General features: G+C 66.0%; 46 protein-coding genes. 24 read left to right on the forward strand and 22 right to left on the reverse strand.

All coding sequences use genetic code 11. The annotated features are described in order from the left end of the window. Window positions 1-105: 105 nt before the first annotated feature. Together GJ693_RS00995 and GJ693_RS01000 are read right to left on the reverse strand one after the other, a co-directional pair. Window positions 106-1119, reverse strand: a complete 1014-nt coding sequence (locus GJ693_RS00995) for an arginine N-succinyltransferase (protein WP_156254511.1) — start codon at window positions 1117-1119, stop codon at window positions 106-108. Further along, window positions 1119-2336: a hydrolase gene (locus GJ693_RS01000; protein WP_156254471.1), complete on the reverse strand. Its 1218-nt coding sequence runs from the start codon at window positions 2334-2336 to the stop codon at window positions 1119-1121. The genes GJ693_RS00995 and GJ693_RS01000 overlap by 1 nt, the downstream gene beginning before the upstream one ends. Before the next feature lie 188 nt (window positions 2337-2524). Between GJ693_RS01000 and GJ693_RS01005 the strand changes: the two genes are divergently transcribed. Next, window positions 2525-4084 (forward strand): amino acid permease, encoded by a 1560-nt coding sequence (locus GJ693_RS01005; RefSeq protein ID WP_156254472.1) that lies wholly within the window; start codon window positions 2525-2527, stop codon window positions 4082-4084. Window positions 4085-4263: 179 nt separating this feature from the next. Here the strand turns inward: GJ693_RS01005 and GJ693_RS01010 are convergent, their stop codons facing one another. Then, window positions 4264-5250, reverse strand: a complete 987-nt coding sequence (locus GJ693_RS01010) for an adenosine kinase (protein WP_156254473.1) — start codon at window positions 5248-5250, stop codon at window positions 4264-4266. 76 nt (window positions 5251-5326) lie between these two features. On the opposite strand from GJ693_RS01010, the gene GJ693_RS01015 reads away from it, so the two are divergent. After that, complete coding sequence (locus GJ693_RS01015) at window positions 5327-6037, forward strand: EI24 domain-containing protein (protein ID WP_235902535.1); 711 nt, start codon at window positions 5327-5329, stop codon at window positions 6035-6037. Between the two features lie 648 nt (window positions 6038-6685). Here the strand turns inward: GJ693_RS01015 and GJ693_RS01020 are convergent. After that, window positions 6686-6907, reverse strand: a complete 222-nt coding sequence (locus GJ693_RS01020; RefSeq protein ID WP_156254475.1) for a hypothetical protein — start codon at window positions 6905-6907, stop codon at window positions 6686-6688. Between the two features lie 119 nt (window positions 6908-7026). Between GJ693_RS01020 and GJ693_RS01025 the strand changes: the two genes are divergently transcribed. Both GJ693_RS01025 and GJ693_RS01030 read left to right on the forward strand, forming a co-directional pair. Further along, window positions 7027-8235, forward strand: coding sequence for an acyl-CoA dehydrogenase family protein (locus GJ693_RS01025; RefSeq protein ID WP_156254476.1), 1209 nt, complete (start codon window positions 7027-7029; stop codon window positions 8233-8235). A 52-nt stretch (window positions 8236-8287) separates the two neighbouring features. After that, a complete protein-coding gene (locus tag GJ693_RS01030) occupies window positions 8288-9403 on the forward strand; it encodes an acyl-CoA dehydrogenase family protein (RefSeq protein WP_156254477.1) in 1116 nt (371 codons plus the stop codon). Window positions 9404-9477: 74 nt separating this feature from the next. On the opposite strand, the gene GJ693_RS01035 is transcribed toward GJ693_RS01030, so the two are convergent. The 5 genes from GJ693_RS01035 to GJ693_RS01055 all read right to left on the reverse strand — a co-directional run bounded on the left by GJ693_RS01035 (window position 9478) and on the right by GJ693_RS01055 (window position 14840). Next, window positions 9478-11400 carry a TIR domain-containing protein gene (locus GJ693_RS01035; protein WP_156254478.1) on the reverse strand — a complete coding sequence of 641 codons (1923 nt, stop codon included), beginning with the start codon at window positions 11398-11400 and terminating at the stop codon, window positions 9478-9480. A 110-nt stretch (window positions 11401-11510) separates the two neighbouring features. Then, a complete protein-coding gene (locus GJ693_RS17620) occupies window positions 11511-11858 on the reverse strand; it encodes an acyl-CoA dehydrogenase family protein (protein ID WP_328598808.1) in 348 nt (115 codons plus the stop codon). Further along, on the reverse strand, window positions 11827-12732 hold the full coding sequence (locus tag GJ693_RS01045; protein WP_197041860.1) for a CPBP family intramembrane glutamic endopeptidase: 906 nt from the start codon (window positions 12730-12732) through the stop codon (window positions 11827-11829). Before GJ693_RS01045 ends, GJ693_RS17620 begins: the two co-directional genes overlap by 32 nt. Window positions 12733-12763: 31 nt before the next feature. Next, window positions 12764-13579: a helix-turn-helix domain-containing protein gene (locus GJ693_RS01050; protein ID WP_156254480.1), complete on the reverse strand. Its 816-nt coding sequence runs from the start codon at window positions 13577-13579 to the stop codon at window positions 12764-12766. A gap of 25 nt (window positions 13580-13604) precedes the next feature. After that, entirely contained in the window at window positions 13605-14840 is a 1236-nt protein-coding gene (locus GJ693_RS01055) for an acyl-CoA dehydrogenase family protein (protein ID WP_156254481.1), read from the reverse strand. 224 nt (window positions 14841-15064) lie between these two features. Between GJ693_RS01055 and GJ693_RS01060 the strand changes: the two genes are divergently transcribed. The 3 genes from GJ693_RS01060 to GJ693_RS01070 all read left to right on the forward strand — a co-directional run bounded on the left by GJ693_RS01060 (window position 15065) and on the right by GJ693_RS01070 (window position 19525). Next, the gene (locus tag GJ693_RS01060; protein ID WP_156254482.1) at window positions 15065-15346 is read left to right on the forward strand and encodes a hypothetical protein; all 282 of its coding nucleotides are present in this window, start codon (window positions 15065-15067) and stop codon (window positions 15344-15346) included. Between the two features lie 115 nt (window positions 15347-15461). Beyond that, on the forward strand, window positions 15462-17810 hold the full coding sequence (locus GJ693_RS01065; RefSeq protein WP_156254483.1) for a zinc metalloprotease: 2349 nt from the start codon (window positions 15462-15464) through the stop codon (window positions 17808-17810). Window positions 17811-17971: 161 nt separating this feature from the next. Next, a complete protein-coding gene (locus GJ693_RS01070) occupies window positions 17972-19525 on the forward strand; it encodes a cryptochrome/photolyase family protein (protein WP_156254484.1) in 1554 nt (517 codons plus the stop codon). Here the strand turns inward: GJ693_RS01070 and ald are convergent. Then, window positions 19489-20604: an alanine dehydrogenase gene (gene ald, locus GJ693_RS01075; protein ID WP_156254485.1), complete on the reverse strand. Its 1116-nt coding sequence runs from the start codon at window positions 20602-20604 to the stop codon at window positions 19489-19491. The two genes, GJ693_RS01070 and ald, sit on opposite strands and share 37 nt — an antisense overlap. A 132-nt stretch (window positions 20605-20736) precedes the next feature. Between ald and GJ693_RS01080 the strand changes: the two genes are divergently transcribed. Beyond that, window positions 20737-21189 carry an Lrp/AsnC family transcriptional regulator gene (locus GJ693_RS01080; RefSeq protein ID WP_156254486.1) on the forward strand — a complete coding sequence of 151 codons (453 nt, stop codon included), beginning with the start codon at window positions 20737-20739 and terminating at the stop codon, window positions 21187-21189. A gap of 70 nt (window positions 21190-21259) precedes the next feature. Here the strand turns inward: GJ693_RS01080 and GJ693_RS01085 are convergent, their stop codons facing one another. Beyond that, window positions 21260-23380 (reverse strand): sodium-translocating pyrophosphatase, encoded by a 2121-nt coding sequence (locus GJ693_RS01085; protein ID WP_156254487.1) that lies wholly within the window; start codon window positions 23378-23380, stop codon window positions 21260-21262. A 145-nt stretch (window positions 23381-23525) separates the two neighbouring features. Here GJ693_RS01085 and GJ693_RS01090 point away from each other — a divergent pair, with 145 nt between their 5' ends. Then, entirely contained in the window at window positions 23526-24812 is a 1287-nt protein-coding gene (locus GJ693_RS01090; protein WP_156254488.1) for an aminotransferase class V-fold PLP-dependent enzyme, read from the forward strand. Here the strand turns inward: GJ693_RS01090 and thiL are convergent. After that, window positions 24809-25732 carry a thiamine-phosphate kinase gene (thiL, locus tag GJ693_RS01095; RefSeq protein ID WP_156254489.1) on the reverse strand — a complete coding sequence of 308 codons (924 nt, stop codon included), beginning with the start codon at window positions 25730-25732 and terminating at the stop codon, window positions 24809-24811. The two genes, GJ693_RS01090 and thiL, sit on opposite strands and share 4 nt — an antisense overlap. A gap of 5 nt (window positions 25733-25737) precedes the next feature. Next, a complete protein-coding gene (gene nusB / locus GJ693_RS01100; RefSeq protein ID WP_156254490.1) occupies window positions 25738-26190 on the reverse strand; it encodes a transcription antitermination factor NusB in 453 nt (150 codons plus the stop codon). Between the two features lie 144 nt (window positions 26191-26334). Here nusB and GJ693_RS01105 point away from each other — a divergent pair, with 144 nt between their 5' ends. From GJ693_RS01105 to GJ693_RS01115, 3 genes are all read left to right on the forward strand, one after another. After that, window positions 26335-27837, forward strand: coding sequence for a replicative DNA helicase (locus GJ693_RS01105; protein ID WP_235902527.1), 1503 nt, complete (start codon window positions 26335-26337; stop codon window positions 27835-27837). 162 nt (window positions 27838-27999) lie between these two features. Continuing rightward, window positions 28000-29592 (forward strand): flavin monoamine oxidase family protein, encoded by a 1593-nt coding sequence (locus tag GJ693_RS01110; protein ID WP_156254491.1) that lies wholly within the window; start codon window positions 28000-28002, stop codon window positions 29590-29592. A 3-nt stretch (window positions 29593-29595) separates the two neighbouring features. Further along, on the forward strand, window positions 29596-30006 hold the full coding sequence (locus GJ693_RS01115; RefSeq protein ID WP_156254492.1) for a c-type cytochrome: 411 nt from the start codon (window positions 29596-29598) through the stop codon (window positions 30004-30006). A gap of 39 nt (window positions 30007-30045) precedes the next feature. On the opposite strand, the gene aceB is transcribed toward GJ693_RS01115, so the two are convergent. Together aceB and GJ693_RS01125 are read right to left on the reverse strand one after the other, a co-directional pair. After that, window positions 30046-31644 (reverse strand): malate synthase A, encoded by a 1599-nt coding sequence (aceB, locus tag GJ693_RS01120; RefSeq protein WP_156254493.1) that lies wholly within the window; start codon window positions 31642-31644, stop codon window positions 30046-30048. A gap of 10 nt (window positions 31645-31654) precedes the next feature. Continuing rightward, window positions 31655-33073 carry a helix-turn-helix domain-containing protein gene (locus GJ693_RS01125; protein ID WP_235902528.1) on the reverse strand — a complete coding sequence of 473 codons (1419 nt, stop codon included), beginning with the start codon at window positions 33071-33073 and terminating at the stop codon, window positions 31655-31657. A 168-nt stretch (window positions 33074-33241) separates the two neighbouring features. Between GJ693_RS01125 and GJ693_RS01130 the strand changes: the two genes are divergently transcribed. Beyond that, complete coding sequence (locus GJ693_RS01130; RefSeq protein WP_156254494.1) at window positions 33242-34834, forward strand: isocitrate lyase; 1593 nt, start codon at window positions 33242-33244, stop codon at window positions 34832-34834. A gap of 249 nt (window positions 34835-35083) precedes the next feature. Here the strand turns inward: GJ693_RS01130 and GJ693_RS01135 are convergent, their stop codons facing one another. Beyond that, window positions 35084-36676, reverse strand: coding sequence for an ATP-binding protein (locus tag GJ693_RS01135; protein ID WP_156254495.1), 1593 nt, complete (start codon window positions 36674-36676; stop codon window positions 35084-35086). A gap of 106 nt (window positions 36677-36782) precedes the next feature. On the opposite strand from GJ693_RS01135, the gene GJ693_RS01140 reads away from it, so the two are divergent. Continuing rightward, window positions 36783-37736 (forward strand): SMP-30/gluconolactonase/LRE family protein, encoded by a 954-nt coding sequence (locus GJ693_RS01140; RefSeq protein ID WP_235902531.1) that lies wholly within the window; start codon window positions 36783-36785, stop codon window positions 37734-37736. Then, window positions 37733-38599, forward strand: a complete 867-nt coding sequence (locus tag GJ693_RS01145) for an alpha/beta fold hydrolase (protein ID WP_156254496.1) — start codon at window positions 37733-37735, stop codon at window positions 38597-38599. Before GJ693_RS01140 ends, GJ693_RS01145 begins: the two co-directional genes overlap by 4 nt. On the opposite strand, the gene polA is transcribed toward GJ693_RS01145, so the two are convergent. Further along, window positions 38596-41352, reverse strand: a complete 2757-nt coding sequence (polA, locus tag GJ693_RS01150) for a DNA polymerase I (protein ID WP_156254497.1) — start codon at window positions 41350-41352, stop codon at window positions 38596-38598. The genes GJ693_RS01145 and polA overlap by 4 nt on opposite strands. A 46-nt stretch (window positions 41353-41398) precedes the next feature. Further along, window positions 41399-41989 carry a M35 family metallo-endopeptidase gene (locus tag GJ693_RS01155; RefSeq protein WP_197041861.1) on the reverse strand — a complete coding sequence of 197 codons (591 nt, stop codon included), beginning with the start codon at window positions 41987-41989 and terminating at the stop codon, window positions 41399-41401. A gap of 98 nt (window positions 41990-42087) precedes the next feature. On the opposite strand from GJ693_RS01155, the gene leuD reads away from it, so the two are divergent. The 8 genes from leuD (at window position 42088) to GJ693_RS01195 (ending at window position 49049) form a co-directional block, all read left to right on the forward strand. Continuing rightward, complete coding sequence (gene leuD / locus GJ693_RS01160) at window positions 42088-42681, forward strand: 3-isopropylmalate dehydratase small subunit (RefSeq protein WP_156254499.1); 594 nt, start codon at window positions 42088-42090, stop codon at window positions 42679-42681. A gap of 98 nt (window positions 42682-42779) precedes the next feature. Further along, window positions 42780-43079 (forward strand): UrcA family protein, encoded by a 300-nt coding sequence (locus tag GJ693_RS01165; protein ID WP_156254500.1) that lies wholly within the window; start codon window positions 42780-42782, stop codon window positions 43077-43079. Window positions 43080-43193: 114 nt separating this feature from the next. Continuing rightward, complete coding sequence (gene leuB, locus GJ693_RS01170; protein ID WP_156254501.1) at window positions 43194-44258, forward strand: 3-isopropylmalate dehydrogenase; 1065 nt, start codon at window positions 43194-43196, stop codon at window positions 44256-44258. Beyond that, window positions 44255-44884, forward strand: coding sequence for a DUF502 domain-containing protein (locus tag GJ693_RS01175; protein WP_156254502.1), 630 nt, complete (start codon window positions 44255-44257; stop codon window positions 44882-44884). Before leuB ends, GJ693_RS01175 begins: the two co-directional genes overlap by 4 nt. Next, window positions 44881-46095, forward strand: a complete 1215-nt coding sequence (locus GJ693_RS01180; RefSeq protein ID WP_156254503.1) for a dicarboxylate/amino acid:cation symporter — start codon at window positions 44881-44883, stop codon at window positions 46093-46095. The genes GJ693_RS01175 and GJ693_RS01180 overlap by 4 nt, the downstream gene beginning before the upstream one ends. A 10-nt stretch (window positions 46096-46105) precedes the next feature. After that, a complete protein-coding gene (locus GJ693_RS01185; protein WP_156254504.1) occupies window positions 46106-47200 on the forward strand; it encodes a pyridoxal phosphate-dependent aminotransferase in 1095 nt (364 codons plus the stop codon). A gap of 61 nt (window positions 47201-47261) precedes the next feature. Then, window positions 47262-48302 (forward strand): aspartate-semialdehyde dehydrogenase, encoded by a 1041-nt coding sequence (locus GJ693_RS01190; protein WP_156254505.1) that lies wholly within the window; start codon window positions 47262-47264, stop codon window positions 48300-48302. Between the two features lie 141 nt (window positions 48303-48443). Next, complete coding sequence (locus GJ693_RS01195; RefSeq protein WP_156254506.1) at window positions 48444-49049, forward strand: outer membrane protein; 606 nt, start codon at window positions 48444-48446, stop codon at window positions 49047-49049. Between the two features lie 49 nt (window positions 49050-49098). Here the strand turns inward: GJ693_RS01195 and GJ693_RS01200 are convergent, their stop codons facing one another. The 4 genes from GJ693_RS01200 to GJ693_RS01215 all read right to left on the reverse strand — a co-directional run bounded on the left by GJ693_RS01200 (window position 49099) and on the right by GJ693_RS01215 (window position 51664). Next, window positions 49099-49560 (reverse strand): DUF1203 domain-containing protein, encoded by a 462-nt coding sequence (locus GJ693_RS01200; RefSeq protein ID WP_156254507.1) that lies wholly within the window; start codon window positions 49558-49560, stop codon window positions 49099-49101. A gap of 73 nt (window positions 49561-49633) precedes the next feature. Continuing rightward, on the reverse strand, window positions 49634-50266 hold the full coding sequence (locus GJ693_RS01205) for a 3-oxoacid CoA-transferase subunit B (RefSeq protein WP_156254508.1): 633 nt from the start codon (window positions 50264-50266) through the stop codon (window positions 49634-49636). Further along, entirely contained in the window at window positions 50266-50976 is a 711-nt protein-coding gene (locus GJ693_RS01210) for a CoA transferase subunit A (protein WP_235902533.1), read from the reverse strand. Before GJ693_RS01210 ends, GJ693_RS01205 begins: the two co-directional genes overlap by 1 nt. 118 nt (window positions 50977-51094) lie before the next feature. Then, window positions 51095-51664, reverse strand: coding sequence for a hypothetical protein (locus GJ693_RS01215; protein ID WP_156254510.1), 570 nt, complete (start codon window positions 51662-51664; stop codon window positions 51095-51097). 126 nt (window positions 51665-51790) lie between these two features. On the opposite strand from GJ693_RS01215, the gene GJ693_RS01220 reads away from it, so the two are divergent. Beyond that, window positions 51791-52409: hypothetical protein (locus GJ693_RS01220; RefSeq protein ID WP_197041862.1), on the forward strand; the 619-nt coding region annotated here is incomplete at its 3' end.

Here is a 52409-nt window from a genome sequence, read left to right on the forward strand (position 1 = left end):
GCCCAGCCCGGTGCAGCCGCGCGGGCACGCGCAACCGCCGCCGCCACGCCGCCCACCGGCCCACGCCAGATCGCTTCGCCGGTGCAGGGATCGGTGGAAACAAGCTCAGCAGGCGACATGACGGATCCTCGTGCCGGGTGTCAGGCCCAGGGGTTCGGCAATGGCGGCGGGCAGGGTGCGGCCGGCATCAGCCAGCGGCGACAGAAAGGCCTGGAAACCGTGCAGCGTACCGCTCGCCACCAGCGCGGCCGGCGCATCGATGGTGTCGGCCAGGGCGGCAATCTCGCTCTCGCCGGCGCCACGGATGGTTTTCAGATCATCGATGCGGGCGCTCACCGTCGGGCCGCCGTCGAAGATGTCGACATAATTGTCGAAACTGAAGCCTTCGGCGAGCAACATGGCCAGCGCGGCGCGGCCGGTGGGGTGCGGCTGGCCGATGGCCGCCCGCGCCGCTTCAGGCAACAGCGCGGTGTAGATCGGGTGTTTCGGCATCAGATCGGCGATGAACTGGTTGCCGTGCACGGCGTTGAAGCGGTCGGCCTCCGGGAAACTCAGATCGAAGAACTGGCGGCCCAGCGCATCCCAGAACGGCGAGTTGCCGCTTTCGTCCATCACGCCGCGCAGCTCGGCAATGACCCGGTCGCCAAAGCGCGCGCGGTGCTGGGCGATGAACAGGTAACGCGCCCGCGCCAGCAGCCGGCCCAGGCCGCCGGTGCGCAGATCGGGGTGCAGAAACAGCCCGCCCACTTCCGACGCGCCGTCGAAATCGCTGGTCAATGACAGGAACTGGATGCGCAGCGTGCGGTCCAGTTCCTTGCTGGTCTGGGTGAGGGTGGAAATCTTGTAACTGTAGAAGGGCCATTCGGCGCCGACCCGGCTGAACACCATGCCGGTGCCGCCGATGCGCCCCGTCGCCACCTCTTCAAGCAGCAGCAGGTACAACTCGTTCTCCGGCGCAGCGTCGGTGCGGGCGAAGCTGGCGTCGGACCAGGCCAGGCGGCGAGCCAGCGCGCCTTCATCCTGCGGCAGGTTGGTGAAGCCGCCACCGGTGAGCCGCGCCAGTTCCAGCACGGCCGGCAGATCGTCCATCCGCGCCGGGCGGACGCGCCAGAGGCCCATCATCGCTGCCACCCCGCCTGCGCCACGCGCATCAGCACCAGGGCGGCCAATCGCGCCCGCTCCTCCAGCGAATCGGCGCATAGAAACTCCTCCGCGCTGTGAATGGCGCCGCCGCGCGGCCCCATGGTGTCCACCACGGCAAGGCCTGTCGCGGCGAGATTGTTGCCGTCACACACGCCGCCGGTGTCGCGCCAGCCGATGGCGAGGCCGATGGCGCTGCCGCAATCCTTCACCAGGTCAAACAGGCGCTGCTGGTTGGCATCGAGCGGTTTGGGCGGCCGGGCGAAACGGCCGTGGACATGGACATGCACATCATGCGCCGCCGCCACCGCCGCGACGATCTCGTTGATGCCGGCTTCGGCGCGCAGCTGGGCCGCGGCCGAGCGCGGCCGCATGTTCCAGCGCAGCACGGCGTTATCCGGCACGATATTGTTGGGCCCGCCGCCATCGATCTTCGCCGGATTGACCGAGAGATCATCGCCGGCCAGCGTGGCCAGCCGCAGCGCCAGATCGGCGGCGGCGAGCAGCGCATTACGGCCATCCTGCGGGTTGCGCCCCGCGTGCGCCGCGCGGCCGTGGATGGCGGCCGAGAAATTGCCGGATCCGGCCCGCGCCCCGGCCAGCGTGCCATCGGGCAGCGCCGGCTCGAAGGTAAGGCCCAGGTGACAGCGTTTGGCGGCTTCGGCCAGCATGGGCGCCGATCCGGGGGAGGACACCTCCTCGTCCGAATTGAGCACCACCTCCCAACCGATCGCATCGGCAAACGGGCTGGCTTCCAGCGCGGTCAGCGCCGCCTTGATGACGGCAATGCCGCCCTTCATGTCGGCGACGCCCGGCCCGTTCAGCGTGTCGGCATCCATCCAGCGGCAGGCCTGGAACGGATGATCAGCGGCAAACACCGTGTCCATGTGGCCGGTCAGCAGCACTCGCACCGGAGCGTCGGGCCGCTTGACGATGTGGAGATTGTCGCCGTGGGCAAGGCTGCGCTCCTGACCCGTCGCATCCAGCTGGGTGGCCGGCGCGGCGGCGACGCGGCGGGCGGTGCCGCCCAGTGGCGCAAACGCCGCCTCCAGCACATCCACTTGTCGCGCCAGGCCAGCCAGATTGCGGCTGCCGGTGTTGATCGCCGCCCAGGCCTCGATCTCGGCCAGCATGGCGGGGCGCTGCCCGTCGATACGGGCCAGCGCAAGGGCTTCGACGGGCGTCAGGCTGGTCATCGATGCACCATAATCTGTGATTGATGCCACCGCCACCCATTTTTGTGATTCAACTCACATCAGCGCGCCAGGCTGGGCTGCTCTGCCACCTTGACCACACGCACTATTGCTGGGCATGACGGACGGATGAAATGGCGTCGGCTCCGAGGGAGGGGTCTGGTGCCACCGGGTTCGTAAGGGGAAATTGCTTGAACAAATGGCGCGTCAAGTCGCTGGATTCGATTCTGGCGACCGCTGAGAAGAAATCGCTCACCCGCTCGCTGGGGGCGTTCCAGCTCACCATGCTGGGCATTGGCGGCATCATCGGCACCGGCATCTTCGTGCTCACCGCCGAAGCCGCGCAATTGGCCGGCCCCGGCATGCTGATCAGCTTCGTGCTCTCCGCCGCGGTCTGCGGCCTCGCCGCGCTCTGCTACGCCGAACTGGCCGCGATGGTGCCGGTTTCGGGCAGCGCCTACACCTATAGCTATGCGACCTTCGGCGAGATCCTGGCCTGGATCGTCGGCTGGGCGCTGGTGCTGGAATATGCGGTGGCGGCATCGGCGGTTGCGGTCGGCTGGTCAGGCTATATCGTTGGCGTCATTCAGAATTTTGCCGGCATCGCAATCCCGCCGGAATTGGTCAACGGGCCTTATGCCGGCGGCATCATCAACCTGCCGGCGGTGGGCATCGCGCTGGCCGTCACCTGGCTGCTGGTCATCGGCACCAAGGAAAGCGCCACCGTCAACGCCGTGCTGGTGGTGATCAAGGTGCTGGCGCTGGCCGCCTTCGTGGCGCTCGCCCTGCCCGCTGCCCAGTCAGACAAGTTCGTGCCCTTCCTGCCGCTCGGCATCACCGGTTCGATCTCGGCCGCCTCGATCATCTTCTTCGCCTTCGTGGGCTTCGACGCGGTCTCCACCGCGGCCGAAGAGACCAAGGACCCGCAGAAGAACATCCCGATCGGCCTGATGGGCAGCCTGGTGATCTGCACCATCTTCTACATGCTGGTCGGCGCCGGCGTCATCGGCGCCTATGGCGCGCAGCCGGTGTTTGGCCCCAACGGCGAAGCCCTGTCGCCGGGCAGCCTGGAACTCACCGCCCAGTGCAAGAGCTTTGCCGAAGCCACCATGCCGGTGGTCTGCTCCAAGGAAGCCCTGGCCCACGTGCTGCGAATGATCGGTCACCCCGGCATCGGCAACGTGCTCGGCCTAGCTGCCGGCTTCGCGCTGCCCTCCGTCGTGCTGATGATGATGTTCGCGCAGACCCGCGTGTTCTTCGTGATGAGCCGCGATGGCCTGCTGCCGGGCGCCTTGTCGAAGGTCCACCCGAAATATCGCACGCCGCACGTGGTGACGATCATCACCGGCCTGGGCGTGGCGATCTCGGCGGCCTTCTTCCCGGTGGGGCAGCTGGCCTCGGTCTCGAACGGCGGCACGCTGTGCGCCTTCTTCTTCGTGTCGCTCGCCATCATGACCCTGCGGCGCACCGATCCCGATCGCCGGCGCGTATTCCGCACGCCCGCCGTGTGGGTGGTGGCGCCGCTCGCCGCGCTGGGCTGCCTGCTGCTCTTCGCCTTCCTGTCGATCGAGGCGCAGATGGTGTTCTTCGGCTGGGCGGCGATCGGCCTGGTGTTCTACTTCATCTATGGCCGCAGCCGCTCCAACGTGGCGAGCGGCGTGACCGAAGTGGGCGAGCTGAGCCCGGACGTGCCGCCGCAGGGCGTTGCGCCGCTGCCGGGGATCCATACGCCGGGTGGGAAAGATGCGTGACCGGCCAGTGATTATCGCGCAGCGATAATCACGGACTCGGTCGCATCCGGACGGCGAGCGAAAAGGGCGGCCCCAACAGGCCGCCCTTTTTGACTCGTCCGACGGCGCGGCTTCGCCGCGCACTACTTGCCTTCCTCTAGCTTCCAAGCGGACTCGGCGGCTTTGCCGCCGGCCGCGCCTCAGTCCAGCTTGCTCGCCACCAGTGTCCGCAAATCCGCCTCCGGCCGCGCGCCGAAGTGCGAAATCACTTCCGCTGCCGAAATGCACCCAATCCGCGCGCAGTCGGGGAGCGACCGCCCCTGCACCAGCGCCGCCATGAAACCGCCCGCAAACAGATCGCCTGCGCCGGTGGTATCCACCACCTTGGCCACCCGTTCCCCCGGCACCTCATACCGGTGCCCGCCGCCGATCACGACCGCGCCCTTCTCGCTGCGGGTGACGACGGTGATGCAGGCGTGCCTGGCCAGCTCCGCCATCGCCGCGTCGATATCGTCGGTCTGATACAGGGCTTTCACCTCATTCTCGTTGCCGAACATGATGTCGACATGGCTTTCCAGCAGAGCGCGGAAATCGCCGCGGTGGCCTTCCACGCAGAACACGTCCGACAGGGTGAAGGCCACCTTGTTGCCCGCCTCGCGCGCCACCTTGATCGCCGCCTGCATGGCCGCGCGCGGCGCCGCCGGATCCCACAGATAGCCTTCCAGATAGAGAATACCGGCCTGGGCCACGAGCGCCGCATCAAGATCGCTCGAATCCAGTTCCTGGCAGGCGCCGAGATAGGTGTTCATCGTGCGCTCGCCATCGGGCGTCACCACGATCAGGCAGCGCCCGGTCGGCGGACCACCGCTGGCCGGCGCCGTGGCGAAATGCACGCCGGCGGCGCGGATATCATGGGTGAAGACCTGGCCGAGCTGATCACTGGCCACCCGGCCGACAAATGCCGTCCTCGCGCCCAGTGCCGCCGCACCCACCACCGAATTGGCCGCCGAACCGCCGCTGATCTCCCGCCCCGGCCCCATCGCGCCATAGAGCGCCTCGGCTTCGGTGGCATCGATCAGCCGCATGCAGCCATGCTGGATGCCGCGGCTGGAGAGGAAATCCGGCGTCTCGCTGCTGATCACGTCAACGATGGCGTTGCCCATGGCGAGAATGTCATACTGCGGCATCAAAAGCTCCTGACGAACGTGCGCGAGCCTTAGCGGCTTGCCGCTGCCCTGCCCACCCCCTACCTAGGTGGACGAAATGCCCGCCGCCTTCATCCTCAGCTTCGCGCAATTGTGGGACCCGGCCATCCGCCGCGTCCTGCTGCGCGCGCTGTTGCTGACATTGCTGCTGTTCGCCGGCCTGGCGTACTTGGTGTTCAAGGGCATCGCCATGATCGAAACGGCTGGCTGGCCGCAATGGCTGCAAAGCTTCTGGACCAACGGCGCCGGCGACGCCGCAGCTGTCCTCCTCTCCCTCCTCCTCACCTGGCTCGGCTTCACCAGCATCGCCACCGCCGTGATGGCCATGTGGCAGGACGAGATCATCGTCGCCGTCGAAACCCGCTACTACCCGCAAGCCAAGGGCCACGCGCTCGGCTTTGGCGTCGAGTTCGCCATGGGCGGCCGCGCCGCCATCCGCGTCGCCCTCATCAACGCGCTGCTGCTGCCAGCCTACCTCCTCCTCCTCGTCACCGGCATCGGGCCGCTCATCCTGTTCATCATCGCCAACGGCTGGGCGCTGGGCCGCGAATATCTCGAAGCCGTCGCCGCCCGTCACGTCCCGCTGGGCGAAAGCCGCGCCTGGCCCGGGCAGCACAAATGGGACAGCTGGGGCATCGGATTCCTGACCGCCGCCCTCTTCGCCCTGCCCTTCTTCAACCTGATCGCCCCCCTGATGGGCGCGATGATGGCAACCCACATCTTCCACCGGGAACGGGAAGAGGAAGCGAAAGCGCGGCCAGCCAGTTAAGCACGCGTCACCGCGGCGAACGCCGGGGCCCATCGCCCATGCCTCCCGCCAAGCGCGCCTTTTGGGGTAGAGTCACAAGAAGGCCTCCGGCGGGCAGGGTCGCAGACCCTGCACCCGGCTGTTTTCAGTCGACCCTCTGCGACTGCTTTGGGGCGATCTTTTGCCTTTGCCGAATGGGAGCAAGTGTGGCAGCCTTGCGGCATGTCACTTTATTCGAAGTCTTGGCTCCTATCCATTTGGCTGTTCTTGTTGTTTCTTACCTGTCCTCTCTGGTTAGCTGTTTTGGATCGAAGCCACCTGTTGATCGGCTTCGCCTTCTTATTGGTTCAGGGCCTCTTGCCGTTCGCCTTCCGCTGTCCGAATTGTGGCCTTTCGCTGTTCAGAAGCAACAAGGGCTTTTTTGCATTGAACACGCCTTGGCCTCGATCGACATGTGGTCATTGCGGTCGCGACCATCGGTTCGCGACGAATTGAGCATCCGCAGAGCAGTAGCAATCCGGCATTACGGGAACTGAGCGCCCAAAAACGAAAGTGGGTGCAGGGCCTCAGGCCCTGCCCGCCGGAGGCTTCTTCTTTAATCTACCGCGAGGAGCGCGGTTGATGCTGCGATTGGGCAATGGGCCCCGGCATTCGCCGTGGTGACGGGGGTCAGATGATCCCGCCGCCCATGAACAGGCGGAACGCGCCGACGACGATCACCACAAGGTTGAGGTTCCGCCCGGCGTCCTTGCCCGACAGGAAGCCCAGCCCCAGCCCGACCATGGCGAGCGGGATGATCGCCCAGTTGGCCCAGCCGAGGAACGGCAGGAAGGCGAAGACGGCGAGGGCCAGGGCAAAGAGGCCAATCACCAGCGAGAGGGCGTTCATCATGCCCCTGATGTGGGGACCCGGCGGGCGCGCACAAGACGCCGCAGCGACATTATTCACAGGGTTGTGCGGCTCTCGAATCAGGTTTACGTAAACGTCAACCTGCTTTGGGGAGTGAAGCCATGGACCTGAATTTCAGCGCCGAAGATGTTGCCTTCCGTGAGGAAGTGCGAGCGTTCATTCGTGATCATTATCCCGCCTATCTGCACGACAAGATCGACGAAGGCGAGGAGATGGAGAAGCAGGATTTCCTGGCCTGGCACAAGGTGTTGCATGCCAAGGGCTGGATCGCCCCGGCGTGGCCGGTGGAATATGGCGGCACCGGCTGGACGGCGACGCAGCGTTATATCTGGTCGGAAGAGACCGCCCGCGCCGATTGCGTGCGGCTGATGCCGTTTGGCCTCTCCATGGTCGGCCCGGTGATCTACACCTTTGGCACGCCGGAGCAGAAGGCCAAGTTCCTGCCCCGCATCCTGTCGGGTGAGGATTGGTGGTGCCAGGGCTATTCGGAGCCGGGTTCGGGGTCTGACCTTGCGAGCTTGCGCACCCGCGCCGAGCGTTTCACCGGTGAAGATGGCAAGGAATATTACCGCGTCAACGGCCAGAAGACCTGGACGACGATGGCGCAGCATGCCGATTGGGGCTTCTTCCTCGTCCGCACCGATCCGGCTGCCAAGATGCAGGAGGGCATCAGCTTCCTCCTCATCGACATGAAGACGCCCGGCATCACCGTGCGCCCGATCATCACCCTGGGCGGTGAGCACGAGGTCAACGAGGTGTGGCTGGAAGACGTGATCGTGCCGGTGGAAAACCGCGTGTTCCACGAGAACAAGGGCTGGACCTGCGCCAAGTTCCTGCTCGCCCACGAACGCACCGGCATTGCCGGCGTTGCCGCCTCCAAGCGCAACGTGGAGCGCATCAAGCAGGTGGCCCGCAACACCGCCGATGGCGGCGACGCGCTGCTGGCCAACCCGTTCTTCAAGCGCAAGATCGCCGAGCTGGAAGTCGATCTGGCCGCGCTGGAATATACCGAGTTGCGCACGCTGGCCGGTGAGTCCAGCGGCAAGGGCCCGGGGCCGGAATCCAGCCTGCTGAAGATCAAGGGCACCGAAATCCAGCAGCGGCTGACCGAGCTGGCGCTGGAAGCCGCCGGCACCTATGGCGCGCCCTATTTCCGTTCCATGGGTGAAGGCGACAACAGCTTCGCGGTCGGTCCGGACAGCGCGCGTCGTGTGGCGCCGGTCTATTTCAACATGCGCAAGACCAGCATCTATGGCGGGTCCAACGAGATCCAGCGCAACATCATCGCCAAGATGGTGCTCGGCCTTTGATATGAACGACCGCCGCTCCCCGGCGGGGGGCGGCACGCCTTGGGGAACGACGATGGATTTCAATTTCACCGAAGAACAGACCATGCTGCGCGACATGCTTTCGCGCTACCTGGCGGACACCTATGATTTCGACACGCGCCAGAAGGTGGTGCGCGAGGGCAAGGGCTGGAACCCGGCGGTGTGGAAGGCCTTTGCCGAGGAGCTCGGCATCCTGGGCGCCTCGTTCAGCGAAGCGCACGGCGGCCTGGGCGGCGGCGCCATCGAGAACATGGTGCTGATGGAGGAAATGGGCCGCGCCATCGTGCTGGAGCCCTATCTCTCCACCGTCGTCATCGGCGGCGGCGCGCTGAAGCATGTCGGCGGCGCCGTGGCGGATGCGGTGATCCCCGGCATCATCGCCGGCACCACCCGCATCGCCTTTGCCGCCTATGAACCGCAGGGCCGTTTCTATCTCAACGATCTCACCACCACGCTGAAGGGCGGCATGCTGAACGGCCAGAAGGCCGTGGTGGAAAGCGCCGCGCACGCCACGCACCTCCTGGTGACGGCACGCACCGGTGGCGCCCAGCGGGACGCCGGCGGCATCGCGCTGCTGCTGATCCCGGCCGACGCGCCCGGCATCACCCGCCGCGATTATCTCACCGTGCACGGCACCTCGGCCAGCGAAGTCTATTTCGAGAATGTCGCGGTCGGCGCCGAGCATGTGCTGCGTGCAGACGCGCTGCCGCTGATCGAACAGATCGTCGATGAAGCCACCGCCGCCGTGTGCGCCGAAGCCTGCGGCGTGCTGAAGGTGCTGCACGCGCAGACGCTGGATTATGCCAAGCAGCGCAAGCAGTTCGGCAAGGCGATCGGCGATTTCCAGGTCATCCAGCACCGGCTGGTGGACATGTTCATGGAGGTCGAACAGGCCGTTTCGATGACCATGATGGCGACGCTGAAGCTCGACACGCCCGAACGCAGCGCCGCGGCTTCCATGGCCAAGGCCAAGGTGGGCAAGGCCGCCAAGTTCGTCGGCCAGAACGCCGTGCAGATCCACGGCGGCATCGGCATCACCCAGGAACTGGCCGTCGGCCATTATTTCAAGCGCGCGACGCTGATCGAGAATCTGTTCGGCAGCGTGGACTTCCACCTGTCCCGCTACGAAGGCATCGCGCTGGCGGCATGAAATGCTCCTTCCCTCCGGGGGAGGTATCGCGCAGCAATGAAGGGGGCCGGGCATAACGCCCGGCCCATTTCATGTTACCGCCGCTTTGGCGGCACGAACAGATCGGGCGGAACCACCGCATCGCGAACGGCCTTAAAACGTGATTCCCGGCTGATGGGATCGAAGAGTGGATCAATCGCTATAAAAGTGATGCCGACTTCCTTGGACCGCAGCGCCGTTTCGAGCGCATCAAGGGCGGCGGCTGTTTCGCCGCGCTGCGCATGAACGGTCGCCATGTAGGTGTTGATTGAATCGTCACCGCGCTTGCGCAGTTGGAGCAGCGCCGCATCAGACGCAGCGCGATTGCCCGCGCGTGCTTCGATGATCGCCTTGTAGGAAAGTCGCATCTGTTCCTGCTGGATATTGCCCAGATTTGCGCGAGCCGACTCAATATCGTCCATGCAGAGAAGTGCGCGAATCAGAAAAAAGATGCCTAGCTGATTGTTGCTCAGCGCCGACGCGTGTCGGCTCGCCTCGGCAGCCTCCCTGTATCGACGTGCCGCGTACAGGGTCTTGCCGTACGTGAAGTAATAATATGGGTTGAATGGATCGAGCGAGGCCGCTTCGCGTATGATGGAGACGGCGCGATCCGGATCAAACAGTTGCAACAACTGCGTGAAACCGAAGATGACGCCCACATCGGCAGGTGCCAAGGCGATGGCGCGCTCGCCCTCTGCCAGCGCTCGCCGCAGATCCACCGCCGTTAGATATTGGAAGGCCAGCGACTGCCTGGCAAACCCCGATTCCGGCGCAATCGCAACCGCTCGCTGGCTGGCGGCCATTGCTTCGTCCTTCAAGACTGCCTGATCCGCGGCCGATGTGGCGAACGCGACAAGATTGCTTTTTGCAAATGCCGCACCGGCCCATGCAACGGCACAATCCGGATCTATTGCGATTGCTGCGTCCAGCAATGCCAGGGTCGCCAGAAAGCCTGCCTTGCTGTCAGCGCTGGAGAATGCCTTTCCGGCTTTCAGCAGCAGTTCCTGTGCGCGCGGATTGCGGCTCCCGCCGACCACAACAAGGCCAGCTGCCTTGGCAAGCCTGGTGCTCAACGCCCCCACGACGCTGGTGGCGATCTTGCTCTGGATGGCCAGCGCATCGCCAATCGGCTGATCATAGCTGTGCGACCAGCTTTCAACGCCGGTGCGACCGTCAACCAATTGCGCACCAATGCGGATGGTGGTGAGCGAGCGGCGGACGCTGCCGGTGAGAATGTGATCGACGCCGAGTTTTTCCGCCACTGCTGGCAAGTCGTCGGCATTGCGAAACTTCTCGGAACTGACCCCGCCGATCACCTTCAGTCCCCTGATCTGCGACAGTGCGTTGCGCAGTTCCTCGGCAATGCCATCGGAAAAAAACGCTTGCCCCGGATCACCCGACAGATTGGCGAATGGCAGTACGGCCACGCTGGCGGTGCCATCGTCTGCCTGGCCGCCAAACGCCCGCCAGCCTGCGAACCCGCCAGCCGCCAGCGCCGCCACTCCAGCCGCGCCGCCAATCAGCACGCGCCGGTTGGGGCCTTTCATTGATGCAGTCGCCGGCACCGGGCCGGCCTTGGCCGCCACCGGCCTGGCCAGCTGCCGCGTCACTTCCGCGACGAACGCCAGCAGGCGCGGGTCCTTCGCATTGCCCTTCCAGCCAAGCAGATCGGCGGACTGCCTGAGTTCGAACATCACCGGGCGTTGGCAATCCTCGATCATCGCCGGCATCAGCGCGCCGCGCTGCATGGCGACGGTGGCCTCGGATCGCACCCAATCCGATACGACCGATGTCTTTGACCACAGCACGACTACCACCTTCGCCTCACGCAGCGCGGCCTCCGTCACCTGATCATACACCTCGCCCGATTTCAGCGCCTGGTCCCACCAAACATCATGCCCGGCGGCCTTCAGCGCTGCGGCCATGCGGGCGGCAACGGAGAGATCGGTGCGGCTGTAGGACAGGAAAATGTCAGGCACAGGCACAGCCAGACACGGTGGCAGCAGGCCGGCACACGGCACCCGTTCGCATCTATCGCCCCCGCAGCGGCGGACCAGGAGGGCAAGCCGAACCTCACCATACCAAGCCGTTACCGGGCTGGCCAGCGCCGCCTTGGGAGGCTGGGCGCGCCTAGATTAGGTCCCCCCCCGGCCGCCGACGCCGTCGTGCCATGCGCCTGGAACGCCTTGATCACGTTGCGCCCCACCGTCCAGCGGTGCACCTCGTCCGGCCCGTCCACCAGCCGCTGGCTGCGGATATGCGTGTACCAGCTCGCCAGCGGCGTGTCCTGGCTGTAGCCCAATGCGCCGGCGCATGCGGCGAGCACGCACTGCACCGCCTGTAGCTGGTAAAGCGGCCTGCCGACCTGCCTTGCCCGTGCGCCCTGTGGTGCGAAGCTTCTGCCCTCAACCGGGCAGATCGATGCCGCTGCGTTCACGCGACCGTGCAGGCAACAGCAGGCGCAAGCCAGCCACGCTCAACAGGGCAAGCGCAAACACGCTCCCTTCCGGCCCCTCGCCAGCACCAGTGAGCCAGGCCGGCCCGACAGGCACCAGTTTCACCACCAGAGCGGGGAGACCGCTCTCCAGACCCGTGATCGGCACGTCAAAGCCGGTGCCGCCAAACCAGTTCCAACCGACGTGCCAGCCCATCACGCCCCAGATCGCATTCGAACGACGCGCCCAGGCGCAGGCGAACATCGCGAAAACGAAGGTCATGACCAACACCAGCAGGGGTGTCCTGGGTGAGAAGTGCACAAAGGTGAACGCGGCGGAACTCAACAGGAAGGCGGCCGTCGTGTTCCAGCGGCGCGTGACGGTTGAGAACAGCCAGCCGCGAAAAACCAACTCCTCCACGCTCGCTTGCACGGTGAAGCCGGCGAGCAGCAGGGCGATCCAGCCAAGCGCGGCAGGGCTGGCAAAGGCGGGGGCGAGATCGGCGACACGGTATCCGCCAGAAACGGCGATCGCCGTCACGACCGCGCCCATCATCGCCACGCCGATGGCCAATCCGGTTAGGAATCTCTTGAGCCGCCCATCGCCGCGGAGCCCTACACTGGCGACGCTTCGCTTTTCGACCCAGCGCACCCAGCCAAGTACCGCGAGGCCCAAGGCGATGAACGACACCAGCATCAGGAAGAAGCCCAAGGGCCCGCGCGGGTGCCCCCTCGGGTCCGTCAGGCCGAGATAGGCGAGTCCGAGATCGCCCGGCAACATGCTGGTGGCAACAATGAAGATGCAGATGAAGGGGGCGGCAATGCTCGGCGGTATCCAACCCTTTGGCGCTTCGTCGGAAAAAATGATCTGTGTCATGCAGCGCAGGCTAACCGCCCGCCGACGACGTCTATAGAATGATCGTGCGGAACAGGTCCGAACGCAGCCACGCCTTTGGGGTGAGGCCAACGGCCTTGCGGAAGGTGCGGCCAAAATGGCTCTGATCGGCAAAGCCGGCGCCATGGGCAGCATCCACCAGCGTCGCGCCTTCCCGCAACAGCCGCTTGGCCAGATCGACCCGCCGGTACTGCAGATAACGATAGGGGCTGGTGCCCAGCAATGCCCGGAAGTCACGCGAAAGCTGCCAGCGGTCACAGCCCGTCTCGTGCTCAAGCTGCTCCAGCCGCGCACCGAAAACCACGGCGGATTCGAGAAATTCGCGCGCCCGCATCACGGCTGTCCGGTCGGCGATCCTCACCTTTGCCGCCTGGCCTGCCGCATCGTTCATGGCATTGGCCAGATCGTAGAGCGCGTCTTCATAAGCCGCTGGATCCGCATCGCCCGCGCAGTCGATCACCATGGCGCAGGCGGCCGCAATCAAGCCGGGATTCGTCGAGACGCCATTGACGACAAACGGCAGTGCCGCGCCGCCAAGCACGGCCTGGACATGCGTTGGCGGAACATAGGCCGCCCGATAGCTGAATCCCGCCTCATCGTGGCAGTGGCCGTCGTGCAGCTCTTCGGGATGCAGGATCAGCACCTGCCCCGGCAGCGAGTGTCGCATCGACCCGCGATAGTTGAAGGCCTGCACCCCCGCCATCGTCAGCGCGACCGTGTAGGTGTCGTGCCGATGCGGCGAGAAGGCGGCCCTGACCAGCCGGTTCTCGACCCGCTCGATCGGGTCGAACGCGCCGGCCGCAGGCGACGGGATCGGGGAAGATGTCATTGGCCCCATATTGGGGCGTGATTCCCTAAATCAAATCCCCCCCGGCCGCCGACGCCGTCGTGCCATGCGCCTGGAACGCCTTGATCACGTTGCGCCCCACCGTCCAGCGATGCACCTCGTCCGGCCCATCGACCAGCCGCTGGCTGCGGATATGCGTGTACCAGCTCGCCAGCGGCGTATCCTGGCTGTAGCCGAGCGCGCCGTGCAGCTGGATGGCGGTGTCCACCACCTTGTGCACCATGTGGGCCAGGAACACCTTGGCGATGCTGTTCTCCTGCCGCAGGTCCAGGCCTTTTTCCGCCTTGTAGGCGATGTGCAGCAGCATCAGCCGCGCCATGTAGAGTTCGCTGGCGCACTCGGCCAACATGAACTGCACCGCCTGGCGCTGGTAGAGCGGTTTGCCGAAGGTCTCGCGCTGGGTCACGTGCGCGGTGGCCAGATCGAGCGCGCGCTGCGCCATCGCCACATTGTGCATGCCGTGCCGCAGCCGGCCATAGGCGAGGCGATGCTGGCCCATGTTGAAGCCATTGCCTTCGCCGCCGAGCAGGTTTTCGGCCGGCACCACGAGATTGTTGATTTCGATCTCGCTGTGGCCGCCGCCCATCACCTTTGAAAGCGGGCCCTCGATCGCCATCGTCTTGATGTCGCGCTTGATGATGTAGCCGGGGTTGGGCAGCTCGACGATGAAGGTGGAGAATTGCTTGTGCCGCGGCGCATCCGGATCGGTGCGCGCCATCACCACGGCGATATCGGCGGCGCTGGCAGCGGAGGAAAACCACTTCTCGCCGTTGAGGATATAATTCTCGTTGCCGTCCTTCACCGCGGTGGTGCGCATGCCGGTCGCGTCGGCGCCGGCGGCCTTCTCGGTCATCGAATAGCAGACACGCTTCTCGCCATTGAGCAGCGGCTTGAGGAATTTCTCCTTCTGGAAATCGGTGCCATGCGCCAGCAGGGTGAGCATGGTCGCATCGTCCGGCCCCTGGCTGTTCATCGACAGCGCGCCGAGATGGCTCTGCCCCAATTCCATCTGCACCAGCGCGTTGGCGAGCGGGCCGAGGCCCATGCCGCCATGCTCCTTGGGAATGAACGGCAGCCACAGGCCTTGGCGACGCGCCTTGGCGCGCAATTCGGCCAGCACTGTCTTGTAATCGGCGCCGTCCTTCAGCTTCTGCTCGGCCGGCCGGCATTCATCATTCACCCATTGCCGCACCCGCTCGCGGATGGCCTTGGCTTCGGCTGGAATCTCGAAATCGATCGACATGGCTTGGCCTCCCCGCCTGCTTGTGGAGCGAGCATACAGGCCAGCCCAGGGCCCGGCGACTATCATGTTTCGGGCCAGGCGCGGCGGCCCGGCGGGAATCCGGTTCATCAATCTGACGCCGACGTGGTATAAGCTTTAGTTACATCGAGTCGACGCAGACGCCGCAATTGTGCAGCGTGGCAGGCGTGACTGACGGCCTGTGGGGGGTTGTCTTGACGGGGACCGTGACCATCGATTTCCAGGAAGGATTCACCGGAGATGATCTGGAAATCCGCGCTGGCCATCACGTCGTCGCCCGGCTGAACCCGCGCACCCGCCTGCAGACCGGCTGGGCCGGCCGCAGCGAAATTGCCGCCGATCCCGGCGACACGCTGGTGATCGCCCTGCCCGATACCGGGCTGGAAACCCGCTTCGCCGTCCCCGCCGACGCCCGCTATATTCTCGTCAACCGCGACGAGCACGGTCTCCGCATCACCAACACGGAGGACGAGCCAGGGTATCTCTGACCAACAGGCTGGCCTGGCCGCGGTGTTCCCCCATGCCGCAACCAGGCCCCCCGCCACGGCGCAGGGAGGGTCGAATCCACGGCTGTCACACACCCAACCCATGGGAGGACAGACCATGCCCAGGAAGACCAATGGCAACGGCGGCCACAATGGCGGCCACACACCGACCGATCTGCTGATCAGCGAAGACCAGCACCCCGATTTCGTCGCCGGCCGCGTCGACGATGGCAGCCCGCAAGCCTTCACGCCCGTGCCTGACGGGCCGATTCCGCAACCGCCGCCATTGGGTGGCCCGCTGCCCTTCCCGCGCCCGGATCTGCCGATGCCCGGCCTGCCGCGACCGGAACCCTTCCCGTTTCCGGATCGGTTCCCGCCGATCAACCTGTGCGCGGCGGTAAGCGGGCGTTACCGGCTGGTGCAGCCGGTGATCGGCCCAGTGCTGCCCGGTCCAATGCTGCCCGGCCCGATCGGCCGCCCGGTGCCCGTGCCCAGCATCCCGCTCAACCTGATGCGGATGACGGTGCGGGTGGATGTGGACCGCTTCTTCCCGCAACAGCGCATTTCGGTGGAACTGTTCAACCTGTTCCCGCGCCGGTCCAGCCATGTCATCGCCGATGTCACGTCGGATCAATGCCTTGGCTACAACAACCGGCGCGTCACCGCGACCATCAGCTATCGCGACGGCGATGCCTTCCCCGGCACCACCCTGGTGTTCGAGGCGCGGCGCACCACCGGCCTGCGTTATGGCATGTACCGGCTCACCGTGTCGGGCGGCGGCGCCGTCACCCGCAGCTATGATCTGGAATTTGAATCCACCTATTTCGACAGCGTGGAGTTCGAGATCGACCGGGTGAGCAACGCCGGCACCCCGGTGACCAGCATCAACACCGGCACCCACCCCAACCGCCCGGCCGATCTGCCGGTGGAAACGCTGGAGCTGACCACGGTGTACCAGCGCGCCGGCTTTGCCGCCTACTATTCGCCGGGCGCCAACGTCATCCCGGTCAGCGGCGCAGCGGCCAACGGCACCTGGTCGGATGCGGAAATGCACAATGCCATGGTCACCCACTGGTCGCGCTTTGCCAACAAGCCGCAATGGGCGCTGTGGGTGCTGTTTGCTGCCCGCCACGATCAGGGCCGCAGCCTGGGCGGGGTGATGTTCGATGATATCGGCCCCAACCACCGCCAGGGCACCGCGATCTTCACCGACAGTTTCATCCAGGACGCGCCGGCCGGTGATGCCAATGCGGCGGCCTGGCGCCAGCGCATGGTGTTCTGGACGGCGGCGCACGAGATGGGCCACGCCTTCAACCTGGCGCACAGCTGGCAGAAGGCGCTGGGCGTCGCCGGCGGCGGCCCCGGCGATCCGTGGATACCGCTCGCCAACGAGCCGGAAGCGCGCAGCTTCATGAACTACCCCTTCCGGGTAAGCGGCGGCCAGGCCAGTTTCTTCGCCGATTTCCGCTTCCGCTTCACCGATAGCGAATTGCGCTTCCTGCGCCACGCGCCGCGCCGCTTCGTGCAGATGGGCAACGCCAACTGGTTCGTGAACCACAATTTCGAGGCCCCCGATGCGCTGCCGCAATCCGGCCGCTGGAAACTCGCGATCCGGCCCAACCGCGCGCAGAACCGCTTTGCCTTCCTGGAACCGGTGAAGCTGGAGCTGAAGCTGACCAACGCCGGCAGCGAGCAGCAGGCGGTGGAGCATGACCTGCTGAGCGATGGCAAGCACATCAGCCTGCTCATCGCCCGGAAAGGCGGCAAGGCGCGGCTGTGGGCGCCGTTCATGACCCGCTGTGAACGCCACGAAGGCGGCAGCCTGGCGCCGGGCCAATCGCTCTATGGCCAGCATTTCGCCGGGGCCACCACGAGCGGCTGGCTGATCGACGAACCCGGCCTCTACCAGGTGCAGGCCGCGGTCGACATCGATGGCGACATCGTCGTTTCGAACGTGCTGGAGATCATCGTCGGCACCCCGGCCGGGGCCGAGGAGGAGCGCATGGCGCCCGACTGGTTCACCGAAGACGTCGCCCGCGTGCTGGCCTTTTCCGGCGTGCCGGAACTGGCCCGCGCCACCGACACGGTGCGTGAACTGGTGGAACGCTCGCCGGCCAGTGCGGCCGCCATTCACGGTGGGCTGGCGCTGTCGTCCCCGATGCTGCGCAACTTCAAGGTGCTCGGCGATGGCGACGCGCCTGAACTGAAGGTGATCAGCGCCGATCTCGATGCCGGGGTGAAGGCGCAGATCGACCTCTTGACCAAGGCGCCCGACAAGGCGGCGGAGACGCTGGGCCACATCGATTATTTCGGTGCCCTGGATAGCCTCGCCACCACCCTGAAGGACGAAGGCGACACCAAGCGGGCCGGCGACGTGATGACCAAGTCGGTCGCCACGATGAAGGCGCGCAACGTGCTGAAGAGCGTGATCGACAAGGCCGAACGCGCGCTGGCCCGGCTGAAGTAGCGGGAGCCTCGCGCCTTCCGCGGATCCTCTCCCCTTGCGGGAGAGGTCGAGAGACGCGCGCAGCGCGGCCCGGGTGAGGGGTGTTACACGCGCCCTCACCCGGTGCCACGCGACACCACGCCGTGTTGCCGGCCGCCACCCCAGCCCGCAACAGCACCGCCATGACCACCCTTGTGCCCCTGTTGGGCGATCAGCTCTCCCACGACCTCGCCAGCCTGCGCGCCGTCACGCCGGCGGAGGCGGTGGTGCTGATGATGGAGGTGGCCGACGAAGCCACCTATGTCCCCCACCACCCGCAGAAGATCGCGCTGTTCTTCAGCGCCATGCGCCATTTCGCCGAGGAACTGCGCGCGGCGGGCTGGACAGTGGATTATGTCACCCTCGACGATCCCGCCAACACCGGCGAATTCACCGGCGAAGTCGCCCGCGCCGTCGCCCGCCACGGCGCCACCCGCATCGTCACCGTCGCTGGCGGCGAATGGCGCGTGCTGGAAAGCCAGCGCGCCTGGGCCGAACGCACCCGCCTGCCGCTCACCATCCTCGATGATGATCGCTTCCTCTGCACCATCCAGCAGTTCGCCGACTGGGCCCGCCCGCGCAAACGTCTCGTCATGGAGGATTTCTATCGGCTGATGCGCCGGCAGACTGGCCTGTTGATGGACGGCGACCAGCCCATCGGCGGCCAGTGGAATTTCGATACTGACAACCGCAAATCCGTCCCCAAGGGCCACCGCTTCACACCCCCTATCCGCTTCGCCCCTGATGCCATCACGCAGGACGTACTGGCGCTGGTGCAGGCGCGCTTCCACAATCATTTCGGATCGTTGGACAGCTTCGCCTGGCCCGTCACCCGCGCGCAGGCCCTGGAGGCGCTCGCAGACTTCATCACCCACCGCCTCCCCGGCTTCGGCGATTATCAGGACGCGATGGTGACCGGCGAGGACGTGCTCAACCACAGCCTGCTCTCCCCCGCCATCAACCTCGGGCTCCTGTCGCCGCTCGAAGTCTGCCAGGCCGCCCAGGCTGCGTACCGCGCCGGCACCGCGCCCCTGAACGCCGTGGAAGGCTTCATCCGCCAGATCCTGGGCTGGCGCGAATATGTGCGCGGCCTCTACTGGTTTGCCGGCCCCGATTACACCGCCCGCAACCACCTCGGCGCCACCCGCCCCCTGCCCGCGCTGTTCTGGGGCGCGCCCACTGATCTCAAATGCCTCGCCGAAGCCGTGGACGCCACGCGCCGCAACGCCATGGCCCACCATATCCAGCGCCTGATGATCCTCGGCAATTTCGCCATGCTGGTCGGCACCGACCCAGGCGACGTCCACCGCTGGTACCTCGCCGTCTATGCCGACGCACTCGAATGGGTGGAGGCCCCCAACGTCATCGGCATGAGCCAGTTCGCCGACGGCGGACTGATGGCCACCAAGCCCTATGCCGCCGGCGGCGCCTATGTGAACCGCATGAGCGACCACTGCAAATCCTGCCGATACGACGTCAAACACCGCACCGGCCCTACCGCCTGCCCGCTGAACTCCCTCTATTGGGATTTCCTCGCCCGCCACGAAGCGACGCTCAGCAGCAACCAGCGGCTGTGGCGCATGTACGACGGCTGGCGGCGGTTCGCGCCCGACGAGCAGGCGCGGATCAGGGCGCAGGCCGCCGCTTTTCTCGCCGGCCTTCAGCCCAGCACAGACGCCACCGGCACCCAGTCATAACCCAGATCGCGGGCCACCGCTTCATAGGTGACCTTGCCATCATGCACGTTGAGGCCAGCCGCCAGGTGCGGATTGGCCCTGAGCGCTGCCTGCCAGCCCAGATCGGCAATGCGCAGCGCGTGCGGCAGCGTCACGTTGTTCAGCGCATAAGTGCTGGTGCGCGCCACCGCGCCCGGCATGTTGGCCACGCAATAATGCACGATGCCGTCCACCACATAGGTCGGCTCGGCATGGGTGGTGGCGTGGCTGGTCTCGAAACAGCCGCCCTGATCGATGGCGACATCCACCAGCACGGCGCCCGGCTTCATCGTCGCCAGCATGGCGCGCGTCACCAGCTTGGGTGCCGCCGCGCCGGGGATCAGCACCGCGCCGATCACCAGGTCCGCACCCGCCACCTGCTCGGCCAGGCTGGCGCGCCCGGAATAGAGCGTGCGGGCACGTCCCTCGAAATGATTGTCCAGCCGTTCCAGCACCACCGGATCGCGATCGAGGATGGTGACATCGGCGCCCAGGCCCACCGCCATCTGCGCCGCGTGGAAGCCCACCACGCCGCCGCCAATGACCACCACCTTGGCCGGCAGCACGCCCGGCACGCCGCCCAGCAGCACGCCGCGGCCACCATGCGCCTTTTCCAGCGCCGTGGCGCCGGCCTGGATCGACATGCGCCCGGCCACCTGGCTCATCGGCTTCAACAGCGGCAACGTGTTGTCCGGCCCCGTCACCGTTTCATAGGCAATGGCCGTCACGCCCGACGCCACCAGGTCCGCCGTCTGCTCGGGATCGGGGGCGAGGTGGAGATAGGTATAGAGGATCTGCCCGCGCCGCAGCATCGCCCGCTCCGCTGCCTGCGGCTCCTTCACCTTCACCACCATCTCGCAACCGGCGAAGATCTCCGCCGCCGCCGCCTTGATGGCCGCCCCGGCCGCCCCATAATCTGCATCGCTGGCGCCAATGCCATTGCCGGCGCCGCTTTCCACCCACACCTCGTGGCCATGGGCCACCAGCTCGCGCACGCTCTCCGGCGTGAGGCCAACCCGATATTCGTGGTTCTTGATTTCCCTGACGGTCCCGACACGCATGGCAAGGCTCCTTCCCTGAATGCCCGGGAGTATGCGCCCGAACCAACGGGAAGTGCTGCCAAAGATTCCGGCTTTATCGCTCTCTGCCGGGATGATATCCCACCATCAGCGCAATCATCGGGATTTTTTCGCATGGACCGGCAGGATCAGCTCATCCTCAAGGCGCTGCAACGCGACTCGACCGCCGCCATCGCCGATCTCGCCAGCCGGCTCGGCCTCTCCACCTCGGCCTGCCACCGCCGCATCAAGCAACTGGAAGCCGATGGCCTGATCGCCGGCTACCGCGCCGAGCTCGATCCCACCCGCCTCGGCCTGAAACTGGAAGCCTTCGTCGAAATCACCCTCACCAGCCAGAGCCGCGAAGCCATGGACCGCTTCGAAGCCGCCGTCGCCGGGTTCGACGATATCCTGGAATGCCACCTGATGTCGGGCAGCGCCGACTATCTGCTGCGCGTCGCCGCCCCCGATCTCGACCAGTTCGACACCATCCACCGCAACTGCCTCGCCCGGCTCCCCGGCGTCAGCGCCATGCGCTCCAGCTTCGCAATCCGCACGATCAAACGCTGGGGCGGTTATCCGGTGTGACGGGGAAAGGGACAAGAAAAAGGGGCGGCTGGTGGGCCGCCCCTTGCTGAGTTGGTGATAGGATGGGGCCTCAGCCGCCCGCCAGCGCCGCCAGCAGCAGCAGGGCCACGATGTTGGTGATCTTGATCATCGGGTTCACGGCCGGGCCGGCGGTATCCTTGTAGGGGTCACCCACGGTGTCGCCGGTCACCGCCGCCTGGTGGGCGGGGGAGCCTTTGCCGCCGTAGGCGCCTTGTTCGATCACCTTCTTGGCGTTGTCCCACGCGCCGCCGCCCGACGTCATCGAGATGGCGACGAACAGCCCGGAGATGATGACGCCCATCAGCAGTGCGCCCAGCGCGGCAAAGCCGTTGCCCTGGCCGGCCACCGCACTGATGGCGAAATAGACCACCACCGGCGCCAGCACCGGCAGCAGCGACGGCACGATCATTTCCTTGATGGCGCCGGCGGTGACCAGGCCCACGGTGCGGGCATAATCGGGCTTCACCTCGCGGGTGGCGATGCCGGGGTTTTCGCGGAACTGGGCGCGGATATCCTGCGCCACCGCCTGGGCGGTGCGGCCCACCGCGGTCATCGCCATGCCGCCGAACAGATAGGGCAGCAGCGCGCCGAGCAGCAGCCCGACGACGACATAGGGGTTGGCGAGGCTGAAATCGACCGCGACGTCGCCAAAGAACTCCTTGAGGTCGTTGGTGTAGGTGGCGAACAGCACCAGCGCGGCGAGGCCGGCCGAGCCGATGGCATAGCCCTTGGTGACGGCCTTGGTGGTGTTGCCCACCGCGTCGAGCGCATCGGTGCGCTGGCGCACTTCGCCATCCAGGCCGGCCATTTCGGCGATGCCGCCGGCGTTGTCTGTCACCGGGCCATAGGCATCCAGCGCCACGATCATGCCGGCCAGGGCCAGCATGGCGGTGGCGGCAAAGGCGATGCCGATCAGGCCGCCCAGCTTGAAGGTGGCGATGATGCCGGCAACGATCACCAGCGTGGGCAGCGCGGTCGATTCCATCGAGACCGCGAGGCCCTGGATGACGTTGGTGCCGTGGCCGGAATCCGACGCCTTGGCGATGGATTTGACCGGGCGATATTCGGTGCCGGTGTAATATTCGGTGATCCACACGATCAGCGCGGTGACGACGAGGCCAATCAGCATGCACAGGAACAGGTCTTGGCCGGTGAAGCCACCGTCCACGCCCGCGACGTTGATGGCGCCTTCGGCCGCGGCGTTGGCGCCGATCACGGCGTTCATGTCGGGGAAGATGGCGGCGGTGGCGAACCACAGCGCCGGCACCGACAGCAGGCCGGTGACGATCAGGCCCTTGTAGAGCGCGCCCATGATGGAGCCGCCGCCCAGGCGCACGAAATAGGTGCCGATGATCGAGGTGATGATGCACACGCCGCAGGCCAGCAGCGGCAGTTGCATCAGCTTGGGCGCATCGGCGCCGGTGACGAGCAGGGCGCACAGCACCATGGTGGCGCCGATGGTGACCACGTAGGTTTCGAACAGGTCGGCCGCCATGCCGGCGCAATCGCCGACATTGTCGCCCACGTTGTCGGCGATCACGCCGGGGTTGCGATCATCATCCTCGTCAAAGCCGAGTTCGTTCTTGCCGACCATGTCGGCGCCCACGTCGGCGGCCTTGGTGAAGATGCCGCCGCCCAGGCGGGCGAAGATGGAGATGAGCGAGGCGCCGAATGACAGCGCGACCAGCGCGTTGACGACGGCGCGGCTGGTCGGTTCCAGGCCGGACGAGATCAGCGCATAGAAATAGCCAGCGATGGCCAGCAGCGCGAGGCCGGCGACCAGCATGCCGGTGACGGCGCCGGAGCGGAACGCCATGGTGAGGCCGGCCTGCAGCGACTGGCGCGCGGCTTCGGCGGTGCGGACGTTGGCGCGCACCGAAATATTCATGCCGATGAAGCCAGTGGCGCCGGAGAGCACGGCCCCCAGCACGAAGGCGACGGCGGGGATGATGCCCAGGAACAGCGCGACCAGGCCGGCGACGATGACGCCGACAATGCCGATGGCGCTATATTGCTTGGTCAGATAGGCGCCGGCGCCTTCCTGAATGGCGGCGGCGATCTGCTGCATGCGGGGGTTGCCTGCCGATGCGCTGAGCACCTGCTGCGATGTGATCACCCCATAGGCCACTGCGGCAAGTCCGCAGCCGATGGCCAAAACGACGCTGTCCATTGCTCTCCTTCCCCTGTTGCGCTGCCCGCCCGCTTGGCATGGGTCTTGGGCAATTTGTCGCACCATGGCATGGGATTCGGGGAACGCAAGCTGATAGATGACGCGATGCAGCAAGGAGACGGCTGCACATATGGGGGGCCAGGCGATGCAGGTTTCACGGCGCGATGCGATGATGCTGGCCGGCGCGGCTGCCACCGCTGCCAGCGCGGCCCCGGCCCGGGCGCTCAGCCTCCCCGGCATGATCGCGCCCGATGATGAAGAAGGCTGGGCGCGCATCGCCACGCTCTATCCCACCATGGGGCCGGTGACGCAGCTGGAGCATGGCTATTGGGGCAATATGGCCACGCCCGTGGCCGAGGCGCACCGCGCCATCCTGGAGAAACTGAACCGCGACACGTCGGTCTATGCCCGGCGCGCCATGCGCAAGGACCAGGCCGTGGTGCAGGCCCGCGCCGCGCAGGCAATGGGGGTGCAGCCGGAGGAGATCGGCTTTTGCCGCAACGCCGCCGAGGGGCTGCAGGCGCTGATCAGCCAGTTCATCGGGGTGGGCGAGGGCGATGCCATCCTGTGGTCTGACAGTGATTATGACACCAGCCACGCGACCATGCGATCGCTGGCGCGCAGCCGGCGGGCGGTGCCGGTGATGATCAACCTGCCGCGCGCGCCGACACGGGACAATGTGATTGCCGCCTATGCCGAGGCGATCAAGGCCACGCCCAGGCTGAAATTCGTCCTCCTCACCCACGGCACCCACAAATCGGGCCTAGTGGTACCGGTGGCCGAGATCGCGGCGCTGGCCAAGGCGGCGGGGGCGATGGTGCTGGTCGATTGCGCCCAGAGCTTCCGGCAGCGGCCGTTCCTGATCCCGGATTTCGGCGCGGATTATGTCGTGCTCAACTTCCACAAATGGACCGGGGCGCCGGTGGGCGTGGCCGGCTATTGGATCCGGCCCGGCGCCGCCGCGCTGATTGCGCCCGCCGCCGCCGAGCCGGACGCGAAGCCCGACGACGTGCAGGCCAAGGTGCACCAGGGCACGCTGGATTATGCGCCGCAGCTCACCCTGCCGGCCGCGCTGGATTTCCAGGAACAGGTGTTGCCGATTCCGATGAAGCTGGCGCGGCTGCAATGGCTGCGCAACCGCTGGGTGCAACCCTTGCGGGGGCTGTCCGGGCTGGAGATCATGCTGGGCGATGATCCGGCGACATTCGGCGCGATCACCAGCTTTCGCATCGCCGGCCACACCAGCACGGCCGACACTATCGCCATCACCGACACGCTGTTCACCCGCTACAACATCATGACCGTGCACCGGGTGGGGCTGGCGGATGGCGCCTGCGTGCGGGTGACGCCGGGGCTGTTCACCAAAGCGACGGATTGTGACCGGCTGGTGGCGGCGCTGAAGGATCTGGTGCCGCAGATCGCGCGCGGTTAGGCGTGCTCCCAGCCCAGCCGGGCGGGCAGCGAAACCGGCTGGCCAGCGAAGCTGAGCGACAGGCCAACGCCCGCACACACCCGGCCAATCGCGGTCACCGGCGGGCCAGCGGCGGGCGGCGGCGGGACACCGTCGGGCAGCGAAAACAGCAATTCATAATCGTCACCAGCCGTCACGCGGGCCAGCAGATCGTCCAGCGACGCGGCCGGGCGGGACAGCGGCACGGCCTCCAGATCGATCGCCAGCGCCACCCCGCTGGCTGCCGCCAGGCGCTGGGCATCGATCAGCAACCCGTCAGACACATCCATCCCGGCCGTGGCCACCCCGCCCAACGCCGCGCCGAGCGCGAGGCGCGGCGTCGGCCGGCGGAAACGGTTGAGCAAGTGCTTGTCAAACCGGGCTTTTCCCTGCGCGATGGCCAGGCCCAGGCCGGCATCGCCGATGCTGCCCGAGACGTACAGCACGTCCCCCGGCCGGGCGCCGGCGCGGCCCAGCGCCTTGCCCGGCTCGACCCAGCCGATGGCGGTCAGCCCCAGCACGGCGCGGTCAAGCCCGGTGACGGTATCGCCACCCCACAGGGAAACATTGAATGTTTCCAAGGCCCTGGCCAGCCCGGCCACGAAGGCTTCGCGCCAGGCGTCGTCCTCGGCGGCTGACAGCCCCAGCCCGAGCAGCACCCCGGCCGGAGTCGCCGCCATCGCCGCCAGGTCCGACAGGTTCACCGCCAGCAGCTTCCACGCCACGTCAGACGGCGGATCGCCGGGCAGATAATGCACACCGGCGGCCAAAATATCGTGTGTAAACACCAGGTTGCGCCCCAGCGGCGGGGTCCAGACCGCTGCGTCATCAACCAATCCGCGCGCCGCGCTGTTGATGGCCAGGGGCGCAAGCAGGCGGGCGATGAAGTCCCGCTCCGCCATGCCGGTCAGCCGCGCACCCGGCGCGCCACAGCATCCAGCAAGCCATTGACGAACTTGGCTTCCTTCTCGTCGTGGAAGGCGTGGGCGACATCGACATATTCGTTGATCACGGTCGCCGCCGGCACGTCCGCCCGCGCCACCAGTTCATACACCGCAGCGCGCAACAAGGCCCGCATCGGGCGATCGAGCCGGTTCAGCGACCAGCCTTGCGCCAGGCCCGCGCTGATCAGTTCGTCCAGCTCAGCCTGGCGGGCGGCGACGCCGGCCACGACATCGTCGAAGAATGGTTCATCGGCGGCAAGATATTCAGCGCCCTCGATTTCCTGGCCCAACCGGTGGGTGTGGAACTCGGTCAGCAGCTTGGGCACGGTCTCGCCGCGCATCTCGAGCTGATACAGGGCCTGCACGGCGGCGAGGCGGGCCGCCGAGCGGCCGCGATAGTCTGGAATGCTGGTCACGGCGCGGCCTTACGCCATAGTGCGCGGCCCCGGCAAGCGGCGCAACTTGTCCCAGTTTCATACAGGCTTTTCCACAGGGCTGCCCACCGCGAAATTTGCCGGCCCGCCTTGGCTTTGCCCCGGCGTTGCGCGATGGAAGCCGCCATGGTCAGTCTCCCTCCCTCGATCACCCCGTTGCGCCTTGTCGACGGTGGTCCGGGCACGCCGACCCTGCCGCAGAATCTGGAAGCCGAAGCCGCCCTGCTGGGCGCGTTGATGATCGACAATCGGCTGGTCGAAGATGTCATCACCAAGCTGAAGGCCGAGCATTTCGCCGATCCGCTGCACGGGCGCATCTACGCCGCGATCCTGACGCTGTCGGCGCGCGGCATGGCGGCGACTCCGGTGACCCTGAAGCCGATGTTCGAGGCTGATCCGGCGATGGCCGAACTGGGTGGCCCCGGCTATCTCGCCAGCCTGACCCAGAATGGCGCGGCGCTGCTGGCGGCACGGGATTTTGCCAGCCAAATCTACGACCTTGCCCTGCTTCGGGAGCTGATCCGCGTTGGCCGCGACATGGTCACCGAGGCTAGCGACACCAGCCGCGACATCGCGCCGATCAGCCAGATCGAAGCCGCCGAAATGGCGCTCTACAAGGTGGCGGAAGCCGGCGAGGTGCAGGGCGCGGTCAAGACCTTCCGCGAGGCCGCTCTTGAGGCTGTCGCCCAGGCCGATCGCGCCAAACGGTCGGGCGGGCATTTGTCGGGCTACACCACCGGCCTGACAGGCCTCAATGAGAAGATGGGCGGCCTGCACAAGTCCGACCTCCTCATCCTCGCTGGCCGCCCGGCGATGGGGAAGACCAGTCTTGCCACCAACATCGCCTTTTCCTGCGCCCAGCGTTTCGCGCAGGACAAGGCCCGCGGCATCGAGCCGGAAAAGTCCTCCGGCGCGCCGGTGGCCTTCTTCAGCCTCGAAATGTCGGCCGACCAGCTCGCCACCCGCATCCTGGCCGAACAATCGGAAGTGAACGGCGAGTCGCTCAGGATGGGCAAGATTTCCGACGAGGATTTCACCCGCCTCGCCCGCGCCTCCTCGGAGCTTTCGGCGCTGCCGCTGTGGATCGACGACACACCCGGTCTGTCCATCGCCGCGCTGCGCACCCGCGCCCGCCGCCTGAAACGCCAACACGGCATCGGGCTGATCGTCGTCGACTATCTCCAGCTGCTCTCCGGTTCCAAGACCAGTGGCAGCGACAACCGCGTGCAGGAGATTTCCGAGATCACCCGCGGCCTCAAGACCCTGGCAAAGGAATTGAACGTGCCTGTGATCGCGCTGTCGCAGCTGTCGCGCGCCGTCGAGAACCGGGAGGACAAGCGGCCGCAGCTGGCCGACCTGCGCGAATCCGGCACCATCGAGCAGGATTCGGACATCGTCATGTTCGTCTATCGCGAGGAATATTATCACAACCTCAAGCAGCCCGATCCCGAAGAGGCGGACAAGCACATCAAGTGGCGGGAAAAGGCCGAGAAAATCTTTGGCCTTGCCGAGGTGATCATCGCCAAGCAGCGCCACGGCGCCACGGGCACGGTGCCGCTGACCTTCATCAAGCAGTTCACCAAATTCGCCGACCGTGCCGAAGGCGAGTTCGGCGGCCCGGGCTATTGACGCAGGCGCTGCGCCAAAGCCGCTGAAAACCCCGTCATTTCGCCACTATCGACAGGCGGAGCGAGGGCGCATCGCACAGCATGATCGTCATCACCTCTGGTCAGCCGGCAATTGGCCTGCCAGAGTTGCATGACGCCACGCAAATGGGGGAAGCAGGGTCCGATGAACTGGGCTGAAAATGGTCCGACGCGCCGCGAGGTCCTGCGCGCCATTGGCATGATGGCTGGCACCGCCGTGCTGTATCAGGCGATGGAGGTGCTGGGCCACGCCAAGGAAACCCAATTCGCTGGCCCGCCCAATCTGCAGGGCGCCCGGCCGGGAACCAAGGTGATCGTGCTCGGCGCCGGTCTGGCTGGCATGCTGGCCGCCTATGAACTGGGCAAGGCCGGCTATGACGTGCAGATCCTTGAATACAACAACCGCCCCGGCGGGCGGAACTGGTCGCTCTATGGTGGGGACACCTATACCGAACTCGGCGGCGCTACCCAGAAGGTCGGCTTTGCGCCCGGCAATTATCTCAATCCCGGCCCTTGGCGCATCCCCTATCACCACCGCGCGCTGCTGCATTATTGCAAGAAGTTCGGCGTTGCGCTGGAGCCGTTCATCCAGATGAACCAGCAGGCGCTGGTGCACTCGGCCAAGGCGTTCGGCGGCAAGCCGATGCGCTATCGCGAGCTGCACGCCGATTGGGACGGCAATGTTGCCGAACTGCTGTCGAAAGCGATCGACAATCGCGGCCTCGACAGCGTGCTGACCAAGGACGACGCAGACCGGCTGCGGCTGGCGCTGCGCGAATGGGGCGCGCTCGATCAGGACTTCAAATACACCAAGAACTACCGCTCCTCCCGCCGTCGCGGCTTCGAACGCGCCCAAGGTGGCGGCGTGCTCGGTGAGCCGATCCCGTCCGAACCCTATCCGTTCAAGGACATCATGGATTCAGGCATCTGGCGGGTCGTGGCCCAGCACATGAACCTCGATCACCAGCATTCGATGTTCCAGCCGGTGGGCGGCATGGGCATGATCGGCCGCGGCTTTGCCAAACAGGTCGAAGGCAAGATCCGCTTCAACCAGAAGGTGACCAGCATCAGCCAGCAGGGCGGCAAGGTGACGGTGACCCACACCGACACCGGCAGCGGCGTCACCGGCACCACCGAAGCGGATTATTGTGTCTGCACCATCCCGCTGTCCGTGCTCAGCCAGATCGACGTCGATTGCTCGCCCGGTCTTGATGCCGCCATCCACGCCGTGCCCTATTCCAACTCGGTGAAGGTCGGCCTCGAGTTCAAGCGCCGCTTCTGGGAAGAGGAAGAGGCGATCTATGGCGGGATCAGCTTCACCGACCGCGAGATCAGCATGATCTCCTATCCGTCGGGCAAGCTGCACAGCGATGGCCCGGCGGTGATCCTGGGCGCCTACACCTTCGGGCCGGCCAGCTACAAATTTGCCGGTATGCCACCCGAGGAGCGCATCGCCCGCGCGCTGGAGCAGGGCAGCGTCTTCCACCCCGGCCGCTACAAGGAAGAGTTCATCGGCGGCGCCACCGTGGCGTGGAGCCGGTCGCCCTTCACCCTGGGCTGCTGCGCACAGTGGAACGAGGACACCCGCAAGGAACATTACCAGACGCTGGTCGCCGTCGATAACCGGCTGGTGCTGGCCGGTGAGCATGCCAGCTATGTCGGCTGCTGGATGGAAGGCGCGATCCTGTCGTCGCTCGATGCCATCACCCGTCTGCACAAGCGCGCGCTGGAGGCCTGATCAATGCGTTTCGTCCTGCTTGCCGTAACGCTGACCCTTGGCCTTATCGCCGGCCCGGCGCTGGCCCAGAAGCCGGCCAAACCGGCCCCCACGCCGCATCCGGGAGCCGAGGTCTATCAGAACATCTGCCAGGCCTGTCACATGGCCAATGCCATGGGCGGTGAAGGCGCCGGCCGCATCCCGGCGCTGGCGAAGAACGGCGCGCTGGAAGCCGCCGCCTATCCGATCATGGTGGTGACCGGCGGCAAGGGCGCCATGCCCTGGTTCCGCGGCCTGTTGACGGACCAGCAGATTGCCGACGTCATCAACTATGTCCGGACCAATTTCGGCAATAAATACAAAGACAAGGTGACGCCGGCCCTGGTCGCCGAACTGGGCGTGCCGGCGCCGAAGGGCGGCAACCGCGAGCAGTGAGGGCGGCGGCTCCTCCCCATGGGGAGGAGCCGGGCTGGCTCATTTGGCGAAATAATAGGCGTATGCCGGTGAAGTCAGGAACGGTTCCAGCCGTTCGGCCAGCACCAGGGTGCGGAACAGTTCGGCAGCTTGCCTGTACATGCCGGCTTCGAAGAAATTGTCCCCGACCTGGGCCTTGTATAGCGCCATTTGTTCCTCGGTGACGCGGGTGATCAGGGCGACGTCCACCGCTTCGCCGCTGTCCAGCGTGGCGCCGTGGGTGCGCCATTGCCACAGCTGGGTGCGGCTGATCTCGGCCGTGGCGGCATCCTCCATCAGATTGTGCAGCGGCACCGCGCCCTGGCCACGCAACCAGGCCGCGACATAGCCTATGCCGACATTGATGTTGTTGGTCAGCCCCGCCAGCGTGCGCGGGCCGGTCGGCGGCGTCACCAGATCATCGAACGTCGCTTCGCCGGCCGGTATCACGTGCAGCTGGTTGGGCGTCGGCATCAGCCGGTCAAACACCTCGCGCGCCACGCTGACCAGGCCGGGATGGGCGACCCAAGTGCCATCATGGCCCAGCTTCGCCTCGCGCTCCTTGTCGGCGCGCACGGCGGCAAAGGCCTTCTCGTTGGCAGCCTCGTCGTCCTTCACCGGGATGAAGGCGCTCATGCCGCCCATGGCGTGGGCGCCGCGGCGGTGGCACACGCGCACCACATGCGCGGCATAGGCGGCCATGAACGGCACCGTCATCGTCACTGCGGCGCGATCCGGCAGCAGCTTGGTGTGATCTGCCTGGAAGGTCTTGATATAGCTGAAGATATAGTCCCACCGGCCGCAGTTGAGCGCGGTGATGTGGTCGCGCAGTTCATAGAGGATTTCCTCGGCCATGAAAGCGCCGGGCAGCGTTTCGATCAGCACGGTGGCGCGGATGGTGCCCAGCGGCAGACTGAGCATCGACTGAGCGGTGATGAAAAGATTGTTCCACAGCCGCGCCTCCAGGCTGTGCTCCAGCTTGGGCAGGTAAAAGTAGGGCCCGCTGCCCCTGGCCAGCAGCGTGTGCGCATTGTGGAAGAAATAGAGACCGAAATCGAAGATCGCGCCGGCGACGCGCTGGCCATCGACGATCAGGTGCGCCTCATCGAGATGCCAACCGCGCGGCCGGCAGATCAGCACGGCGGTCTTGTCGTACAGCCTGTAGCTTTTGCCCTTGTCCTCAAGGCTGATCGTGCCGGCCGCCGCATCACGCAGATTGACCTGGCCCTGCACCATCACGTCCCAGGTCGGTGCCGAGGCGTCTTCCAGGCAGGCCATGAAGCACTGCGCGCCGCTGTTGAGTGCGTTGATCACCATCTTGCGATCACACGGCCCGGTGATCTCCACCCGGCGGTCAGTGAGATCGGCCGGGGCGGGGCGAACCTGCCACGAACGATCATCGCGGATCGCCGAATATTCCGGCGCAAAGCCGATGAAGCCGTCCTCATTGGTCCAGGTCTGGCGCTGCGCCCGAGCGCGCAGCAGGCTCTGCCGCGTCGGCTCATACATGCGGTGCAGCTGCGCGACGAAGGCCAGTGCCTCGGGGGTGAGGATGGTCTCGTAACCGGGCTGCATCGCGCCCTTGATCTCGACGCCCTGGAGAACCGGGTTGCTGGTCATGAAAGGCCTTTCATTCGTCGGTGAAGCGGAAGGGGGTGAGCACGCGCTGGCGCTCGTCGAAGGCAAGATGGGCGCCGGCCGGCGGGGCACCGCGCTGGCGGCAGGCCGCGCGGTGGCAGGCAGCGCAGCCGGGTCCGATCGGCGTGGTCGGGCCGTTCAATTCCAGGCCGGCGCTCCACGACAAGGCGCCAGCGTGGGCGACGTCGCAGCCGATGCCGATGGCAAAGCCGGGGCGCGGCACCCCCCAGGGCAGGGCAGCGGTGCGGATGGTGCGGGCGATGGTGAGAAAGCGCTGGCCGTCTTCCAGTTCGACCAACTGGCGGCGGATTTCGCCAGGCCGATCAAAGGCGTGATAGACGTGCCACAGTGCGCAGCCGCCAGCGACCGGCAGCGGTGATGGGCCGGGGGCGAAGCGCTTGGAGACCATGCCGGCGCGGTCCACGCGCAGGAAGAAGAAAGGCACGCCGCGCGCGCCGGGGCGGTGCAGCGTGGTGAGCCGATGCGCCACCTGTTCGAGGCCACGGCCAAAGCGCGCCTGCAGCAGTTCGACGTCATAGCCGGTGGCCTCGCAGGCGGCGAGGAAACGCGCGTAAGGCATCAGCGTGGCGGCGGCGGCGTATTTGGCCATGGCGACGGTGGCGGCGCGGGCGTCGAGCGGATCACTGATGCCGGCGCCGGCGATGGTGGCGGCAATTTCCGCCTTCAGTTCGATCAGCACCAGTTGCACGGCAGCGGCAAAGCCCCGGCTGGCGGCATCCAATGACTCCGACAATTGCAGCTGGCGCGAATGGAGATCGAGCCGGCGCAAATGGCCCGGCATAACCTCCAGCGGCAGCGCCCGCACGGTGATGGCGTGGCGGGCGCGCAGCCGCTCGACCACGGCGGCGTTGAGATCCGGGCCGGACAGGCGCAGTTCGTCGGCCAGCTTTTCCGCCGCCTCGTCGAGCGCGGGAAAATGATTGCCCGCGGCATCGATCATCTGCGTGACGGCGGCAATGGGGCCGGGTGGTGGCGGTTCCGGCCCGGTGGCCGGCGTGGCGGCAGCGAGGCGCAGCAGCGCATGGGCGATGGCCGGTGCGCGAGCGGCGAGGTCGCGCAGCTCGCTCCTGGGCACGTCGATGCCGATCAGCCGCGGATCAGTGAACAGCTTTGACAGGTCATCGACCAGCTCGCCCTCGTCATCTCCAGTCAGGCCACGGATATCGAGGTCGTAATTCTGGGCGAGCTTGAGCAGGAAACTGGCCGACAGCGGGCGCTGATCACGCTCGATCAGGTTGAGGTAAGACACGGAAACCCCAAGATCATTGGCCATCCGCGTCTGCGTGAGCCCGCGGGCATTGCGCAGCCGGCGCACGCGCGCGCCGGCGAAGATCTTGCGGCCGTTGCCCAGGGATTCGGGCAGGGCGGGCGAGGCGGGCAAGTCTGTCAATATTTTTACAACTTCACAGCCTCATCCGGCGAAACTGGCACATTTACACACGATTCTTTGACTGAATCGGGTTGACCGGGCGGTAGCCCAAGCGCAGGGCGTTGACAAGTTTTACCGGCAGGGCGCGCCAGTGACCTTGCCAAAATGTCAGCGCAAGAGGAGTGGGCGATGGGCTATCAATCCGAAATCAAGGCTGCTGCCGCCGACGTGACCGGCAAGCTGGGCTGGGAATCGATCAGCGCCGAAAGCGTGGCGCGCATGCGCCTGCAGAACCGCTTCCAGACCGGACTCGACATCGCGCGCTACACCGCTGCCATCATGCGCCGCGACATGGCCGCCTATGATGCCGATCCGGGTGCCTACACCCAGTCGCTGGGCTGCTGGCACGGCTTCATCGGCCAGCAGAAGCTGATCTCGATCAAAAAGCATTTCGGTACCACCGACAAGCGCTACCTCTATCTGTCGGGCTGGATGATCGCCGCGCTGCGCAGCGAATTCGGCCCGCTGCCCGACCAGTCGATGCACGAGAAGACCAGCGTGCCGGCCCTGATCGAGGAGCTCTACACCTTCCTGCGCCAGGCCGACGCCCGCGAACTGGGCGGCCTGTTCCGCGACCTGGATGCCGCCCGAAAGGCTGGCGATGCCGTGAAGGCCAAGGCCATCGAGAACCAGATCGACAATTTCCAGACTCACGTGGTGCCGATCATCGCCGACATCGATGCCGGTTTCGGCAACGCGGAAGCCACTTATCTGCTCGCCAAGAAGATGATCGAGGCCGGCGCCTGCGCGCTGCAGATCGAGAACCAGGTGTCCGATGAAAAGCAGTGCGGCCACCAGGACGGCAAGGTGACCGTGCCACACGAGGACTTCGTCGCCAAGATCCGCGCCATCCGTTACGCCTTCCTGGAACTGGGCGTGGAAGACGGCATCATCGTCGCTCGCACTGACAGCCTTGGCGCTGGCCTCACCAAGCAGATCGCCTTCAGCCGCGAGCCGGGCGACATTGGCGACCAGTACAACAGCTTCCTTGATTGCGAGGAAATCGACGTTGGCCAGGTCGGCAATGGCGACGTCGTCATCAGCCGCAATGGCAAGCTGCTGCGTCCGAAACGGCTGGCGTCCAACCTGTTCCAGTTCCGCGCGGGTTCGGGGGAGGATCGCTGCGTGCTCGACTGCATCAACAGCCTGCAGAATGGCGCCGACCTCCTGTGGATCGAGACGGAAAAGCCGCACATCGGCCAGATCGCCGGCATGGTGAACCGCATCCGCCAGGTCATCCCCAATGCCAAGCTGGTCTACAACAATTCACCCAGCTTCAACTGGACGCTGAATTTCCGTCAGCAGGTCTATGATGCGTGGGTGGCGGCCGGCAAGGACGTGAGCGCCTATGACCGGGCTAGGCTGATGAGCGTCGATTATGATGGCAGCGAGCTGGCCGCAGAAGCCGACGAACGCATCCGCACCTTCCAGCGCGATGCGGCGCGCGAGGCCGGCATCTTCCACCACCTGATCACGCTGCCGACCTATCACACGGCGGCGCTGTCCACCGACAATCTGGCGAAGGAATATTTCGGCGACGCTGGCATGCTGGGTTATGTGAAGAACGTGCAGCGCGCCGAGATCCGCCAGGGCATCGCCTGCGTGAAGCACCAGAACATGTCGGGTTCCGACATTGGCGATGATCACAAGGAATATTTTGCCGGGGAGGCCGCGCTGAAGGCTGGTGGCGTGCATAACACGATGAATCAGTTTGCCGCGTAGCGCGGCGCGCAAATAGCGGAGCTATTTGCCGACTCGCGCAAGCGCGGACGGCGAGCGAAAAAGGCGGCTCTCAAGCCGCCTTTTTTGACTCGTTCGACGGCGTGGCTTTGCCGCGCACTTCTCGCCTTCTTCCTTGGCGCAGAAGGGGACTCGGCGGCTCCGCCGCCGGCCGCGCCCAGTCGGGCAGAATCCGGCGCGTAATCTACGCCCCCACCCCCAACCCCTCCCGCAAGCGGGAGGGGAGCCGTGTCACCGCACGTTCGCCCGCCAGCGCGCGATCACCCGGCCCAGCATGTCGCTATCGTCGCCGGTCTTCACCCACAGTTCGCTGAACACCGGGTCGTCGCTCATCGGCCGCTTGGCGGCTTCCAGTTCATCCAGCCGCACCCGGATCGGCGCCGGCACGCCCTCGCCGGAGATGATGCATTCGCGGTTGCGCAGCGCCGGGATGGCTTCCAGCAGGCTGCGGCCGCCCTCGGGCAGGGCCGCCTTGACGAAATCCTGGTCGCGCTCATTGTTGAGGCGCAGCGAGACGATGGTGCCGCACTGGGAAAGCGCGCCTTCGGCGAGGTCAGACGGGCGCTGGGTAACGAGGCCCAGCGACACGCCATATTTGCGCCCTTCCTTGGCGATGCGTTCCAGCACGTCGCGCACCGGCGAGCGCAGCGAGATGGCGCGATTGGGGATATAGCGGTGGGCTTCCTCGCAAATCAGCACCACCGGGCGGCGGCGTTCCCCGCGCGACCAGACGGCGAAATCGAAGACGATGCGGCTGAGCACGGAAACGACCGCGGTGACGATACTGGTCGGCACGCCCGACAGGTCGATCACCGAGATGGGCTTGCCATCCACCGGCAGGCGCAGCATCCGGGCGATGAAATCGGCCATGGTGTCGTTGGAATAGCGCCGGTCGAACATGAACTGCTGGCGCGGATCGCGCATCACCTGGTCCAGCTTGTTCTTGATGCGGATATAGTTGGTGGCGTTCTGGGCTTCCGACATCTTGCCCATCTCGCTCTGCAGCGCATCGCTGAGGTTGGAGAGCAGATATGGGATGGGCGTATCGGTGGTGACGGCGCCGAGGCCTTGCGCATAGACCGACTTGGCCCGCGCCATCTGCAGGCAGCGCGCCAGGATATCGCGGTCCATGTCGCGCGCGGCGCCTTCGCTGGTCAGCAGCACCTCGCAATGTTCCTCGAAGTTCAGCAGCCAGTAGGGCAGTTCCAGATTCTCGACGTTGAACACCATGCCGGTGTTCTCGAACGCCTTGGCATATTCGCCGTGCGGATCGATCATCACGACATGGCCTTCGGGGGCCTTTTCGATGATGCGGTGCAGGATCAGCGCGGTGGAGGTGGATTTGCCGGTGCCGGTCGAGCCGACAATGGCGAAATTCTTGGACAGGAAGGTATCGAAGAACACGGCGGCGCGCACGTTGGCGGTGGGATAGACAACCCCCACCTGGATGTGCGGGCGATCATCGCCGGAGAACACCCGCGCGGCTTCCGGGCTGGTCATCGGATAGGCCAGGCTGCCGGCGCGCGGATAGGTGCCGACACCGCGGCTGAAGCCGGTGATGCTGCGATCAGGCCCGATCGCCGCTTCGCCGACCAGATCGACCTCGGCGACGGCAACGCTGTCCTGCCAAGTGATGCCGCGCAGCGTGGCGACGACCCAGCGGCTGCCGGATTCAACCTTGATCAGGCTGCCCAGCATGCCGGCCGCGGCGATCACTGCATCGGGATTGTCCTTCAGGCTGGCGGCGGCGGCAATATCGATGCGCAAGCGCAGGTGGCCGGCGCTGACGCCCACCACTTCACCGATCACCGTTTCCTCGTGCATGGCGTATCACTCCCTCGCGCTGCCCGATGTGCCCCGATTTGGGTTAAGATTGGCTTACACCCCCGATGATTTGCCGAGTTTGCACTGGCGCGGCTGCCGGTCCACCATGGCGAAAATTGGGGAGAAGAGCATCATGACCGGCATGTACCCGCACACGATCGTGGCCGAAGGGCTGGAGTTCCCGGAGGGGCCGGTGGCCATGGCCGATGGCAGCGTGCTGGTGGTGGAAATCCGCCCCGGCCGCATCACCCGGATCCACCCCGATGGCCGCAAGGAGACGGTGGCAACGCCGGGCGGCGGCCCCAACGGCATGGCGGTGGGGCCGGATGGCGCGCTCTATGTCTGCAACAATGGCGGGTTCGAGTGGTACGAGCAGGATGGCATTCTGCTGCCTGGCAACGCCGCGGCCGATTATTCCACGGGCCGCATCGAGCGCATCGACATCGCCACCGGGCAGGTGGATCGCCTGTACGACAGCTGCGACGGACACCGGCTGTCAGGCCCCAACGACATCGTGTTCGACGCCCATGGCGGCATGTATTTCAGCGATCTCGGCAAGCATTTCGATCACCACAGCGAGCATGGCGGCATCTTCTATGCCCTGCCCGATGGCTCGAAGATCAGCCGGCTGATCAGTGGCCCGGATTGCAACGGCATCGGCCTGTCGCCCGATGGCCGCACCCTCTATGCCGCGTCCACCGTGCGGCGGATCATCATGGCGTTCGATGTCGTGGCGCCCGGCGTGCTGGCGCCGGAGCCGCTGCCGGCGGTGCCGGGCCGTTTTGTCACCAGCTGGTCGAACAAGACCTATCTCGATTCGCTGGCGATCGAAGCCAACGGCAATATCGCGCAGGCGACGCTGATCGAGAATGCAGGCGTGACCAGCGTCGATCCGGCCACGGGCGCGCAGGAATTTTTCCCGTTCCCCGATCTGCTCACCACCAACATCTGCTTTGGCGGGGATGACATGATGGACGCCTGGGTGTGCCTGTCGACCACTGGCAAGCTCGCCAAGTGCCGCTGGCCGCGGCCGGGGCTCAAGCTCAACTATAACGCATGATCCTGAGGGCCAACGGACTGGACTTTGCCTGCGATGTCGCCGGTGAAGGCCCCGACGTGGCGCTTTGCCTGCACGGCTTCCCGGAATCGCGCTTTTCCTGGCGGTTCCAATTGCCTGTTTTGGCGGCGCAAGGCTGGCAGGCGGTGGCGCCCGATATGCGCGGCTATGGCCAGTCCAGCCGGCCGACTCCAACCTATGATGGCAAGACCGCCTATCACATCGATCATCTCGTCGACGATGTGGTGGGGATGTTCGACGCCCTGAAACCACGCCGCAAATTGCTGGTGGCGCATGATTGGGGGGCGCTGGTCGCGTGGGTGGTGGCGATGCGGCGCGCGGTCGATCTCGATGGCTTGATCATCATGAACGTGCCGCACCCGACGGTGTTTGCCGATCTGATCAGCCATTATTGGCCGCAGCGTTTGAAGAGCTGGTATGTGCTGTTCTTCCAGATCCCATGGCTGCCCGAGTATCTGCTCCGCCAGAATCGCGCTGAGGGGATCGCCAAGGCGTTCCTCAACATGGCGGTGGAAAAGGGCGCGTTCCCGCCTGAGGTGCTGGAGGTCTACCGCCAGAACGCCCTCATCCCTGGCGCACTGACGGCGATGATCAACTATTATCGCGCCAATCTGAAGTTGCTGGCGGAAACCAGCCCGCCGATCAGCGTGCCGACGCTGATGCTGTGGGGCGAACAGGATACGGCGCTCGATGTGAAGCTGACCGAAGGCTATGGCCCCCACGTGCAGGATTTCAGCCTGGTGCACTTCCCGAACGTCTCGCATTGGGTGCAGCAGGAGGCGCCGGGACCGGTGAACGCGGCGATGCTGGACTGGTTGCAGGCAAAGGGGCTGGCCCGCGCCTAGTGCGCATCCCCCCACGACGCGCCTTGGCCGATCTCGACGCCCAGCGGCACCGAAAGGTCCACCAGTGGCCGGTGGGCGTTGGCCATCACGTCGCGGATCACCGGCTGCACAGCCTCCACTTCGGCCTGAGGCACCTCGAACACCAGTTCATCGTGCACCTGCAACAGCATCTTCGTGCCCGTCAGCCCCGCCGCCTTCAGCGCGCTAGGCATCTGCACCATCGCTCGCTTGATGATGTCGGCGGCGGTGCCCTGCACGCGGGCGTTGACGACGGCGCGTTCGGCAAAGGCGCGCTCGCCCTGGTTCTTGGAGAGGATCAGCGGCGCGTGGCATTTGCGGCCGAACAGCGTCGTCACGAAGCCGGCATCCTTCGCAAACGCGATGGTTTCGGCCATGTAGTTGCGGATGCCCGGAAAGCGGCTGAAGTAGAGCTCGATGTAACGCGCCGCCTCGCCGCGATCGATGCCCAGCCGCTGCGCCAGGCCAAAGGCGGAAATGCCGTAGATGATGGAGAAGTTGATCGTCTTGGCCCGGGCGCGGGTGTCGCGATCGACGTGGCCAAAGACCTCCTTGGCTGTCAGCGCGTGCACGTCCTCACCCGCGGCATAGACCGATTTCAGTTCCGGCACGTCGGCGATATGGGCGACCAGCCGCAATTCGATCTGGTTATAGTCCGCCGCCATGATGACGTTGCCGGGTGCAGCGACAAAGGCATGGCGGATGCGCCGGCCCAGTTCGGTGCGGATCGGGATATTCTGCAGATTGGGGTCGTTGGACGAGAGCCGCCCGGTCGAGGTGGCGGCAAGGTGGAAATTGGTGTGCACCCGGTCAGTCGCCGGGTTGATCTGGGCCTGCAGCGCGTCGGTGTAGGTGGATTTCAGCTTCGAATGCTGGCGCCAATCGAGGATTTTCTGGGCAATGGGTGCGCCCTCTTCGGCCAGCCGCTCCAGCTCGCTGGCGTCGGTGGTCCATTGGCCGGTCTTGCCCTTCTTGCCGCCCTTGTAGCCCAGCTTGTCGAACAAGATCTCGCCCAGCTGCTTGGGGCTGCCGATGGTGAACGGCCCACCGGCGAGCTCGTGGATCTCAAGTTCCAGCCGGCTGATCTCGGCCTCATAGAGTGCCGACAGGCGGGCCAGCTCGGCGCGGTCCACCTTGATGCCGGCCATTTCCATCTCGGCAATCACCGGGATCAGCGGGCGGTCCACCTGCTCGTGGATTTGGGTCACCTGTTCCTTCCACAGCCGGCGGCGGAAGCCCTGCCACAGCCGAAAAGTGACATCGGCATCCTCGGCGGCATAGTCGGTGGCGCGGCGCAGGTCGACTTCGGCGAAACTTTTCAGCCCCTTGGCGACATCCTTGTAGGCAATAGGCGTGTGGCCCAGATGGCGGGCGGAGAGATCGTCCATGCCGTGATTCCAGCGCCCGGCATCGAGCGCGTAGGAGAGCAGCATGGTGTCGTCATAGGGTGCCAGCACCGGCACGCCGTGGCGGGCCAGCACGATCAGATCATATTTCAAATTCTGGCCGATCTTCAGCACCGCCGGGTTGGCGAACAGCGGGTTCAGCCGGGCGATGGTCTCGGCGAGGCCCAGCTGCGGCGGCCGTTCGGCGAACATGCCGTCGCCAGTGCCGTGGGCGACGGGGATATAGCAGGCCTTGCCTGGCGCGGTGGCGAGGCTGATGCCCACCAGGTCGGCGCGCATCTGATCGGTGCTGGTGGTTTCGGTATCGACCGCCACCGCGCCGAGCCGCGTCGCCTCGGCAATCCACCAGTCCAGCCGGTCGAGTGTCGTCACCGTCTCGTAATCGGCGTGGATGAAAGCAACTTCGTCCTCCACCACGCTGGCGGTCGAGGGCCGATGCGTGTTGGGCGCCGGGCCGCTGGCGCCGCTGCTGCCCAGCTTGGCCAGCATGGCGCGGAAGCCGTGCTTTTTCAGGAAGGCCGCCAGCGGCTCATGCGGCGGCTCCTTGAGCGTGAGATCATCGAGCGGTGCCGGCAGCGGCAGGTCATCCTTGAGCTTGACCAGTTCGCGCGACAGCCGCGCCATGTCGATGCTGGCGGCCAGTGTCTCCTTCAGCTTGGGCTTCTTGATCGCCTCGATGTTGGCGATCACGCCTTCGACACTGCCATAATCGCGGATCAGTTCGGCCGCGGTCTTGGGGCCAACGCCCTTCACACCGGGGATATTGTCGGCGCTGTCACCCATCAGCGCCAGCACCTCGCCCACTTGCTCGGGCGGCACACCGAACTTCTCGATCACCTCGGCGCGATCGATGGTCTGGTTCTTCATCGTATCGAGCAGGTTGATGCCGGGGCTGACCAGCTGCATCAGATCCTTGTCGGAACTCACGATGGTGACGTTCATTCCCGCCGCCTGCGCCGCCATCGCGTAACTGGCGATGATATCATCGGCTTCCACCCCGGCCTGTTCGAAGCAGGGCACCGAAAAGGCCCGCACGGCATCGCGGATCAGCGGGAACTGCGGGATCAGGTCTTCCGGCGCCGGCGGGCGATTGGCCTTGTACTGATCATACATGTCGTTGCGGAAGGTGTGGCTGCCGGCATCGAGCACCACGGCCAGGTGAGTCGGCGCTTCCGCCTTGTTCAACTCCGCGATCAGTTTCCACAGCATGGCGGTGAAGCCATAGACGGCGCCGACCGGCGTGCCATTCGGGTCGGTCAAGGGCGGCAGCCGGTGATAGGCGCGGAAGATGAAGCTGGAGCCGTCGACGAGGTAGAGATGCTGGGCCATGGCGATGACCTAGCAGTGCGCGCCCGCAGACTCCATGGCCCGCCGGTCAGCAATCACGCCAGAACAGCCCATAATTTTCGGCATTGTTCATCGCCTTGGCCGGCTGGGCAGCAAAGCCGAGGCAGGTGCCGGGATCATAGCTATGATCCTCGGTCGCCAACACCTTGTGGGTCAACTCGTGATAGACAGTCCACGCCCGCTCCTCGGCCGGTGCCCCAAAGAAGCTGTTGGCGATATAGATCCGCATGCCGGAGCCGACGTGGCTCATCAGGCCACTGGCGCCCATCGGCCCAATCTCGCTGCGACGATCGGTCGGGAAGGCATAGGCATAGGTGCCGTCAAGTTCGAGGCCGTCATGCCCAACCGGCAGCAATTGCGGGTTATAGAGCGACTTGTATTCAACCTTCAGCTTGGCATCGATGCGATTGACGAAGGTGAGCGTGCGGTTGGGATCGCGCACGACAGCGGCCATCATGTTCAGATAGCGGAACAGGCGGGTCCGGTCGGCCGCGCCGAACCAGCGGGTCATCGCCGCACCGTCCTGCAGCGTGTTGCCCAACTTGGACGCCATCATGGTGTAGGCATCAGCCAGCACCTCCTGGGTGCCGGGCGAAAATCCTTCATAGCGCAGCTTCATGGTCTCTGTTCCCTTCTGCTCGCCTGCCGGCACAGGATAGGGAGGCAGACAACGAGTCGCCATGGATTTCTGCTCGGCTTTCTGGCAACGGGGCCACTATGCAGCCTTTCACCACGCTTTCCGGCCAGGCCATCCCGTTCGGCGCAGCAAACATCGATACCGATGTCATCATCCCGGCGCGCTTCCTGAAGACGATCAGCCGGCTCGGCCTAGGCAAGGGCGCCTTTTCGGCACTGCGCGAGAATCCCGACAATGTGTTCGACGCGAACGCCGGCGCGCCGATCCTGATTGCCGGGCATAATTTCGGCTGCGGCTCCAGCCGTGAACATGCGCCCTGGGCGCTGGCCGATCTCGGCATCCGCGTCGTCATCTCGCCGGGCTTTGCCGACATCTTTGCCGGCAATGCCTTCAAGAACGGCCTGCTGCTGGTGACCCTGCCGCAAGAGGCGGTGGACCGGCTGATGGAGGTGGCGCGCGAAGGCCAGCCCATCACCGTCGATCTGGAGAACCAGGTGGTGACGACGCCATTCCAGGACCGCTTCACCTTCCCGATGGACCCGTTCCGCAAGCAATGCCTGATCAGCGGGCAGGACGAGATTGGCCTCACCCTCGCCATGACCGATGGTATCGCCGCCCACGAAGCGCGTCTGGCGGCCGAGCGACCGTGGATCGCCGGCGCGGCCGCCCGCTGAACCCGTCGCCGCGCCTACGTCATTTGACGTAGATTTTCGGGATCATCCGGCATAGACTGCGACAGCCTGCCGCACCCGGCAGGATGGGGAGATGACCCATGCCACGAACTGCCCTGTTGCTGCTGGCGGCTGTTGCCGCGCCTGCGCTGGCCCAATCCACCATCACCGTTGCCAGCCATGCCGACCGTTACCCAAGCGTGCAGGTCGCCGTTGGCGATCTTGATCTGACCAGCGCCGACGGCCAGCGCCGCCTGGATGACCGGCTGATGCGCGCGGCAGCCCAGGTCTGCACCATGACCCGGCTGCGCGACCTGTCGGAATCGCGCCTGGTTGATCGCTGCCGCGCTGACACGCTGGCCCGCGCCCGCGCCGCCCGCGGCACCAGCATCGCCGATTGAGACACCCTGGGGAGGGTCGCCGGCCTGCCGCGCCTGCCGGTGCGGCAGGCCGGCTCGCATCCATGGCCAATTGACGATGTTGGCAGGCGTGGCGGTTGCCGGTAAGGGCTGGGCATGACCAAGACACTGCTGCTGTTGCCTGGGGATGGTATTGGCCCCGAAGTCACCACCGTTGCCCGCCGCGTTGCCGGCCGGCTGATCACGCAGGGCCTTGCCCTTGTCGTGGAGGAAGCTCCGTTCGGTGGCGCCAGCATCGACGCGCACGGCGTCCCGCTCACCGACGAGACGCTGACGCGCGCAAAGGCCGCCGATGCCGTGCTGATGGGCGCGGTGGGCGGCCCGAAATGGGCCGGCCAACCCTATGACAAGCGGCCTGAGGCTGGGCTGCTGGCCTTGCGCGCCGGCATGAATGTCTATGCCAATCTGCGCCCGGCCCGCTGCTTTTCGGCACTGGCCGATGCCTCGACGCTGAAGCGGGTGTTTGTCGATGGCCTCGATATATTGTTCGTGCGCGAGCTGACCGGCGGCGTCTATTTCGGCAGCCCCCGCGGTGTCGAAACCCTGCCCGATGGCCAACGCCGTGGGGTCAACACGCATGTCTATACCACCAGCGAGATCCACCGCGTCGCCCGCATCGCCTTCGAGCTGGCCCGCGCCCGCAAGGGTGAAGTCGTCTCGGCCGAAAAAGGCAATGTGATGGAAGCCGGCCTGATGTGGCGAGAGGATGTGCAGGCGCTGCGCGATGCTGAATATCCCGACATCAAACTCTCGCACATGCTGGCCGACAACATGGCGATGCAGCTGGTGCGCAACCCCAAGCAGTTCGACGTGATCCTGACCGACAATCTGTTCGGCGACATATTGTCGGATGAAGCCGGCATGCTCACTGGTTCGCTGGGCATGCTGCCGTCCGCTGCGATTGGCGATGCCGGCACGCCCGGCCTCTACGAACCCATCCATGGTTCCGCGCCGGATATCGCCGGCCGCGGTGTCGCCAATCCGTGTGCCGCGGTGCTCAGCCTGGCCATGGCGCTGCGTTACAGTCTGGGTGCACCGGCCCTTGCCGACAAGGTGGAGGCCGCCGTCGAGGCTGCGCTCGATGCCGGGGCGCGCACGCCTGACCTGGGCGGGACCATGACCACCACGGCCATGGGCGACGCGATTCTGGCGGGCCTTTGATCCGCAAGTTTCTCAGTCCTTTCGCCACCGGGCTGCTGTTCCTGGCGCCGGTGCTGCTGACGCTGATCCTGCTCAACTGGCTGTCCGGCTATCTGATCGCCGCATTGGGGCCGAACACGCCGCTGGGCTATGTGCTCGGCAAGGCCGGCATGTTCTTCACGCCCTCGCCGCTCGCTGCCTTCTGGACCGGGATCGGCATGGCGGCATTGCTGGTCTGGGTGATCGGCCTCGCGGTGCAGACGCGCTTTCGCCAGCGGCTGGAAGGCGGGCTCGACGGCCTGATCGCCCGTATCCCGGTGCTCGGCCCCCTGTATCGCCCGCTGGCGCAGTTCGTGCGGATGATGGGCTCCTCCCCCGGCGGCGAGATGAGTGGCATGTCGGTCGTCTCGGTCAGCTTCAGCAACCATGTCGAGGCGCTTGCGCTGCTCACCTCCCCGCGCATCCATGATTTCGGCCAGGGCCCGCGCTACCTGATCCTCATTCCTACCGCGCCAGTGCCGGTGGGCGGCGGCATGCTGTTCGTCGAGACCGGCCGGGTGAAACCGGTCCCTTCGATGGGCGTCGATGACCTGGCCAAGCTTTATGTGACGATGGGCACATTATCGGGCAGCGAGCGCGCATCATGAACCTGACCCTGCGGATCTTCCTGGCGTTGCTCGCCGGCCTGGTGGTCGGCGCGCTGCTGCCGGCAGATATCGGCGCGCCGCTGCTGCCGGTGACCGACGCCATCGGCAATCTGTGGCTGCAGGCGCTGCAGATGACGATCATCCCGCTGATCGCCGGGCTGTTGTTCACCGGCATTGCCCAATCGGTCGGTCAGGCCGGCGGCGGGCAAGTGGCGGGCAGAGCGCTGCTCACCTTCCTCGTGTTGCTGATCTTTTCGTCGGTCTGGTCGATGATTTTCGTGCCTTTGTTCCTCGATTGGTGGCCGGCGCCGGTGGAAGCGGCCGCGCAGATCGTTGCCAGCAGCAAGGGGAGCGCGGCGGCTGGCGACATCAAGATCGATCTTGGCCAGTGGCTGCTGTCGCTGGTGCCGGCCAATATCTTTGCCTCGCTGGCCAAGGGCGACATGCTGCCGGTCGTCAGCTTCATCGCCGTGTTCGCGCTGGCGGCGACCCGGCTGGATGATGAGCGGCGGCTCGGCCTCGTCCGCCTGTTCGACGCCGTGAAGGACGCCATGCTGGTCCTCGTCGGCTGGATTTTCGTCGTCGCGCCGCTGGGCGTGTTCGCGCTGGCCGTGAGTGTCGGCATCAAGGCCGGGCTGGGTGCCTTCGGCCTGCTCGGCCATTATATCGCCGTTCTCGTGTCGGTGCAGGTTGGCCTGATCATCCTCGTCTACCTGCTCGCCGTTGCCTTCGGCCGCGTCGGCCCGCTGGCCTTTGCCCGTGCCGCGCTGCCGGCGCAGGCGGTGGCAGTCTCCACCCAGTCCAGCATTGCCAGCCTGCCGGCCATCTTCAGCGGTGCCGCGCAGCTGGGGCTGCCAGAGGCCACGACGCGGGTGGTGCTGCCGCTGGCAGTGAGTATTTTCCGCATCACCTCGCCCTGCGCCAACATCGCTGTCGTGCTCTATTGTGGCCATCTCTATGGCATGGAGCATACGGCGCTGGCCTATCTGGGGGCGCTGCTGGCCGCGCTGGTGGCGGCGGTGTCCACCGGTGGGCTTCCGGGGTCCATCACCTTCCTCGCTGCCTGCGTGCCCATCGCCAATGCCATGGGCGTGCCGGTCGCCGTGCTGCCCGTGTTGCTGGCGGTCGAACTGGTGCCCGACGTGTTCCGCACGCTGGGCAATGTGACGACCGACCTGGCGGTGACCGCCATCCTGAGCCGGAAACGCTGAGGAGCCACAGATGGAGCTGCCGCATTTCGCCCTGGATGAATGGCTGTCGTCCTACAATTTTGCGACGCCGCCGATCGAATTTGACCTGGCGTCGAGCACCGGCCCCGGCTTTACGGTGGCCGAACTGGCGGCGCTGGGCGGCGGCCTCGACCTCGGGGATATCGCCCTCAGCTACGCACCGGCGCAAGGCTCGGCCGCGGTGCGGGCGGGCGTGGCGGCCCTGCACGACGCCGATCCGGACTGGGTGGTGATGGCCACCGGCGCGTCCGAAGCGCTGGCGATCATCCTGTGCCTGGCCAGCGAACCCGGCGCCAATATCGTCATCCCCGATCCCGCCTATCCGGCTTATGAAGGCATGGCGCAGGCGTCAGGCTTGGCGACGCGGTCCTACGCCATGCAGGGCGCCACCGGTTTCAGCCTGGATCCCGAGGCCATACTGGCGGCCGTGAACGACGCAACCCGGCTGGTCCTGCTCAACACGCCGCACAATCCGACCGGCGTGGTGATGCCGCGGCCGGTAATCGCGACTTTGGCGGCGGCGCTGGCGGAACGGTCGATCCCGCTGCTGATCGATGAAGTCTATCACCCGCTCTATTTCGGCGCACCGCAGGCTTCGGCCGCCGGCATTCCCAATGTCGTGGTAATCAGCGACCTGTCGAAGGCGATGTCGCTGCCCGGCCTGCGCACCGGCTGGATCATCGAGCCCGACCCGCAGCGCCGCCGCGCCATGATCAATGCCCGCAGCCACTTCACCATCAGCGGCTCGCCGGTGCTGGAGCGGCTGGCCACCCACGCCCTCATCAACCGGCACGCCATTCTGGCGCGGCTGCGGCAGGTGGCCGACCGAAACCGGGCGCAGCTGGCCGCCCTGATCGACCAGTCGGGTGGGCAACTGGCATGGACCCCGCCCGCTGGCGGCACCACCTGCTTCCCCTGGTTCAGCGACGGCCGTGACAGCCGGCCCTTCTGCGCGGCGCTGGCCGCGGCCGGCGTGCTGGTCGCGCCCGGCGACTGTTTCGGCCACAAGGCGCACATGCGGATCGGCATAGCCCACCAGGCGACCGGCTTTGACGCGGCGCTGGAACGGTTCGTGGCCCTGCTTTGATGTGCTTGGCTCTGGACTCTGCGGCCTGATGCGGTAACAGCCGCAGCCCAAGGAGCTGAACATGGGTTACAAGGTCGTTGTCGTCGGCGCCACCGGCAGTGTCGGGCGCGAAATGATGAACATTCTGGCGGAACGCCAGTTCCCGCTGGACGATATCGCGGCGGTCGCCTCGTCACGCTCCACCGGCGACATGGTCGAGTTCGGCGAGACCGACCGCATGATCAAGGTGCAGAATATCGAGCATTTCGATTTCACCGGCTGGGACATCGCGCTGTTCGCCGCCGGTTCCGGCCCGGCAAAGATCTATGCCCCCAAGGCCGCGTCGCAGGGCTGTGTGGTGATCGACAACAGCAGCCTGTTCCGCATGGAGCCGGACGTGCCGCTGATCGTGCCGGAGGTGAACCCGGAGGCGATCGACGGTTATAAAAAGCGCATGATCATCGCCAACCCCAACTGCTCGACGGCGCAGATGGTGGTGGCGCTGAAGCCGCTGCACGACGCCGCCATCATCAAGCGCGTGGTGGTGAGCACCTACCAATCGGTGTCGGGCGCCGGCAAGCAGGGCATGGACGAGCTGTTCACGCAGAGCCGCGCCATCTTCGTGGGTGACGAGCCCGTGAACGAGAAGTTCACCAAGCGCATCGCCTTCAACGTCATCCCGCATATCGACGTGTTCATGGGCGCCGACAGCGGCATGGACGGCTACACCAAGGAAGAGTGGAAGATGACGGCGGAGACCCGCAAGATCCTCGATCCCGAGATCGAGGTGACGGCGACCTGCGTGCGGGTGCCGGTGTTCGTTGGCCATTCGGAAGCCATCAATGTCGAGTTCGAAATGCCGCTGTCCGTCGCCAAGGCGCAGAGCCTGCTGCGCGAGGCGCCGGGCATCATGCTCGTCGACAAGCGTGAGGACGGTGGTTACGTCACCCCCATCGAATGCGTCGGCGATTATGCCACCTTTGTTTCCCGCGTGCGCAAGGATCCGACCGTGGAGCATGGCCTGGCGCTGTGGTGCGTGTCGGACAATCTGCGCAAGGGCGCCGCGCTGAACGCCGTGCAAATCGCCGAGCTGCTGGGGCGCCGGCATCTGAAGAAGGGATGAACCAAAGGCGGCAATGCTGGGGCAGTTCTGCCCTAATGTCCTGAAATTGCCCAAGTTGGTTCAGTCCCGAGCCAGAGACCATGGCCTAGATCCTTGTGCAGCCGGCACCCCCCATCGCCGGCCACACACAAGGAAAACACCATGTCGCGTTTCGCTCTCGCCCTGCTCGCCGCCGCTGCCATTGCTGGCCCGGCCGCGGCGCAGACGGCTGACAAGAACTTCAACGGCCCCTTCATCGGTGGCCAGATCGGCTGGCAGCAGGACCGCCAGTCGCTGACCGACAGCAGCGTGCCGCCGGTCACCACCCGCGCCAAGGGTGATGGTTTCGCCTATGGCGGCCAGATCGGTTATGATCTCAATCTCGGCAAGGCCGTGGTTGGCCTCGAAACCTCGCTGACCGGCCGCACCGGCAGCAACCGCTTCCCGACCTTCGACCTGGACGCGGGCCGCACCGTCAACGTGACGGCGCGTGCCGGCATCTTGGTGGCGCCCGACTCGCTGCTTTATGCCCGCGGCGGTTACTCCAACGCCCGCTTCTCGATCACCAACCCCACCGGCCCGTCGGAAAATCGTGACGGCTACACCGTGGGTGCAGGCTTCGAGAAGATGCTGACCCGCAATGTCTCGGCCCGCGTCGAGTACAACTACAGCGATTACGGCAACGACACGCTGCCGGGCGCTGGCGGGCCGGCGACGCTGAACTACCACCGCCACGCGGTGATGACTGGCGTCAACTTCCGCTTCTGATCGGCTGACCTGAACGAGGGGCCGGTGGCAGCTGCCGCCGGCCCCTTTTTCATGCCCGTTCGAACCGGCAGAGATAGCAGCCGGCCAGCGCCGTGTGGCAGTTGAGAAAGGCCACGTCTGGCCGGGCGAGCAGATCACGGATCACCTGGTCGTGACCGCCGTCCAGCACCAGCGTGTTGGCCGGATAGACCATCAGGCCATCTGCATCATAGGCGCGCAGCGCCACCTTGCGGGCGGCGACCACGGGCGGCACCACGCCGGGTGCATCCCACGCCTGCTCACCATCAACGCTGAGAAAGATCGGTGACTGTAGTGCATAGACGCCGGCCGGTTCCGGCACGGCCCAACTGAACAATCGCATGTGGCTGCCGGCCGGATGGTCGGTCAGCGTGAAGCGGCAGGGCCCGCCACTGTCCCTGATGATCATCCGGTTGCCGGCCACATCGTGGCTGGCGGCGCGCAGGCGGGTGGCGGTGGCATGATCCATGCCGATGGCGCGGAAATCGGTCATTGCGGGCTCCTGGTCTGGAGCCTGCCTTAATCCTGATCTGCGGTACTGGTCTGGCGGGATTCAGACCGTGATTTCAGGCCTCGAAATGGCCTTCGGTGCGCGCCCGCAGCGTGTCGAGATCGACGCCCGGCGCCAGTTCAACCAGCCGGAACGGCGCCCCCTTGGCCGGCCGGGCCAGCACGGCGAGATCGGAGATCACCATGTCCACCACACCCTTGCCGGTGAGCGGCAGGGTGCAGGCGGTCTTGAACTTGGCGCTGCCATCCTTGGCATTGTGCTCCATCAGCACGATGATCTTCTTGACGCCCGCGACCAGGTCCATGGCGCCGCCCATGCCCTTCACCATCTTGCCGGGAATCATCCAGTTGGCGATGTCGCCATTGTCGGCGACTTCCATGGCGCCCAAAATGCTCAGGTCGATATGGCCGCCGCGGATCATGGCAAAGCTGTCGGCGCTGCTGAAGTAACTGGTGCGGTCAAGCTCGGTGATGGTCTGCTTGCCGGCATTGATCAGATCCGGGTCTTCCTCGCCGGCAAAGGGAAACGGCCCCATGCCGAGCATGCCGTTTTCGCTCTGCAGCGTCACATCCACACCGTCGGGGATGAAATTGGCCACCAGGGTCGGCATGCCGATGCCGAGGTTCACATAGAACCCGTCCTTCAGTTCCTGCGCGGCGCGGGCGGCCTGTTGATCACGCGTCCACATTACGCCGACTCCCTTTCCCGCACAGTCCGCTGCTCGATCCGCTTCTCGTAATCCTGCCCAACAAACAGCCGCTGCACGAACACGCCCGGCGTGTGGACATGATCGGGATCGAGGCTGCCGGCGGGCACCAGTTCCTCCACCTCGACCACCGTCACCTTGCCGGCCGTCGCCATCATCGGGTTGAAGTTGCGCGCCGTCTTGCGGAAGACGAGATTGCCGTACGGGTCGGCCTTCCACGCCTTGACGATGCTCAGGTCGGCCACCAGCCCGGTTTCAAGGATATAGGTCTCGCCGCCGAACTCCTTGTGCTCCTTGCCTTCCGCCACCAGCGTGCCGACGCCGGTCTTGGTGTAGAAGCCCGGAATGCCGGCTCCGCCGGCGCGGATGCGCTCGGCCAGCGTGCCCTGCGGGTTGAACTCGAGGCTAAGCTCGCCCGACAGATATTGCCGCTCGAACTCCTTGTTTTCACCGACATAACTGGAGATCATGCGAGCGATCTGGCGCGTTTCGAGCAGCAGGCCGAGCCCGAAGCCATCGACGCCGGCATTGTTGGAAATGCAGGTCAGGCCCGTCACGCCGCTGTCGCGCAGCGCTGCGATCAGCTTTTCGGGGATGCCGCACAGGCCGAACCCGCCGGACATGATCGTCATCCCGTCGAACAGCAGGCCATCAAGCGCGGCCTTCGCATCGGGATAGAGCTTGTTGGCCACCTGGGCCTCCCTTTCATGTTGCATCTGCGAGATAACCAGATTGTCGCAACCGCGCCAGCCTGATTCCGCCGCATCGCCACCGGCCGAAAGGCGACAAAGGCGACAGTTTCAGCCGGAATCATCGTTGATTTTGCAGGTTTTTCGTCTGCACCCGAGCCGGCCTTGTCTGACGCAGATCGTTCACAGCGTCGTCGGGCGCGATCAGGCGCAGGGTCAGGGGCAGATAGGGGGCATCGCGCGCCTCGTGCTCGGCATCGGCCGACGGCACCCAATCGGCGCGATCGGGCAGCGTTTCGATGGCATCGCGGAACGCCTGCAGGGCGGCCAGTTCCGCCTTCGCGCTGCGCTCACGATCTTCGGCGCGTTTCAGCATGTGCAGCAGCAGGCGCACATGCGCTGGCCTGCGGCGCACGGCGACAATCAGGCCCTCGCGTTCAAGCACCTCCTCCTCGCCATGCAGCACGCGTTCCAGCGCGACCTGCGGCACCTGCGCAAAGGCGTCGGCCAGCGCCAGATCCCACAAGGCGCGAAAATCGACGGCATCGGGATGGCGACGCAGGCGATAGGCCGAGGCGCGATTCAGGCCGGCGCGGCGGGCAGCAACGCTGACCGAGCCGGTATCGGCCAGGGCCTGGAGGAAGAGTTGCTGGCGGGCGGGCGTCCAGCCATCGTGACGGGGCCGCAGCACGGCGGGCGGGGGGTGCGGGGGGTCGCTCATTGGCGAAGCCTATCATTGCCGCCTGTGTGTAGGACAGCGCATCACCCGGTCCGATTTTCGCGGGACGGAGCCGCAGCTCTCCGCTATCTGGCGGGCATGAGCCCACTTGATATCGCCATCACCGAAGGCCGTCGCTTCATCGACAGCCAATCCACCCGCAGCGTTGCCCCCACCGGCCGCCGCGCCGACATAGTGGCGCCGATGCCGGCGGCCATGCCCGCCACCGGCATGGACCCGGCCGAGGTGGTGCGCCTGATCGCCCGCGCTGCCGAGCCGGGCCTGATGGGCAATCTGGGCGGACGCTTCTTTGCCTGGGTGAAGGGCGGCGCCCTGCCCGCCGCGCACGCCACCGATGTGCTGGCGACCTTGTGGGATCAGAATGTCGTGCTCGCCGCCACCAGCCCGGCCGGGGCGGTGCTGGAGGAGGTGGCGGGCCGGCTGCTGCTCGATGCGCTGCACCTGCCCGCCGACTGCGCCTACAGCTTCACCACCGGCTGCCAGATGAGCCACGCCACCGCGCTGGCCGCCGCCCGCCATCATGTGCTGGCGCGTGCGGGTTGGGACGTGGAGGTGGACGGCCTGTTTGGCGCGCCGCCGATCTGCGTGCTGGCCAACGCCCACCGCCATTCGAGCGTGGACCGCGCGCTGCGGTTGCTGGGGATCGGCACCGCCGCGATCGTGCCGCTGGGCGGCGGCGGGCCGGGCAAGGTCGGTG

It is taken from the genome of Sandarakinorhabdus oryzae, from assembly GCF_009733735.1.
In the GTDB taxonomy this organism is placed as follows: domain Bacteria; phylum Pseudomonadota; class Alphaproteobacteria; order Sphingomonadales; family Sphingomonadaceae; genus Sandarakinorhabdus; species Sandarakinorhabdus oryzae.

Bases quoted from the DNA above. Each gene is read 5' to 3' on its own strand.
- GJ693_RS00995 (WP_156254511.1), bottom strand. From the start codon at position 1,119: ATGGGCCTCTGGCGCGTCCGCCCGGCGCGGATGGACGATCTGCCGGCC.
- GJ693_RS01000 (WP_156254471.1), bottom strand. From the start codon at position 2,336: ATGACCAGCCTGACGCCCGTCGAAGCCCTTGCGCTGGCCCGTATCGAC.
- GJ693_RS01010 (WP_156254473.1), bottom strand. From the start codon at position 5,250: ATGCCGCAGTATGACATTCTCGCCATGGGCAACGCCATCGTTGACGTG.
- GJ693_RS01015 (WP_235902535.1), top strand. From the start codon at position 5,327: ATGCCCGCCGCCTTCATCCTCAGCTTCGCGCAATTGTGGGACCCGGCC.
- GJ693_RS01020 (WP_156254475.1), bottom strand. From the start codon at position 6,907: ATGATGAACGCCCTCTCGCTGGTGATTGGCCTCTTTGCCCTGGCCCTC.
- GJ693_RS01025 (WP_156254476.1), top strand. From the start codon at position 7,027: ATGGACCTGAATTTCAGCGCCGAAGATGTTGCCTTCCGTGAGGAAGTG.
- GJ693_RS01030 (WP_156254477.1), top strand. From the start codon at position 8,288: ATGGATTTCAATTTCACCGAAGAACAGACCATGCTGCGCGACATGCTT.
- GJ693_RS01045 (WP_197041860.1), bottom strand. From the start codon at position 12,732: ATGACACAGATCATTTTTTCCGACGAAGCGCCAAAGGGTTGGATACCG.
- GJ693_RS01050 (WP_156254480.1), bottom strand. From the start codon at position 13,579: ATGACATCTTCCCCGATCCCGTCGCCTGCGGCCGGCGCGTTCGACCCG.
- GJ693_RS01055 (WP_156254481.1), bottom strand. From the start codon at position 14,840: ATGTCGATCGATTTCGAGATTCCAGCCGAAGCCAAGGCCATCCGCGAG.
- GJ693_RS01065 (WP_156254483.1), top strand. From the start codon at position 15,462: ATGCCCAGGAAGACCAATGGCAACGGCGGCCACAATGGCGGCCACACA.
- GJ693_RS01070 (WP_156254484.1), top strand. From the start codon at position 17,972: ATGACCACCCTTGTGCCCCTGTTGGGCGATCAGCTCTCCCACGACCTC.
- ald (WP_156254485.1), bottom strand. From the start codon at position 20,604: ATGCGTGTCGGGACCGTCAGGGAAATCAAGAACCACGAATATCGGGTT.
- GJ693_RS01080 (WP_156254486.1), top strand. From the start codon at position 20,737: ATGGACCGGCAGGATCAGCTCATCCTCAAGGCGCTGCAACGCGACTCG.
- GJ693_RS01085 (WP_156254487.1), bottom strand. From the start codon at position 23,380: ATGGACAGCGTCGTTTTGGCCATCGGCTGCGGACTTGCCGCAGTGGCC.
- GJ693_RS01090 (WP_156254488.1), top strand. From the start codon at position 23,526: ATGCAGGTTTCACGGCGCGATGCGATGATGCTGGCCGGCGCGGCTGCC.
- thiL (WP_156254489.1), bottom strand. From the start codon at position 25,732: ATGGCGGAGCGGGACTTCATCGCCCGCCTGCTTGCGCCCCTGGCCATC.
- GJ693_RS01105 (WP_235902527.1), top strand. From the start codon at position 26,335: ATGGTCAGTCTCCCTCCCTCGATCACCCCGTTGCGCCTTGTCGACGGT.
- GJ693_RS01110 (WP_156254491.1), top strand. From the start codon at position 28,000: ATGAACTGGGCTGAAAATGGTCCGACGCGCCGCGAGGTCCTGCGCGCC.
- GJ693_RS01115 (WP_156254492.1), top strand. From the start codon at position 29,596: ATGCGTTTCGTCCTGCTTGCCGTAACGCTGACCCTTGGCCTTATCGCC.
- aceB (WP_156254493.1), bottom strand. From the start codon at position 31,644: ATGACCAGCAACCCGGTTCTCCAGGGCGTCGAGATCAAGGGCGCGATG.
- GJ693_RS01130 (WP_156254494.1), top strand. From the start codon at position 33,242: ATGGGCTATCAATCCGAAATCAAGGCTGCTGCCGCCGACGTGACCGGC.
- GJ693_RS01135 (WP_156254495.1), bottom strand. From the start codon at position 36,676: ATGCACGAGGAAACGGTGATCGGTGAAGTGGTGGGCGTCAGCGCCGGC.
- GJ693_RS01140 (WP_235902531.1), top strand. From the start codon at position 36,783: ATGGCGAAAATTGGGGAGAAGAGCATCATGACCGGCATGTACCCGCAC.
- GJ693_RS01145 (WP_156254496.1), top strand. From the start codon at position 37,733: ATGATCCTGAGGGCCAACGGACTGGACTTTGCCTGCGATGTCGCCGGT.
- polA (WP_156254497.1), bottom strand. From the start codon at position 41,352: ATGGCCCAGCATCTCTACCTCGTCGACGGCTCCAGCTTCATCTTCCGC.
- GJ693_RS01155 (WP_197041861.1), bottom strand. From the start codon at position 41,989: ATGAAGCTGCGCTATGAAGGATTTTCGCCCGGCACCCAGGAGGTGCTG.
- leuD (WP_156254499.1), top strand. From the start codon at position 42,088: ATGCAGCCTTTCACCACGCTTTCCGGCCAGGCCATCCCGTTCGGCGCA.
- GJ693_RS01165 (WP_156254500.1), top strand. From the start codon at position 42,780: ATGCCACGAACTGCCCTGTTGCTGCTGGCGGCTGTTGCCGCGCCTGCG.
- leuB (WP_156254501.1), top strand. From the start codon at position 43,194: ATGACCAAGACACTGCTGCTGTTGCCTGGGGATGGTATTGGCCCCGAA.
- GJ693_RS01180 (WP_156254503.1), top strand. From the start codon at position 44,881: ATGAACCTGACCCTGCGGATCTTCCTGGCGTTGCTCGCCGGCCTGGTG.
- GJ693_RS01185 (WP_156254504.1), top strand. From the start codon at position 46,106: ATGGAGCTGCCGCATTTCGCCCTGGATGAATGGCTGTCGTCCTACAAT.
- GJ693_RS01190 (WP_156254505.1), top strand. From the start codon at position 47,262: ATGGGTTACAAGGTCGTTGTCGTCGGCGCCACCGGCAGTGTCGGGCGC.
- GJ693_RS01195 (WP_156254506.1), top strand. From the start codon at position 48,444: ATGTCGCGTTTCGCTCTCGCCCTGCTCGCCGCCGCTGCCATTGCTGGC.
- GJ693_RS01200 (WP_156254507.1), bottom strand. From the start codon at position 49,560: ATGACCGATTTCCGCGCCATCGGCATGGATCATGCCACCGCCACCCGC.
- GJ693_RS01205 (WP_156254508.1), bottom strand. From the start codon at position 50,266: ATGTGGACGCGTGATCAACAGGCCGCCCGCGCCGCGCAGGAACTGAAG.